The following is a 57,671-nucleotide window of genomic DNA, read 5'->3' on the forward strand; positions in this document are numbered from 1 at the left end:
TTATGTACAACCCCAAGTCGAATTTATCAGTTCAGTTTATGAAAATATTAAAGCGGAAATAACGGGTTCATCTGTGCCGCAAAAGGGGATTATTGCTCATAATTACCAGCGATTAATCAATAAGATTAAATCGGACAAAAAGGAAACTAACTCACCTGAGGAATACCGCCGTGCTTTTCATAACCCGATGTTTTCCCATATCGTGAATAAAACCATTGTTAAACACCCGAGTGATTGGTACTACAAAAAAAGTGACAGTGTTTGGCAAAATTTTCTAAACATATTGAGTGAAGAAGCACCCTTATGGCGTTCTTACAGTGAAGAGTTTCTTGATAGCATGGTTTGGATGCAAGATGTGACTAATGAAAAAATCGGCCCTAAAGTGTGGCATATGCATCCGTTGGTATTCTTAGCATCTTTTTTAATGCAAAATTATCCAGTAACTCCAATTGAAAATACATTGAAATCTTTAGAGTTTTTAAATTTCTATAATGGCGATATTATTGATGACAATGATTATTTGGCTGCGGCTGAAATTTTAGGTTGTGAAGTTGCTGCAATTAAAGCTGTTGCAATGACAGAAACAGGTAATTATGGCAGTTATTTTAAATTTCAAGATAACGATGACTACGTCCCAGCTATCTTATTCGAAAAACACCACTTTAGGAAATATACATCAGGAAGATTTGATCAGTACGCAGATATATCTAATAGTAAAGCTGGTGGCTATGGTAGTACATCAACTCAATATGCTAAATTGTTAAAAGCATATAATTTGGATAAAACTGCTGCTTTGAAATCAGCATCATGGGGGAAATTTCAAATACTGGGGTCAAATTATTTGGCGGCAGGTTATTCCACGCCGGAAAATTTTGTTTTAGCCATGTCTGAATCAGAAAAAAATCAATTAGATGCATTTGTTAACTTTATAAAATCTAATCGCAGATTACTTAAATCAATAAGAGATAAGGATTGGCTTACCTTTGCACGAACTTATAACGGACCATCTCAAAAAGGGTATGATAAAAAAATGGAGAAGAACTATGAAAATTTTAAATAAATTTATGAAAATAATTTTTGTAACATTTATATCTTCAAGCGCTTTTGCAAGTAATGAAGTTTTCTTTCAATGTGCCACTAAAGACGGAACAATTAACTTAGAGTTAATTGGTAAAGATTTAAAATTAACAATGAAAAAAAATAACTCCATTTTTATTGAACGCTCTTCTAAATTATTAGATGGGGGGGGGTACTCATATAATCATTATTCTCGATTTAATACAGAGTATTATAGGATTACTTACTCAAGTAATAATGTGGATTATGCAATATATAAAAATTACGAAGATGGTCAATATAATAGCGGGTTGCAAGTGACAGATTTAAATGTTAATAAAGAATATAATTATGATTGCAATAAAATACATATCGATAAATTAGATGAATTATTAAATATTCTAGATTGTGATAAGGGGAGTGCGTTAGGGTGCATGCATTAACTAAGGGTGTAATAAATTGAATTGCTAATACCAAAATTTACGTTAATAAAAGTTAATATGACAATAACTTGATAAGATATGAAATGTCATAAAGGATTTATGATAATAAATTAAATGATAGTGGTTATTTTCCATTTTGTTTTAAAATTTATTAGCCTAATTATCCATAAAGGCTCGTTTTACTGTAAATAAATGTTATGAATAAATTTAAGATAAATATAATAATTTTATTGTCACTATTTTTATTCATATTTAATTCTCATGCCACAATAAGTTGCACACCAAGCAGCACAGATTATTCCTACAATACAAACCAAGATCCAACCCCCGAAAAGGTGCAGTCAAATGGCCGAGTTTATTTTTTTTCTTTGCCAAAAGATGAGTGTAAGACAAATATCTTTTTAATAAAAAATGATAAATTACTTAAATATAGAGTGGTAAATGGTTTTTCGTTTGTCAATTATATCAATAAGAATGGCGCTGTTGTTGATGGATGGGTTCGGAGTGACGAGATTGTTTCCGATAATGTTGAGCAAAATGGGCTAACGTACTCGGATTTTTCATGGAAGATAAATGGAAAAAATGTCTATTTACTCGGAAAGGCAACTCCTGAGCTAAATACATGGGTTGAACAATCAGGATTAAAACTCCCAGAGCCTGAAAACCACGGTTTTAATAATGCGTTTGAATCCTGGACATTAACCATCCTAAATGAAATGATAACAATATCTCAAGCAAATGAGATTATTGAGAAAAGAATAGGATTTAATGACACATATGTCTCTGGAATTACATTTGTTGATGACAAATATGCAACTGCACGTGGTATAAAAGTCGGAGATGACTGGAGTACAGTCACTGCAAAATATGGGACGAAAAGTAAATTGAATTCTGAGAATAAGTGCCGATTCTACCCATATTTTGATATGAAACTCAGTTTCTGCCTTGACTCATCGGATAAAGTTCGAGCCATTTTATTTGAAAACTACCCAGTGAAACCGTAGTTCTTTATACAAATAGGGTTGTTTAACTTAAGTAAAGTTACTATTTCATTAATCGAGTTGAATGGGACAAGGGCATATAAAATGCAAGCTAGGCTAGATATCTTAATTATGAAAATAATCCTATTATCGATATTAATTTTAACTTCTTTTAATAATTTTGCAGATGAAAATATATGTGAAAAATATGATTTAATTTCTGATAAAGAAAGAGCCATTATTAATTCATCTAAGTCAGGTTATAAAGTGATCGGCAATGGAAGAGCCTATTTTTATTATTCGCCTAACGTTAATTGTAAAGAAAAAAATCTTTTTTTAATCAAAGATGATCTCGTTAATGCATCTACTGTTTATGATAATTTTACTTCTATAATGTATTTAGATAAAAAAGGGTAAGTTATCGAAGGTTGGATGGAGTCAAATCGGTTGACCCCTACAGGAACAGGGATAGGACCTTCTGATGAAAATAAATAATATATTTTATGCAATATACCTATAATTTAATCAATTACTTCAAGGTACAAAAGCTTGTTTTTGGCATTGTATTACTGTCGCCTACTATAGGCTATGCCCATAAACATTGTGATTATGTAAGCGCTCCAGAAATTTCTAATTATAGAGAGCTGGCCAATATCATTTCGCTGAGTAGAGCTTATTTTTACAGTGCTCCATATAGTGAATGTCGACGAGATGATTTTGTTATATTTAATGATAATCTAGTCGTTTTGGAAAAAGGTAAGGATTTTAGTTATGCGGTGTATTTAGGTACAAATTCAAAAATGACAAGTGGATTTGTCAAGAATGAAAATTTGTCAAAAGTAGAGTTAGCATTATGCATCAATGAAAATGACTTCACGGTCAATGTTCATAATTTAAGTTTTAAATTGAATGAGCCAACCAGTACAGTAAAGAGGGATGTATTAGCGTCAACAGGTCAGGATCCATCACTATTCTATATTGGGCAGAATGATAACGGAATAACGTCATTTGCTTTAGATTATAAGTATAATGACCAGGTTTTCATCTACTTATCTGCATTAAATAGTGAAGTGTATAATCTTGATGAAGAAACTATCACTCAAATGAATTTTAATATACCCAATCAGTTTACCTCTAGAGGCGTTGGTATTGGTAGCTATTTTAATGATGTATTAGAAAAGTATGGTCATTGCGGTATCATCGAGCGGCATTCAGGTAGCACAACAATAACCTATAATTATTTTGAAAAGTCTCTCATTTTTACAATAGAAAAGGATAAGGTTATAGGTGTTACTTATTTAACCTTACCGTGGAGTCAGATTAAATTCTGATTGATATAAATTAACATGAAAAACAATAATAACCTCTTGATTTTTGTTTTTTACTTTATTCTTTTTATGCTTATAGCGATGAAAATAAAACAATATCTGTAGTCTCTCAGTACATGAAAAATGAACTACCAGCACAGGAAGCCTGTGTTTCCTACCAAGTGCATCAAGAAGATGAAGGTTTTTATTACATAAAAGTCAGAACTGAAAACAGAAATAAATTGTGTACTGGAGATCCGAATATATCGGTGACTTTATTTAATTTTAAAGTATCAAAAATAGATAACCAATTATATAAAGAAGATGAGTTAGGTATTAATGGTTATCAACCAATTAACGATAAGAGTCAATATATCCACGGTGCATATTCGTATGAACACAGAGGTGAAAAATAAAATAATGGTAACACATCTTTTATCAATTGGACGTTCAATTCCATTCGCAATAGAACAGTGAATTTAACCATATCATCTTGGCATGAGATTTTTAGGTGTGATGAAAATTATAACATTCAGTACAATAAAAATAATGAGTGTGAGTGTGACGAAAATCCACCACAATTTACCATTAAAAGGGATAATAGACAATATTTTGTAAAAAGCTCGTTATTCTATAACGATGTTTGACATCCGCTGAAAAAGCTACCAAGGAGTTAATCGGATGAAAAGGGTTATTCTATCTGTAATTGAATTGATGTTGGTTTTATTCAGTTACGGCGTCAATGCTGAGCGCCATGAGCAATGCTATGACTATATTACAGAACTTGTCAGAAATAGTAGCTTTGATTTATCGCAATGGAAAATAAAGCCTGAGGATATTAATTTAATTATTGATGAAGATAATGATGATTTTATCAGAGCAAAGATTTTTATAGAGACGAGCGGAACGGGAACAATAGGTTGGGTCTATTTTAATAAAATGAATAATACCCTGCATGATATTACATTTGATCCTGATAACACGGTGAATTTAAATTTTAATCATCATTATTTAAAAGCCTATAAAAAATGTTTAAACGGTAACGAGGCTTATAAAGCAACGAACTCGGTTAATAATTAAAGGACTAAAACTATGCAACAAATTATTCGTAAAGGGGATAAAACCACCCATGGGGGAACCGTGCTAACAGGCTCTGACACCATGAAATTTGGGGGTATCGGTGTGGCACGTAAAGGTGATCAGGTTTCTTGCCCGAAAAAAGGGCACGGACCGACCACCATCATTGAAGGGAATCCTAACTACCTTGATAACGGTATCCCTGTCGCTTTTCAGGGGCATAAATGCGGTTGCGGCTGCACCTTAATCAGTTCCTTTTCTCCCGCCAAGGTAGGTTGATATGCCGGTTTGGCTCAATACCATTCCGCCTGCTGCCGCGAAAGTGCCTCGTCCTAATACACGCCGCTGGTTAGTGGCATTATTGATTATCATATTTATGGGGTTTGCGCTGACCTTGTGGTTTTGGACAAAAGACAGAACGGGGTTTATTTTTTGGTTTACCGCCGTGGGGTTACCTATTTGTGGTTGGGGTTTAGCCTTCGGTGCGCGGCGGATGGCGTATAAGATGCAGCAGGTTTCTGCAAGCACGTGGAATAAAGAACGCGAAGCACTGATTAAATCTGAAATCAAACGCGGTCAACGATTTGCCTATTTATTGGATGCGTATATTGAGACCCCGGCGGGGCAAGGTGCAAATCGCAGCCTTGATGCGATCAACAAATCGGTTCCTTTTGTGGCGTTACAACCTTCTCGTTCAGGGTCTCAGCCTATACGTTATGCGCCTTTAACTGCATTTGACCAACCCGATACGACGTTGATGCTCACCGATTGCATCAATAACATCGCGGTAAAAATTAAACTGATATTGCAAAAATTCCCTGATGATATCCCTTGTTACTGCGTGTTGGAAATCGACCGTGACCTCCAACCACAGGCAGAGAAAATCCTGCTGGATACCTTAAAAAAACAAAGCCCACACGTTTTCCGTCTTATATCGGGGCAAGGACTAGAGGCCATTGACGCATGGTTAGATACCCGTTGGGATATTCCTTCCCTATTGTTGATTGTATCTATTGGCTATAACTCGACGCCTGTGGATGATGACGGTGAGGCCATCGGCAGTATTCTTCTGAGCAATCGACCCACCCGCGATATCCCTTGTGCAACTCGCTTTCATCGCCCAGAAAAAAGTCACCCTGACAATCTGTCGCACGGCTTATCACAAGCCATACTCTGGGGGAACATCTCTCCTGAAACGATAACAGCAGCTTGGGTTGCCGGGCAAGATGTTGACGAAGGCGGGGGATGGAGCCAAGCCTGCGAACAGAATCAGTTGCAATTTAGCATGACTAAGGCCAATAAAATGATTGATCCGGTTTTAGGGAATACAGGAAAAACCGCCCCTTGGATAGTCACGGCCTTGGCCGAGGCCAATATGGGTCAAGAGAATTCTCCCGACGCGCAGCTTATTGCAGTTCAACCCCAACGAGAAAATGACGATATTTGGATAACGGTGATTTCACGCCACACAGAAAGTAAGGAAAGCGTAACGCATGTCTAAGGTGAAAGTAAAAACAGTGATGGGCTCCACCGCCATCGTGTTGATTTTTTTAGTGATTATTGTGGCTTTCTTGTTTTACGCCTTCCCCGAATCAATGGCATCATCACTCGGATTAGGCCCGTATGAGAGCGACCGCATTTTAACCGTGAGCTGTTTGGTGGCTATCTTTATTTTGCTGTTGAGCTGGGTCACCGAGAAATTATTTGATGTTTCCGGAAAATCCGGGCTGTACGTTCAATGGGGCAAAAATAAGCAACAGCAATTATCAAAAAATGCCTCAGTGATTGGATTCGATGACGAGCAAGGTGAGACGGTCATTGATGCCAAAGTGGTACAAGAACATCTTCGATTACGCTATGGGCGCTTTTGGCGACGCAAGATCAAATTATTGCTGGTACAGGGACAAGATGCGGAAATTGAACGGGCGACACCGGGATTAAAACAAGAAGGCTGGCAAGAAAATGAGGGTATTTTGTTATTTTACGGCGGTGCACCGGAGCAAAATTTACCCGAGGAATACCTTGCCTCCATTCAGGCCGTGAGCCCCGCGCGCCCATTAGATGGCTGCATTCTTGTGTTTGACTTACCATCACTGCCCACTCAGATTGAGCGCGATAACGTTCTGCGTTGCCATCAGCGACTGTATGCGTCTCTGGGCTGGCGTGTCCCTGTTTGGTTATGGTTAATTGAAAAGCAGTTGTGGAAGGAAGAAAGCCATTCTATACCGCCAATTGGGGCTATTTTTCAGTCAGGTGCTACACCTGAACACGCCATTGAGGACTTAACTCGTTTAGCCACACCTTTGCGTGAAGTGGGAATGTCTGCATTATTGCAATCCCCTAAGCAAGGCTGGCTATTACGTGTCAGTGAGCTGTTACAAAAGCAACTGCAATCTCAACTGGGCGCGTTACTCCAACACATCATGAAAGGGCATGCGGCATTACAGGTTCAAGGGGTGATCCTCAGTGCAGAGCAACGCTTTTCTCACCGTCAATCCAATGCCTTAGGGAGTTCCCCCGCTTGGCAATCTTTTTTTAATACAACATCGGCTTTGAAAGCTAAAAAAATAGGCTGGAATGCAAGGCAAGCCGCTCAGGTTACCGTTCTTGCGGTATTGTTGTTTTGGAGTGTGGGCGCAATCACGTCATTGATAGTGAATCAAACTAGTATTCGTCATGCAGAGGAAACGGCTCGAATTGCCGCGGATCAACAGGTTCCACTTGGGGAACGCCTGAAAAATCAGTATGCACTGCAAGAAGACATTGCTCGTCTTCAATACCGTGAAACGCATGGGGCACCGTGGTATACCCGTTTTGGATTAAATCAAGACAGCCAAACGTTAGCAAGGCTATGGCCGTTATACATACAAAATCATCAATTGTTAATCAAAACCGCGACGCTGGATGAGTTAAAAACACAATTAGCAGCGTATGTTGCACTACCACCGGCAAGTAGTGCGCGAGAGCAAAGTACACAGCAAGCCTACAACGTCTTAAAGCTCTATCTCATGCTTGCATCAACCGATCACGTTGATACCGCTTGGCTTGCACAAAATTTTTTGACGATTTGGCCAGAGCGTAGTGGTGTTTCAAAAGCGGAATGGCAGCATTTTGCACCACAACTGTTTCAGTTCTGGGCAGGCAACCTTCACAAACATCCCAAATTGGCCCTCAAACCCGATATGACCTTGGTGAATACCACTCGCAAAATTTTGTTAAAACAAATCGGTCAGCAAAATGCCGAATCGGGGATGTACCAGGATGTCTTAAAGCAAGTCGCCAGCAATTGGCCGGATTTAACCTTGATGGACATGGTCGGCGATACCGATGCACAACTGCTATTTAGCACCGACGAAGTGGTGCCGGGAGTATTTACCCGCCAAGCGTGGGAAGAGCAAGTCAAAGCGGCTATCGATGATGTGGTGAACAAGCGCCGTAATGAGATTGATTGGGTATTAACGGATAAAACCCAAACGGTAGACAGCGACGTTTCGCCTGAAGCCTTAAAAGCGCGACTCACGGAACGCTATTTTGTGGATTTTGGCAATAGTTGGCTCAATATGATCAACAGCATTCAGTGGCATCAGGCGGATTCCTTATCGGAAGTCATTGCGCAGTTAAATATATTAGCGGACGTGCGTCAATCGCCCTTGGTGGCGCTAATGAATACTTTAGCATGGCAAGGTAAAACCGGGCAAAAAACCGATGCACTTGCTGATAATATCGTCGATTCCGCCGTTAAATTATTAGACAAGAAAAAGCAAGTTAAGCAATTTATTGAACAAAACCAAGCGCCCAAAGGTCCGTTGGATGACGTGTTTGGTCCCATTCTAGAAATGATGGAAGGTAAGGACGGAACAGGAAAAAATGGCAATCTCAGTTTCCAATCGTGGCTGGCACGCGTCACCCAAGTCCGTCTGAAATTGCAGCAAGTGAGTAATGCGTCTGATCCGCAAGCGATGGCAAAAATGTTAGCACAAACTGTTTTCCAAGGTAAAACCATCGATTTAACGGATACTCTAGATTACAGCAACCTTGTGGCGGCGAGCTTGGGGCAAGAATGGAATAGTTTTGGACAGTCTTTATTTGTTCAACCCTTAGAGCAAGCATGGCGACAAATCTTGTCACCCGCAGCGGATAACCTCAACACCCGTTGGCAATCGACGATAGTGGTGCAGTGGAATAAAGCGTTTGCTGCGCGCTATCCGTTCAAAGCGACAGGAAGTGATGCGTCATTGCCGTTACTTGCCCAATTCTTACGCAGCGATTCGGGACGTATTGACCAGTTTATCAAAACCAACTTAGGAGGTATTGTCCATAAAGAAGGCAACCGCTGGGTGGTTGACCCGTCCATGAGCCAAGGCTTAACCATTAACCCAGAATTTCTCAAAGCCATTAATCAGTTGGCAGACATCTCCGACATTGTGTTTGCGCAAGGGGATGCCAATATCCGCTTTGAGCTGATGGCACGGCCATCCAAAGGTGTTGCTCAGATCCAGCTGATTGTCGATGGTCAAAAATTAGATTACTTCAACCAAATGGAAAGTTGGAAAAGCTTTATCTGGCCGGGGGAAAGTTATTATCCGGGCGTGACGCTTAACTGGCAAAGTGTGCGTTCGAGTATGCAAATTTACGCGAACTACCAAGGCAATTGGGGATTAATGCGCTTATTAGAGCAAGCCGAAGTCACGCAACTCGACAGTAGCCGTTATCAGTTGGTGTGGCGCACGAAAGAGGGCGAAACATTACGGTTTATTTTACGCAGTGAACTCGACAGTGGTCCACTGGCCTTGTTAAAACTCCAGCAGTTCCGCTTGCCTAATAATATCTTTCTCAATACCCCTGATGTTGTGGATGAGCTTGTTGACCCACTTTGACTTAATTCATGAGAGGCTCGGTCAAGAGCCTTCGCTATTTTTATTTTTTAATTGGTTTTAGGAAGTCCTAAAATGGATGATTTGACGCTACGCTATTACGAAGCTGAATTACGTTACTTGAAAGAAGCCGGTAAAGAATTTGCCAATGCGCACCCTGATAGAGCGGCCATGCTCAATCTAGATAAACCTGGCGCGAACGACCCGTATGTTGAGCGTTTATTCGAAGGTTTTGCCTTTTTGATGGGGCGGTTACGGGAAAAATTGGACGATGACCTGCCCGAACTGACAGAAGGGCTGGTGAGCTTGCTGTGGCCTCATTATTTGCGCACCATCCCGTCACTGTCTATTGTTGAATTTGTGCCCCAATGGCAACATTTACGCCAAGCGGAATGCCTACCCGCAGGGTTTGGGGTGGTATCAAGACCCATCAGCGCCCAGCGCACGCGTTGCCAATACCGCACTACGCAAGACGTCTTATTACGCCCGCTTTCTATTTCCAACGCCCAATTACAAACAGAACCGAACGGGCGCTCCACCATTCGCTTGCGTTTTGCCTGCCCTGAAAAAGTCGATTGGTCAAAAACTTATCTAGACAGCCTGCCGATTTTCCTCAGTGCAGATGCGCCTATCAGTTCTGCATTACACCTTGCAATGACGCGCCAAGTACACGGGATGTATATTCGCCATGCTGAGACAGGGGAAGAGCGTATTCCCTTTGATGGTTGGTTTAAACCGATGGGTTTTACCGATGACGATAATTTATGGCCGAAAGGGGATACTGCATTTAGTGGTTATCAGTTGCTGTTGGAATACTTTAGCTTTCGTCATAAATTTATGTTTTTGGCATTACAAGGATTAGAGAAAGCCAAATTTACGGAAACGACGATCTGGTTTGAGATTGATATTGTGCTCAGTGAAACCTGGTCGCCAGACTTACCCTTTGAAACTGAAAATTTCCGGTTGCATTGTGCACCTGTCATCAATCTTTTTTCATTAGAAGGTGACCCGTTAACCATTAATCCGCTGGAGAACGAATACCAGCTACGCCCCCTGCGCTTACAAGACGGTCACACCGAAATCTACAGTGTGGACAGTATTCACGGCTCGATTAAAAATGGTAAACCGAAATACGTGCCGTTTAGCAGCTTTCGTCATCGTGGGGGCATGATGCGCCACGATGCACCCGAACGCTATTTTCATACACGGATTAAGCGAGGGCCTTCCGGTCTCTACGATACGTGGCTTATTTTAGGGGGGAAAGAGTTTGAACTGGCTCAGCTCTCTGAAAAACCTGAACTGTTATCTATTCGCTTAACGGGCACCAATGGTCAGCTACCGCGTAAAGCGCTTGAGAGCACGGTACTAGATGGCGTGTTAAAGGCGGGTAAAGTGCCCGTCACTGTCCGTAATCTTACCGCGCCCACCATTCCGTTATATCCGCCTGCGAACGACCGTTTTCACTGGCGGGTGATGAGCCATCTGGGATCTAACTTTTTAAGCATGATGGATAACCCAGAAGTGCTTCGCGGCACCTTAGCCCTATATGATTGGACAGATGATGAAATGAATCGTCGCCGACTGGAAGCGATCGTGGGGGTGAAACACACACTCATACGCCGATTCGAACAAGGCTACATGATGCGCGGGGTCGATATTGAAATCACGCTAAACGGCAATAATTTTGCAGGCGAAGGGGATATCAATTTATTTGGTGAGATGCTTCAGCGCTTCTTTTCTCTGTATGCGGATATCCACCTCTTTAACCAATTAACCCTTGTTATTCAACCCACAGGAAAACGTCTGAGATGGAAAGAGAATCACAGTCAACACGTACCCGGCTAATAGAGCATATTGAGCCGACGATTTGGCGTGCAAATTTCTATCGTTTTTGTCAATTATTGGAAAAAGCAGCACCTCAAGCACCACTGCTGGGAACCACCAACGACATTAAAGATGATCCGCTGCGATTTCGCCCTTGGCCGGGCATGGGCTTTCCGGCGGGTGAGCTACGAACGGTAGAGCAAAGTCCGACTAACCCAGCGCTCCCCTTAACGGTTCGTACCAACTTTTTGGGGTTGTACGGCGTCGATTCACCGTTACCGACAAGCTATCTCGATGATATCGCGCAAGGCGTAGATGGGACGGAAGCTCTAACAGAATTTCTGGATATCTTTAATCACCGTATCACCACGCAGTATTATCGTATCTGGCGCAAATATGCGTATCCCGCCACCTTTGAAGCAGGAGGCACTGATGCGACATCTCAATGCTTATTAGGATTAATTGGTTTAGGTATTCCCGGCAGTGCGGAGAGGATCGCCACGCCAATCTCGCGCTTTTTGGCATTGCTAAGCACAATGCGTTTGCCCACGCGAAATAGTGAAGGGGTCAAAGCGCTGGTTTCTTTACTGGCACCGAATACGCAAGCGGCGATTAATGAATACGATATTGTCAACGTCCCGGTGGATGAACGTACTGGTTTAGCCCGCCATCAGCGCGTTTCATTAGCAACGCGGGCAACGCTGGGCAAAACCGCCCGCGACACCACGAGTCGAATTCTTATCTCCCTTACAACACACCATCCACAAGAAGCACAAGGTTGGTTGCCGGGTGAACATCTGCATACCGACCTTCTGGTGCTATTACGCGTGTATTTAGGCTACCGCAGTGATGCGCGCTTAAAACTGACAGTTCCCGTGAGAGTGCTACCCGAGCCGCGTTTACAAAAAACGTCGCGTATTCAATTAGGCAGAACGGGGTTATTAGGGTTAAAAGACGGAAAACTTAGCGACAATCGTCAATTCTTGACAGTCAATCTAGGGCGTTACCACGGTATTGAACATGCAGGACGACATGAAGCCGAGGAAGGGGATTATCGTTTTGAATAAGTATGAACAAATGAGGAATAAACCCCATGAAAGGAAAATCGCATCCGTGAAAAACATTAGCCAAAAACTCATGGTGACCTGCTTGTGCGGGATACTCGTAGGCTGTGGACTCGCGCAAGCCGTAAAAGAGGGGACTGTCAGCATGAAAGACGCAATCCTTTATAAAAAAATTACCACACTGCGCTTAGATTTCACCCCGCGTTCAGGGCTGAATGCCGATGAAGACCAAACACCGCTCGCTACGATGGTATGGGTGTATCAACTGAAAGACAAAAAAGCGGTAGAAGGGGCGATGTATCAAACACTGTTAACACAGTCGGATGAAATATTAAAAAAAGACACACTCAATGCCACATCTATAATGGTGATGCCCCAAGGACAAGTTTCACTTGATGAGCCACTTGAAAAAGAGACAAAATTCGTCGCGGTGCTCGGCATGTTTCGCAATCCTGATTTATCAGAAAACACCTGGCGACTGGTGATTAACCGTGAAGACTTAGATGCTGATAAGCCACGCGTGATTGAATTGGGTGATGGTTGGCTGAGATTGTTACCGTTAAAGGATTAATATCATGATAGACACCTTAACCGCTTTTTTTTCCCATCAAGCTTATCAGCTTGACATTCAAGATGCTGGATTTGATATCGATATCCTAAAATTTGAAGGCGTTGAAAAACTTAATGCTCCCTCATCATGGCAGATTGAATTTACCTCAGCGTCGGATTCAATCTCACCGGAACAGGTGCTGTTAAAACCGGCGACATTCAATATGGGCACCAATAAGCACGTATCGGGTGTCATTACCCGCTTGCAGTGGCTATCCACCAGTGCCGATGAGTCCCATTATGCCGTGTTGCTCGAACCCCGTTTAGCATTACTCAGCCATACTAAACGCAGTACCATTTACCAAAATACCTCTGTGATCGAAGTGATTGAAAAGGTGTTGCAGTTCCACGGTTTTGAAGGGGCGGATTACGAATTTAAGTTAGAGTATCAATACCCCGAACGAGCGCTGATCACTCAGTGGCGTGAAACCGATTTGGCGTTTATTCAACGTTTACTTGCTGAAGTGGGGATTGGTTACCGCCTTGAATACTCGACAAAGACCGACAATGACAAAGTGCTATTTTTCGATAGCCAACTCAATTACCAATTTGGTGAAAAATTACCGTATCAACTGCCATCAGGCCAAAATGATAGCGGGCAACTTTCGGTATGGGATGCGCAACTGGCTCACCAAGTGGTGACAGGTAATGTGACCGTCAAAGACTACAACTACCGCACCGCACTCTCGCCAATGGAAACGAGCACACTGCATCCGCTAAGCAACGCAACATTGGGTGATGAATACCATTATGCATCACCCTATTTGCAGATGGGTGATGAAAATGCACAAACATTAGAAGCCGAAAGTGGCGCATTTTATAGCCGTTTACGGCAAGAGCGTTTTCTCAATCCCTCCGCTGAATTTGAGCTACAAACGAACGCCTTTTATCTGATGACGGGCAGTGTGTTGGATATCGTGAATGTGCCGATTAACGAACTGAAAGACGGTGTTTTTATCACCCAAATCACGTATCGTGCAGCCCGTGATGCCTCTTTACAGATGACCCTTAAGGGCATGCCGTACAGTGAACAGTATGCGTATCGTCCTGCTGAAATTCCGCGCCCGAAAATCGCCGGAACCCTGCCAGCGCGTATCGAAAGCCGTAATGACAACGATATTTATGCATGGCTGGATGAACAGGGGCGTTATCGCGTTAAGTTGGATTTTGACCGTGATCACAGTGAGTCAGGATATGCTTATCTTTGGCTACGGCTAGCCAAACCGTATGCGGGGGAGACCTATGGGTTACATGCCCCGTTGATTGCCAACACTGAAATCGCCATTGCCTTTGATGATGGCGATCTGGATAGACCCTATATTGCGTTCGCGTTTCATGACTCAGAACACCCTGATCACGTTAACCGTGATAACCATACCCGCAATGTGCTGCGTACCCCTGCCAACAATAAATTGCGGCTGGAAGACAAGCGGGAAAAAACGCATATCAAGTTAGCGACAGAGTACGGTAAGACTCAACTCAATCAAGGTCACCTTGTCGATGCACAAGGGAAAATGCGTGGGGCAGGTACTGAACTGCGTACCGATGAATGGGGGGCTATTCGTGCGGGTAAAGGGCTGTTTATCAGCGCCGATGAGCAGTCAAAAGCCCAAGGCGATGTACTGGACATGGAGGCAGCACTGAAAGAAATCGCCCATTTGCTACAACAGCGTGAGCAACTTAATCTTGCCGCCAAACAAGCCAAAGCCTTGCAAGCGGATATTGAGAGCCAAAGGCAACTGTTACAACAACGTTTAGAGCCATTAAACCAAAGCCTGTTATTTTCTGCGCCACAAGGGATGGCGTTCACCAGTGGCGAACATTTACAACTGGCGGCCAGTGAAAATGTTGCCATCAATGCCGATGGCGATATCAGCGTGGGTGTTATCGGCAATATGACGATGTCTACAGGGGATAAATTAGGGTTGTTTGTCCGCACCGGAAAACTGGGCGTGATTGCGGGGGAAGGTCCACTGACGGTTCAAGCGCAGAATAACCGTTTAGATATTTTCAGCGAACAAAAGCAGACCATCACCTCTGCCGCAGACATCAATTTCACGGGCAAAAAGCGCATAATCCTGAACGGTGGCGGCAGTTACCTCAAACTGGAGAACGGTAAAATTGAGTATGGCACCTCGGGGGATTATTTGCGCAAAGTGCCGAAGATGGCCACCGCAGGGCCGAATACCTTACCGATGAAGATGGCTCAATTTCCGGCAGTGCCTTTACCCATTTGTATTCCGTGCCTGCTCAATGCCATAACAGGCAATGGTAATAGCGTAGACCTTAGGAAATTTTAACCATGGAAAATTTAGTTCAAGCGGCAAATCAATCACAGAAAAATATTTACCTGTTAATCGAGGGCGGGGCCTTTGCCGAACAGACCATTGAACCTTTTCAACAAAAAAATCCCCGTTCGCTGTATTCCCTTTATCAGCACCCTCAGTTAATCGAAGCCAAATGGGTGGGCCCCTGGTTATATCAGGTAAAAAATAACGCAGATTTAGCCGCTGAAATGGCGCAGTTTCCGCAAATTGTCACCGTAATTTTTTCCTCGTTAGCTCTCAAACCCTTGGCGATGCAATTGGCGTGGGGATGCACCTTAGTAAAACCCGATCTCGAAACGATAGTGAGCCGGTTTTATATTCATGCGGTGATGCCTGTGTTAGCCCGTTGCCAGAAAGAAGATTGGCACTACTACCTGTTTTCGGGCACAACCACGTGGTGGCACCAGACATTGTCGGGCTGGCAACCGACCGATATCGCCACCAAAGCACAGCCAAAAACCCACGATAGAACTGTGTATTTGGACGAATCGACTTGGCAGCAAATTGATGATGACCCAGAAGTCAAAAGCGTTTTAGCTCAATGGCAACAGATGCCAATGAGCCAGCATTTTCCGCCGTGCATTCAGCGGCAGAAAGTCATCCAAACTCTCAAAAAAGCAGAGAAAGCAGGTTTAACCGAAAGTGATGATAGAACAACCTATGCTTTACTGTATTTGGAAGGTTATCAATCTCTGCTAATGCAGTTGCTAGATGCTCCCTATATCGAGAATATTCAGCAAGGGAAATACTCCCTAGCCCATGCAATAAAAGAATTTCAACGCAAAAATAAGGCGGTTATTTAATGCAGTGGATTAAACGACGTAATGAAAAATCATTATGGTTTTTATTGTTACCCTTTGTGATAGCGATAGGGATATGGATCGTCTTTCACTCAACGGCTATTGCAGAGACGTCTATTGAAGATGAAGAAGTTCGATTAATTATTCATAATTGGCAAGACAGGCCGATTTCCCGATTCACCTTGAACGGTATGATGGGAGGCAATGCCTCAGCATATAAGTATAACCCTTACGCCCCGAGGATGGGGGCGACAACTTGTTGTGGCATCATTACAGGAAAGGTGGCAATAGTTAAATGGACACTAGGCGTTAAAGGGTCACAATATGATGCGGGCATGCGCCCTGAAAATTATCAAATGAAAGTATTATTACCTGAACGCAAGGCGGGAGAGAAAAATCTTCATGTCCATTTTTTACCCATGAAAAAAATTAAATTAGAATGGAGCTCAAAATTAAGCTCTTCCTATAATCCTTTCGATGAAGCGCAAAGTTTGTCAGGAGAAAGCCATGAGTAATGAAAAAAGGGCAAGCACTGACGCTATTATAGCAGTGAGTAATAAGAATGAGATAATAAAGTAAAAAAAACTAGTATTTATTATTTAGCTCGATAGAAATTTGTCGGTTTAACTAATAAATATATTGTGTAATTAAATTAAATATAGGAGGGTAATATGACATGGATTCAAAAAAACAACAAAAAGCCATTGTGGTTTACATTATACTTATTGGCAACTTTAATTAGCCTATCTATTTTTTTTGTGTCGAAATCGAATGCAAATGACGAATTGGATAATAGAGAGGTGGCATTAATTATTCATAATTGGCAAGATAGACCGATTTTTAATTCTAGCGTAAATGGTATTTGGGGGGGGGGGGTATCGGCTTATACTTTCAATCCATATAGCAATGGTATGGGCCCAACAGCATGTTGCGGCATCATTAAAGGAAAAGTAGCTATTGTTAAATGGACACTAAGTGTTAAAGGTTCGCAGTATGATGAGGGTATGCGCCCTGAAAATTATCAAATGAAGGTATTATTACCTGAACGTAAAGCGGGAGAGAATAATCTTCATGTTCATTTTTTACCCATGAAAAAAATCAAATTAGAGTGGAGTTCAAAAATAAGCTCTACTTACAATCCGTTCGATGAAGCGCAAAGTTTAACGGAGGAAAACCATGAGTAATGAAAAACGGGCAAGTACTGACGCTATTATAGGCGCAAGTAATCGCGCAAAACAAGCGCGCGAGGGTAAGTTAGGAAACTGTTCGAAAACATTGCATATTGGTTTATTTTTTAATGGAGTTGAATGAGAAAAATATGAAGTGATAAGGTAAAAACCCAATATTTATTATTTAGCTCGATAGAAATTTATCGGTTTAACTAATAAGCATATTATAACCAAATTAAATCTAGGAGAAAAACATGACATGGATTCAAAAAGGCAATAAAAAGCAATTGTGGTTTACATTATACTTATTAGTAGCTTTAATTGGGTTATCTATTTTGTTTGTATCGAAATCAAATGCAAATAACGCATTGGATAATAAAGAGGTGGCATTAGTGATTCATAATTGGCAAGACAGGCCAATTTCTAGTTATAGTGTTAATGGTATGTGGGGAGGCAATGCTTCAGCATATAGATACAATGAATATTCAATTGGTGCTGGAGGTGGATTAGCATGTTGTGGAATTATTAAAGGAGATATGGTGATAGTCAAATGGAGACTAGGTGTTAAAGGTTCACAATACGATAGTGGGATACGCCCTAAAAATTACCAAACTAAGATAACATTACCTGAACGTAAAGAAGGGGATGATACGTTACACGTCCATTTTTTACCAAAAAATAAAATTAAACTAGAATGGAATAACAAAAACTCATCTTCATATAATCCTTTTGGTTCAAGTAAAGAAATTGAGGGTACACGGAATGAATAATGAAAGGAGAACCAGTACAGATTCGATCATTGCAGCAACAAATAAAGCGAAAAAAGCACAAGAATGTAAATTAGGGGATTTTTCAAAAACATTACATATTGGTTTATTTTTTGATGGTGTTGAATGAGAAAAAGATGAAGTGATAAGGTAAAAACCCAATATTTATTATTTAGCTCGATAGAAATTTGTCGGTTTAACTAATAAATATATTGTGTAATTAAATTAAATTAAATTAAATCTAGGAGGGAAATATGACATGGATTCAAAAATGTAACAAAAAACCATTGTGGTTTACATTATACTTATTGGCAGCTTTAATTGGGCTATCTATTTTTTTTGTATCGAAGTCTAATGCAAATGACGCATTGGATGATACAGAGGTGGCATTAGTTATTCATAATTGGCAAGATAGGCCAATTTCATGGTTTAACTTAAACGGTATGATGGGAGGAAATGCTTCAGCATATGAATATAACAAATATTCTTATGGAGCAGGGAAAATGACATGCTGCGGAATAATAAAAGGAAAAACAGCAGTAATAAAATGGAGATTAGGTGTTAAGGGTTCACAATATGATGCGGGGGTGCGTTCTGAAAATTATCAAATTAAGATACAGCTACCGGAACGTCAAGAGGGAGATGATACGTTGCATGTCCACTTCTTACCAGAAAATAAAGTAAAACTAGAATGGAATAATAAAAATTCATCTTCATATAACCCTTTTAGCTCAAGTAAGGAAATTGAGGGTACACATAATGAATAATGATAAACGAGCCAGTACTGATTCGATCATTGCTGCAACAAACAAAGCAAAGCAAGCACAAGAATGTAAATTAGGTAATTGTTCTCGCACTTTACATATAGCTTTATTTTTTGATGGGGTTGGTAAAAATAAAGATTTAGATGAACCCAAAGGTAAGTTATCAAATATTGGCAAGTTGTTTTATAGTTTTCCAGGACCAGAAAAAAATACTAATAAAGACACATATAATGCATATTACATATCAGGGCTTGGAACACCTTATCAAATTGCATCTAATCAAGAAGCTAATGAGACGACAGCGGAAATATATAAAGAAACCAAAAGCAACATTCAAGACTCGATAAGAGATACGGGCTTAGAGGCGGGTTTTGATTATGCTATAGGAAAAGATGGTTTTAAAAAAATTGAAGAATTAGTGTCTCCGAAAGGTCAGGTTAAAATGTTTGCCGAGGCCGGATTTGATGCTGCTGCGAAAATAGGTATTGAAGCAACACCATTTTTAAGAGATAACGAATTTATTGCCTATAATTTTGTAACAGGGGTAGAAACGCGAATTAATGACTTAAAAGAGCGATTTTCCCGAGCGTATAATGAAGCTCAAAAAGGAGAAATTCCCCTTAATTTGATTTCTGTTTCTGTGTTTGGCTTTGATATGGGCGCGACATTAGCCCGATATTTTATCGGCGTATTAATTAATCAAATTTGCCAAAAAGATTATGATACGGGCCTCTATTTTTACGGGGGTGTTCACGGTGGAGCTTGGGTGGACATTCCTTTTGTGGGTCTATTCGATTGCTCTCGTGATACGCCTGAAAGTGATGACAATGGGCTGGATTATGGGCTAAATGCACTGACGGTAATGGCGAAAAGCAATAAAGTAACGGAAGTGGCGGTTGGTTCATTAATAACTATGGTTGCAGGGCGTAAATACATTGACCATATGACCCCGTTACCCCCATTGGTTAAAAAGTCTTTACATTTGATTGCGGCCCATGAAAAACGCAAATGGCGTTGTCTCTATTTAACGGGTAGAAGTGGAGAACATCATCAAGAAGAACTATTACCTGGTTGCAGTGAGGATATCGGCGGGGGATTAAGAAACAATGAACAGAAACCCAATGAAGAACTCGCTAAAGTCGCCTTAAACAAAATGCATTTAGCGGCATTTCATGCAGGTGTTCCGTTTCCAGAACTCGATGAATTACGCGAGACTGATTTCGAAACATGGCTCTATTTTCAAGATGAACAAGAAGTGAAAGGTAAAAAGGCGACTGAGTGGGTTGAGTTTTATCAATCAGGCCTTCCCCTTAAAAAATTAAGTTATACGGCTTTAAATGCTCATTTAGATAGCTATTTTGCGTGGTTAGGGCAGAAGCATTATGAATATAAAAATGAACTACGAAAATTAGAGGTACAAGAAAAAGAGGCGCTCCTGTCACCTAAATCATTTCAAGGGGGTTATGGTATAACACGAACCTCTCAAAAGTCAGCCATGACAGCCTCTGAAAAAAAGAGATTGCTTAAGCAGAACTGGGGGTGGTTATCTACCGTCGCACAACAAGCATGGTTAGCTGTGACTGAAAGAACAGCAGGAATGCCGCCTTCGGTGATGAATAATATTTATATCCCAGGAAAGCGCCGAGCGAAATATTATATCGATTGTGGTACAGCAGGGTATGATAATATGCCTTTTCCGATATCATACACGCCTGTTTCTAATGAGCTTTATAGTTGGTTTGTCCATGATATACAGCGAGCTGAAGGGATTAATTATCGTTATTTTTATATTCGTTTAATGGAACCACTCTCTGGGCAGTTTGCACCGGATGAGCCTGAGGTATATGTTCCACCTCAAGCCCCTCAAGGTGTTGGAAATGATTTTATATTTACTGGGTTTCCAAAGTTATAAAAATTCAATTTCATTACCTGAACTTCAGCTAATAATTTCATCAATAAGGAAATCTATGTCAGAAGGAAAAATAAGCACTGCCTTTTTATATACCAAAAGAAAGTCACTTTCATTTTTTTGTTATTATATTTTAACTGCGATTTTATTGACATTATCAATTAAGGTGATTAATTCTTTATTTGTAAGCACTAATTATCGATACACTCACGAAGCACTATCAAAAAGCATTGACTTAGATTTAGGGTTTTCAATTTCATTTGCCTATGGATTGGTTATTCTTATCATCCATATCCTCGCTTATTGTACTTTTTCATTACTGGAAATTCAGCGATTGCGTAGTATCGGTTACCGACATCCGATTGCTATCTGTTTAATCATGTTCTTACTGAATAGAGTATCTAATTATTTTTATACACTAGCTGGTTTAAATTGGATTTCGATTGCTATCGGTGTTATTTCATTCGTTTATTTTATTGCATTGATTTTTCTTTCAGAAAAAGAAAAGTATATTAATCATGAAAAATAGCTGCTAAATAATGTTAACTATTCGAATTTAAGCTAGAGCATCAATACCCCGAACGAGAGCTGATCACCCAGTGGCGTGAAACCGATTTAGATTTTATCCAACGGTTACTTGCTGAAGTGGGAATTGGCTACCGCCTTGAATACTCGGCAAAAACCGATAACGACAAAGTACTATTGTCCACTTCCCCTAAAATAAGACAGCAATATTTTGATAACGGGATATTAACTTATTAAACAAAGTTAAAATTATTACTTATATAATGACGTTATCCAGAAAAATAATCCTTTTTTAAAATAGGTCTTGTACAGATATTCCTAATCGCTGCATACGTGATAATAATGTTGTGCGCTTTAATCCTAAACGGGTTGCAGCTCCTCTAGCGCCTGCAACAACACCATTTGTCGCTTTCAACGCTGCAATGATCCTTTCTCGCTCCTCATCATCATTTTCGGGTGCGCTAGTTTGCATTCGCTTCTCCAGTGCACTTTGTGTTTCAAGAGCATTTTTAATCCGTGATGGCTTTGGGATATTAAGTTCATGCAACTGTAAGTTTAATGTGTTTCCACGCGTCAAGATTACTGCTCGTTCAATGACATTTTCCAGTTCTCTAACATTACCAGGCCACGGATACAAGGTAAGTTGTTGCAGCGCCTCCCGAGGAATGCAATCAATTTTTCGATTCATCCTTTGAGCTATTTTTTGAGTAAAATAGGTCGCTAATAGTGGGATATCTTCGGTTCTCTCGCGTAATGGTGGGATTAAAATTGGGAATACATTCAATCGATAGTACAGATCTTCACGAAACTCTCGGTCATCAGCCATAGATTTTAAGTCACGATTGGTCGCAGCGATAAGTCGAACATCAACAGGAATGATTTTATTTCCCCCAATCCGTTCAATCTCTCTTTCTTGAAGAACACGTAGTAATTTTGGTTGAAGTTCTAAGGGCATATCGCCGATTTCATCGAGAAATAACGTGCTTTTATCAGCCATTTCAAAACGGCCAATATGCGTCGTTGCCGCCCCAGTAAATGCGCCTTTATCATGCCCAAATAAATCACTTTCTAGAAGCCCAGAAGGAATAGCGGCGCAATTCATTTTAATCATAGTGCATTTATTGCGCTCACTAAGGCGGTGGATAGCTCGTGCTATAAGCTCTTTCCCCGTTCCTGTCTCCCCAAGGATTAAAACGGTGCTATCACTGCGGGCAACTAAATCGACCTGTTCTAAAATATTGCGCATAGCGTCGCTTTGAAAAATAATCTCACTGAAGCTATCCATGCTATGTATTTGTTCATTCAACCATAAATTTTCATTTTTCAGGTTGTCTTTTAAATGGGTTATTTCGCCATATGCCGCCGCATTGTCGACTGCAATTGCAAATCTCGCGGCTATCTGTTTGAGTAAATTACAGTTATCGTCGGTGAAAATACGGTTATCTTCATGAGAAAGTACCAAAACACCCAGCGGCTTATGATTAAAGGCGAGTGGCAACAGCAGGGTTTCTGTCATCCCTTGCGCACTCAAATTCTGATAGAGAGGATCGTTTGTCGCTTGATCTAACGTAAGACGAAGTGGCTTATTACTCTCAAGGACTTTCGTTAAGTCAGGGTGGAGTTCATTTAAATGATACTGTGCTTTTTCAACAGGCTTTGAACGTTGATAATGGCTGGAATAACAAATATATACGGCAGAGCTGTAGTTATCGCACAAAGCAACGCTGATTTGGCTAATCCCAAAAAAACGGTAAATTTCGCGTGAGACTTCAGCAACTAATCCGTCCATCTCTAAATGGGATAACACTGAATTAGTGATATCGACCAATATTCTATATTGGTCACGTTCATGCCGGATGTAGTCGTTGTTTTCAGCAGTAGTCACGTTGTTCCCCTATATCCATTATATCCATTATATCCGTCATACTCCGAGCCACAGCGTTGTTGACACCCAAGTCACATACTTATGTATGCTCCTTGGGATATCTTCGTTTGTCGCCTAGCTGTGATTCGAATTATTTAGGATATATCGCAAGGATTACTCAAAATGTAGTTCACCCGCCATACTTCGAGCCACAGCGTTGTTAACTGCTCTCATCAAAATTTGTATTTTAAATATCATCAATTCAAGCACTGCTATGTTGTTTTGGTGTAGATAAATAATTCAAAATAGCTTTTGTTATAAATTTGATATAAATAAATGTAAGACAACAAGTGATACTTAAATCTATGCCAATATTGTAATGGCTCTATAAAAAAAGCATATCGCTGTCTGGATTAACTTTGATCCAATCCCCTATTTTCATGAAAACAAAAATGGCAGTATATTTATTTATATAACGATTTTTGTAATTATCGTCATAATTGTCGATACGAGTGACGAATATTTATTTTAAGTAACTCAGAGAGATTAATCTTTATATTAATAGACTGATTTAACTGAATTAAAATAATTTACTATTCTGGCACGATCCATGCTTATACCTGATAAATAGAAGACAGTTCCCCCGGAAATGCCGGATGTGGTGTCATCACGTATTATTCAGGAGAGTACGATGAACAGATTCATCATTGCTGACCCCAAAAAATGCATTGGCTGTCACACGTGTGAAGTCGCTTGTGTTGTTTCTCACCAACAACAAGAAACTGGTATTGAAACGGTAGTAAAAGATGATTTCTTCCCGCGTATTCATGTTTTGAAAGGCTACACAGTGAGTACCGCTGTTGTTTGTCGTCAATGTGAGGATGCGCCTTGTGCCAATGTTTGTCCAAATGGGGCTATCGCTCGAAAAGACGATTTTGTGTATGTTGACCAATCCAAATGTATTGGCTGTAAAACCTGCGTTATTGCTTGCCCTTATGGCACGATGGAAGTTGTTAGCCACCTTGTGACACAAAAAGTGACAGCGCTGAATGCTATCCCTCAATATCGTGCGGAAGCGCATAAATGTGACCTTTGCCATACCCGTGAAGGTGGGCCTGCTTGTGTTGAGGTTTGTCCAACCGAAGCCCTGATCGTTGTTGATAGAAATCGAATGGATGAAATCATCAAAGAACGTCGCCGCCGTGCTGCATTTGAAATGCCTAATGACGTTATATTTTAAGGATATCCCATGCATGAAGTTGCCTTATGCCAAAGTGCTTTCGATATTATCGAACAGCATGCAAAACAAAATCATGCACAGCGGGTCACGGCAGTGTGGCTAGAATTAAGTTCAGTCTCGTGTATTGAAGAGTCCGCACTGCATTTCTGTTTCGATATCATTTGTCGCGATACATTAGCTGAAGGCTCAAAGCTACATATCATGACGGTTCCTGCAAAGGCATGGTGTCGAGATTGTCAATGTGCAGCTAAAGTGACGCAATTTGGCACAGGATGCCCTCATTGTGGCAGCCAAAACCTACAAATAGACAGCAGTGATACTATGCAGGTGAAACAAATTGAAGTTGAATAATTCCTCAATGGCGTTGTATCAAGTCAGGAGCCAGTTATGTGTTTAGGTATTCCGGGTAAAATTGTTACCGTCGGCGATTCGCCTATGGATAATGCTCAAATCGAAGTTTGTGGTGTTCGACGGGATGTGAATATTGCGCTAGTTTGTGAGGGTGCAACACAAGATATGCTCGGAAAATGGGTGTTAGTTCATGTCGGTTTTGCCATGAGTATTATTGATGAGCAAGAAGCACAAGATACACTTGATGCATTAATGGCAATGGAAAGTGTCGAGGAAGATGTATCGTATTTTTTACGAGGCAATGCCTAATATCTTAAAAAATAAAACCGCTGTCGTCGCGATAAAAGCAGAACTGCGGTTTTATTTTTCATGCTGTTGTCCGCAATAACGTTGGTTATTCCCCATCAAACAACGTAAAGCCACCAAATCCATCCCAATTCGCTAGCGCTGCATAGACTTGCTGTACTGCGGCAACCACTTTTTCATTCATGGGCATATAAAATCCGACTAAATCGGGCTGAATACCGAGAAAAATAATCTCATCGATGTCTTCTTTTAATTGATCTATCAAGAAATTTAGCGGCAAATTATGTGTACTCATGATAAACATCTCTGCAATATCATCAGGGTCGATAATTCGAATCTCTCCAGGGTTTAAACCAATTTCTGAAGCATCGACAATCAACAGGCGTTGAGGATTGAGCGCTCTAACTTGATGGACAACGTTTTCTGGACTACTGCCGCCATTAATCGCCAGCCAGCCCTCAACTGGGTTTTCCTGCATTAAGTCGAACAGCATCGGGCCCGCACCATCATCTCCCATCATACTGTTACCGATTGCTAGCATTAGATTATTGGCTGATATCTCGCTCATAGACACCTCTTCACAATCAGATAAATAGCCGGTTCTCGTTGGATTTCGCCTAATAAACGGATCAAGGTACTACTCCACTCGCAATAAGGTGAATTTGAGTCTTTCGCAAATACATCAAGGGCCAGTGCGAGCATGTTGGTATGCGTGGAATCGATATTAATTTCACCGAAAGTGATCAGCCCTTGTAGCTTACGCTGTGCTTCTCCTTCAGGGATGGCATTGACCCACGATTGATAACCGCTTAATGGACATACTAATTCAGTATTGAGGCAATCGATCATGCCAACATGGTGACCAATCGCGAGGGAATAATACATGACCTGCTGCGCGTCTTCGGGAATGTCATCATCGCTATCGACAAATTTTTGTCGTAACGACCAGAAAATAACTTTACCTTCTGTTTGCTCAGTCATGAATGCCCCCTTGTTGTAAAACAGTCACTAAACGATTCACAATCTCGCGTAAGCGTGGGTCTTGTGCTTCATTCATCCATTGTTGCATTGTTCCTTGAACCTGCGCGGGTGTCGCTCCTTCTAACAAGGTCAAAAACTTATCGCTAATTTCTCGTCCTTGATAATAGCCTGCTTGGCGACGCGCTTCTCGCTCAATCATCACACGTGTTGCTAGCGGAATTGATGGTAATAATAGTTCGACACGTTCCCCATCAATCTCTTGGTGTTCTTGAGCCTTCAATTTTTGGTTTAATAAACCAAGAGCTACCGCGAAACCATAGATAGTTGCAGCTGGAGTTGGTGGGCAGCCAGGGATCCACACATCAATTGGAACAATATGTTCACTGCCACCCCAAACACAGTATAGGTCGTGGAAAATACCACCACCGCAACCACATGCCCCGTAAGAGATGCAAATTTTAGGATCGGGCGCAGATTCATAAGCACGTAAGGCTGGCACTCGCATCGCACGAGTCACAGCTCCGGTAAACAATAAAATATCGGCATGTCGAGGGGATGCGACAACTTTGATCCCAAAACGCTCGGCATCAAATACAGGCGTAATTGCTGAGAAAATTTCTATCTCACAGCCGTTACACCCGCCACAGTCAACGCGATAAACATACGCGGAGCGTTTAATATCTTTGAGCAATGTACTTTTTAATTTTGCCACCTGCTCATCAACAGTAATCGGTTGGCTAACATGATGATTAACTGGGATATCAGGAAAACTCATGACTTATCTCCCTCAATATGTAAACGGAAGTTTTTACGCTCATTGTTCAATAGATTATTTTTTTGTTTACAGGACGGACAGGTTTCATACATTGGTCGCAATGCTTCGATGCTACTCTCTTCGATTCCGGATGCCACCATCAATGCCATTGCGTATTCAACTGATTTTTTCGGTGCGAATGCTTCACTACACTCGCGACAGTACTGTAAACGAAATGTCCCTTTTATATAAAGATCGGCTTTATTCATAACCGCCGTTTCAAAATCTTCACTTAAATGAATAGCACGAGTAGGACAAACTTCCTCGCAGCGGGCACAGTAAATGCAGCGCCCAATAAAGAGCTGCCACCGACGCTCACCACTTTGCAAATCGGTTTCTATCGTCAGGGCATTGGCTGGGCAAGCTGAGATACAGGCTCCACAAGCAATACATTGCTGCGGGTCATACTCAGGTTTACCACGAAATCCATGTGCCACTTCGAGTGGTTTAAACGGATATTTGACCGTTGCAGTCCCCGCATCGCGGAGGGTTTTAAATAATTTAAACATGGTGCTCCCTCCCACTATTTCATTAAGGATTTGCGACGTTCGATGCCGTATTGCTCGAATTCTTTATAGGCCACAGTTTTTGCTTTGCGTTTTTTCACATCGACCAGCGTCACACGGTCAGTACAGGAATAACAAGGATCGAGGCTACCGATAATCAATGGCGCATCGGAAACAGTATTCCCTTGCAACATATAACGCAGTACTGGCCAGTTAGCATAAGTCGCTGCGCGGCAGCGCCAGCGGTAGAGTTTTTGGTTATCGCCTAACATGCTCCAGTGAACATCTTCGCCTCGAGGTGCTTCGGTATATCCCAAGGCAAATTTATGCGGCTGATAAGTGAATCCTTCAGTTAAAATTGGGCCTTCTGGCATATTATCGAGCGCGTATTCAATCATTGCGAGTGAATCAAAAACCTCTTTCACACGCACCATGACGCGTGAATAGACATCACAGCCATCCATTGTGAACAATGTTTTTGGTAAATTACCGTAGTCGGCAAATGGATGGTCAAAACGGACATCGCGTTTAAATCCACTAGCGCGGATCATCGGACCTACCGGGCTGTAATCACGGGCTATTTTGGGGTCTAAAATTCCGACACCTACGGTACGTTGTTCCATATTGGGCGTGTTAAGCAGCATGTCCACCAGTTGAGTCACGTCACGACGCATTTCTTGGACTAGCTGGATGGTTTTAATTCGTTGTTCTTTGAGAAAATCTCTACGTACGCCTCCAATCAAGTTAGTGCCGTAAGTTTTACGCGCCCCAGTCAGAAGTTCAGCCATCGTCATCGATTTTTCACGGACACGGAAAAACTGCATAAAGCCAGTGTCAAAGCCGGTAAAGTGGCTCGCAAGCCCAAGGTTTAATAAATGACTATGTAGACGCTCGACTTCTAGTAACACACTTCGGATGGTGTGCGCGCGTGGTGGAACATAAATACCCAATGCGTTTTCCACTGATGTGGTATACGCAACGCTATGGGTGAAACCACAGATACCGCAGACTCGGTCAGATAAAAAAGTGACTTCGTTATATCCCATACGGGTTTCGGCTAATTTTTCCATGCCACGGTGAACATAAAACATGCGGTAATCCGCATCTACAATGCGTTCGCCATCAACAAATAAGCGAAAATGTCCGGGTTCATCTGAGGTGATATGCAGTGGGCCAATTGGCACAATACGACTTTGCGTTTTACTGTCATTAATAAATTCGTAAGTTTCAGTATCGGTGGTTGGCTCTGGACGCTGGCGATAATCCATGGTGTCTTTACGCAGTGGATACAGATCTTCAGGCCAATCATCCGGTAACACTAAACGACGCTCATCAGGTAAACCAACAGGGCGTAATCCGTACATATCACGCACTTCACGTTCTCCCCAAACTGCGGCAGGAACACGAGGTGTAACGGAAGGAAATTCTTGAGTAATTGGGCTAACAAATGCTTTTACTGTTACCCAACATTTTTCTCCTTCTTCCATTGAAAGTGCGTAATAGACGGCAAACTGTCCGTTTAATGGGCGCTCATCATTTCCCCACAACACGGGTAACCAACCACCACAACCATAGTAGAGGAACTCAACTACCTCTGGCAGCATGGCTGTTTTAATTGTGATAGTGACTTGGTTCGCTGTTTGCCATTCCTCTTCCAATATCGTATGAGGAAATTTTTCGCGGACTTGCGCCAGATAGCCTGCACCTTTGCGAACTCCCTGAAGGGTATCTGTATAATTTTGATAGCTCACGTTATTTCTCCTGCGACGAGGTAGAGGATGAATCAACACCCCACGGCCAATGATAATTTAAAGAGGTTAATTCTGAGGTTGCTGATGTACCGTTTTTCAACGTACTGTCTTTCAACACGATGGTGGCGGCATTTTCCAATAAACGGCTAACGGGTTGAGGGATATGGGTTCCCATCACCAGCATTAATACAATTAAAATAGCCATTGGTAATGTGGTCAAAATGCCTAATTCACCACGGGAAACGCAGTCAGGCTGTGCACCAAATAGCGTTTTAGAGATCATTCTTACCAATCCACCCAATACGATGGTAATTAGCACTAAAACCAGTAGCGTCAACCAGAAGTGATTAGCTGCAATGCCCGCAACCACGATCATAAATTCGCTCAAGAAGATATTAAAAGGCGGCATTCCACCGAGTGCTAATGCGCCACCGGCAAATACGACTGCGGTAAATGGCATCGTACGTAGCATGCCTTTAACCACGGTGATATCGCGAGTGCCATACTTGAGCAATACATTACCTGAGCCACAAAACAGCAGTGTTTTAGCCAAACTGTGGTTGAGTGTATGTAACAGAGCAGCAAGTACACCTAAGGGGCCACCAATGCCTAGAGCAACTGCAATCAGCCCCATGTTCTCGACACTTGAATACGCCAGCAAACGCTTCATATCTCGTTGAATTAAGATAAAGAAAGCAGCGACGGCAACAGACAGTAAGCCAAACACCAGTAACAATGTTTGTGTGAATTCACCGCCAATGGCTGATGTCACAATGATGTAATAGCGTACGATAATCAGTAGGGCGCAATTTAACAGTACCGCTGAAAGCAGTGCTGAAGTTGGGCTTGGTGCTTCACTGTGCGCATCTGGTAACCATGCATGCATTGGGAACAAACCCGTTTTGGTACCGAAACCAATTAATACAAACACAAAGGCGAGGTGCATCAAGGTTGGATCAAGCAAAGAGGTGTACTTCAATACTTCAGTCCAGAAAATTGCGAGGTCAGGATCTGGCATCACATTGACGGCATTTGCATAAACCAAAATAGTCCCGAATAAACCAAATGCGACACCAACACTACAAATAATGATGTATTTCCACGCGGCTTCTAAAGACGAACGTTGACCATAAATACCGACTAAAAAAGCTGAGCTGAGAGTGGTGGCCTCGATTGCTGCCCACATCAAAATGAGGTTGTTACTGGTGATAACAAGTAACATGGTGAATAAAAATAGATGAAAGAACCCATAGTAATTACACAGAGTGCCAACACTGATTTCACCTTCAGCAACCTCATGGTTCATGTATCCGATGGAGTAAAGCCCAGTCAGAAAACCGACGATACCGAGGATAGCTAAGAACAACCCAGCTAAGCTGTCGAGGTGTATCCAGCGCTCAGCCATCAGTAAATCACCAACTTCTGCAATGGTGTCGACCATCCACAGAGACAGCACCAGCAGTAAAACAATCCCAATCGTGTGTACGACTGTGACGGCAATTTTGGCGGCACTACCGAGTAGGCGGCAAGCAAAAGCCAACAAAGAAACCACTAACGGCACGGCCATTAATAACGTCAATAACATAGTTTGATTCATCTCATCACCCCTTCAGCGCGGTCAATTGATCCACGTTCAGTGTGTTGAGCGTGCGATAGATTTTACGTGCCAGTACCGCCATGATAATCACAGCAAAGATGGCGTCCGTCGCGATACCAACTTCGACTAACTCAGGTGCTTTATAAGCCAACAATGCCAAGGTCAGGTGTGACCCATTTTCCATCAGGCAGTAACCAAACACCTGTTTGAGGATATTTTTCTGCGTCACAATACACAGTAGCCCCAACATAAAATGTCCCAGAGATACGGCTAAGGCAGGTTTTAAATCAGTAGCTAACGGCAGTTTTATTGGTTCGACAACAAACCAGCACAACACCACAATGACCGCTGCCGCTAACATCAGCCATGCTGGGCTGATGACTCCACCATCCGCAGAGGGATCCGATAATTTACGAAATGCGTAACCCATAATAAGGGGCACTAGAATGACTTTTGTGACAAAGGCTGAGCCTGCCCATATCGCCAATTCAGGAGCACCCAACGTCTGAGAAAGTGTGATGAAAATAGCCACCAACACAAACGATTGAAGTGCATAGAACCAACAAGACGCTATAGGTCGTTTTGCGCCGATAACCAATAGCGAGGTGATCATCATCAACCCCGCGAGATTATTAACAATCATTGAACCAGTCATACCTTCTCTCCTTAATTGAGCCAGATGACGGCAATAACGCTAGAACAGAAGGACATGATGATCAGCAAGCCAATAACCCACTGCATCGCCCATGGAACAGCACTACCGTTTGCGACTTCTTCACTTGGTTCTCCCGGTACTACTTTGCCGAACCAATAGAGCAGCCAAGCAAAGCTCGCCACGGATTCGATCAAAACCAGCACCATGATTGGTGTTAAGATCCAGAATTGTTTTGATAAGGCAAAACCAGCGGCAAAGATCGGGAATTTACTGAAGAAACCATTAAGTGGTGGGACACCTGCAATTGCTAGCGCAGCCACACAGAAACCCACACCGAGTAGTGGATAGCGTTTTGCTAGACCACGTAAACGTGGCAGCATGCGCGTACCACAGCTATAACTCAGTGCACCCGCGACTAAGAAAAACAAGCTTTTCGCGAAGGCATGGTTAAAGATGTAGGCAATACCGCCATCAAATGCTTCTTTTGAACCGAAAATAGACAGTGAAAGTGCGAGGAAGATATAGGCTAGTTGGGTGATGGTTGACCATGCTAACAGGCGTTTCATATCCTTTTGAGGTAGATACATCAGGAAGCCATACACTAGAGTGATAACCGCCATGACCACGCCAACCCAACCGATAATTTCTGGCACATGTGTCGAAGACATAATGCTACGCGCAAAGATATATACACCAACTTTGACCATTGATGCCGCATGTAAATAGGCACTAACGGGCGTAGGGGCTTCCATAGCATCAGGTAACCAAGCTTGTAATGGCAGCTGTGCTGATTTACCCCATGCTGCGAATAAGATCCCACCGAACACAATAATACTTTGTGTTTCATTCAGTTGGTTAATAGCGGTTAGTGCGAAGGTTCCGGTACTAATGAATAAGGTTGCTGCTGCCATATACAATCCCAAAGAACCGATATGAGTGATAAGCAACGCTTTCATTGCAGAACGCTGTGATTTTTCGGTTTGATAGTAACCAATTAATGCCCACGAGCAGCCACCAGTGATTTCAAAGAAAACCAACTGTCCTAAGATAGTGGATGATAGGACAACACCCGCCATTGCGCCGATAAAAATCAGCAAGAATGCATAGTAACGACGCGTTGGTCCATGTGCGTGTTCGCGGTTACCTTCGGTCAAATACCCTGTGGAATAAAGGCAAATCAAAAATCCGAGGAAAACAACCGCAAAGGCAATCAGCGTACTGACGCCATCAATGGTAAAACCAAACAACGCTACATCACCCGACTGTACCAGTTTTATGGTGGTAGCAATTTTTCCACCATCAAGATATAGCCAGCCTAGAGCTGCTGTACCGAGTGAGGTGAGTAATGCCACAAAGGTACTCAACCACGGTGCTATACGTGTTGGTAACACACTGACTAGCAATGCCCCAATAAATGGAATGAGTAGCGTCGCCAGTGCAATATTTTCTAACATGCTCGTCGCTCCTTATAGACCGGTGAGATAAAACACGAATCCGAGTGCGGCAACACCGAATCCTAACCAAGTCACATGGTGCGTTAGTAAGAAACGACCACGAGCCAGACTGTTTTCGACTAGAGAAGCCAGAACGAAAACCACCAGTAATTTCATCAGTAGCAGCACGATTGCCAGTAACAGGCTGCCTGCTGTCAATATGTCAGCATTACCGAATGGAAAGAAAATAGACAAAAACAGTACTGCTACAACCACTTGTTTCAGTCCAATTCCCCATTTCACCAGCGCTAATCCAGAACCTGAATATTCGGTTAGCGGACCTTCTTGCAGCTCTTGCTCAGCTTCTGCAACATCGAATGGAATTTTGCCCATTTCAATAAAGGTGGCAAAACCGCAAGCTAGCATTGCAAGGAAAGTGGCGGTGGGGGAGATCCAACCTTCGTTCATTACGGCACTGATCGTGCCGATATTGGTTGAGCCTGCAATTAATGCCACGACTAACAGACCGAGGAATAAAATAGGTTCGACTAACACGCCCAGAGTCAGTTCTCTGCTTGCACCAATTCCTGCAAAGGGACTTCCGGTGTCTAAGCCCGATAACGAAAAGAAAAAACGAAATAAGGCAAAGATATACAGCACAATAATCAAGTCACTTGCGCCACTAAATAGCGATGTGATCGTGAATACGGGCAAGGCCATCGCCAGTAACAACATGCTTCCGAGCAACACATAAGGCATGATGCGAAAAATCATTCCTGAATCGCGTGGTGCTACGGATTGGCGTTTTAATAATTTCGCGATATCACGATAATCCTGTAAAACACCGGGTCCTTGACGTGAATGCATTTTGGCTCGGATCTGACGTGAGATACCGGTAAACAACGGGGTAAGTAGTAGTAAACATATGGCCTGAATGACTGCAAAGAACCCCGTCATCAATGTAGGTGTTTCTTGAATCGACATGGTTTCTCTCCTTACGCCGCTATCACGACAAGCAAAACCACTAAGGCGGCAACGACATAAAGGCAATAAAGTCTAAAGTCACCGCCTTGTAGGCATTGCATTCGTTTAGCAAATCGATTGATACCGCGAACCAGAGGATAAATAATGCTTTCATCCCAGAATGGCTCCACTTTCCCTGCGCCTGCTTTGGTTACTTCTAAGGCTTGCGCTAATCGAGCGGATGGATCGAGTTGTTTGCGTAGGCGATAAAGTGGTGCAAACATGGAGCGAAGTGGTTGTGTAAAGCCACTCGCAGAGGCTGACATGTCCTGCTCCCATGCGTAACCACAAGCCCATGCATCGCCTTTGCGACGGAAGCCCATTTGTTTGCCTTTGAACACGAGATAGATAATGAAAGGGATCAAAGGTAATGCAAGCAATAGAACAAAGGTCATTGCTGGCGATATCATTGCTTGAGTTGCTGTATCAGGTATTAACAGGGTTCCTTGTGCAACGGTCACATCCACGGTATTGACCAGTGACATCGCGACTTTGGCTAAAACAGGTGCAACCACACTGGCACCAACGCCTAAAATCACACAAATTGCGGCCAAAATGAGCATGGCTACTGTCATTGTCCACGGTACTTCACGTGCATGGGTGGCTTGTTCACTGCGAGGGCCGCCGCAAAAGCTAACGCCGTAGACTTTTACAAAACACATCGCAGCTAATGCACCCGTGATTGCTAACATGACAATGGCAATCGGACCACTAATACGCATAATAAATGTGCCATCGTGGCTCATCGTAAAGAGTGATTGATAGGTGTACCACTCACTGACAAAACCATTGAGTGGCGGTAATGCAGAAATCGCCATACAACCGATTAAAAAGGCGGCTGCGGTGAGAGGCATCAATTTGGCTAAGCCACCCATTTTTTCCATATCACGAGTATGAATGCGGTAAATCACAGCCCCCGCACCAAGGAACAGTAAGCCTTTAAAGACGGCATGATTTAATAAGTGATAAAGTGCACCAAGTAGACCGATAGTTGCCAGTACTGGCATATCATTAGCGATACCTACCATACCAACACCAACGCCCATCAAAATGATCCCGATATTTTCGACGGTATGCCATGCCAGTAAGCGTTTAATGTCATGTTCTGCCAACGCATACATAACACCAAGAACTGAAGAAACCGCACCAAACGCGAGAACAACAATTCCCCACCAAGTTTGAGTTGCGCCGAGTAGGTCGATACCAACTTTGATGATCCCGAAAATACCGATTTTCACCATCACACCGGACATGAGTGCAGATGCATGAGAAGGCGCGGCAGGGTGAGCCTGAGGAAGCCAACTATGGAGTGGTAACATCCCCGCTTTTGCGCCAAAACCGAAGAAAGCCAATAAAAAGATAATTGAAGCCATTGCCGGCGAAAGGGAAAGCTGGCGGAAAGAATCGAAATCTAAGCTGCCGCTTTGACGCCACATCAAGAAAAAGGCAATCATAATGAGGATCGATCCGGCATGTGCAATAAAGAAGTAAAGCAAGCCAGCTCGAATGGATTTTTCATCTTGATCCGCAATAACGAGGAACCAAGAGGCTAACGACATCATTTCAAACAGAATGATAAAGTAGAAAGCATTATCCACCACAACCAGTGCAACCATGGATGCGATAAATAGATTCAGGAAGAACCCCATGCTCCAAGCACCGCGACCGTAATATTCCTGCACATAATTCAGTGAGTACAATGCAGAAACTGTGACCAGCAATGAAATCACCATGACCATAAAGGCCGCAAGGCTATCGAAGCGAACCACGAAGTGGGCAAATGGGAAGGGACCTTGAGCAAAGTAACTCAACACTTCGCTATTCATTAATACGGGAATAGCGCTAAACAATCCGCAAAGTCCACCGAGAATGGCACTAATACCCGCCACATAAATAGCTATTTTTTCTTGTCGTTTAAATAGCAATGAAGCGAAGCCACCGACAAAATATAAAGCAACTGAAAACAAGAGTAACTGAAGTGAAGTCATATTATGAGTTCTCCTGTTGTGAAATGAGAATGTCGAATTCAGCAGGCATTGTGTCGATAGACACGCTGCGACGTTTCGCACTCTCGTTTTCTAATTGATTTTCTTCCACAAGATGGAGAGCATCAGTTGGACAAACTTTCACACAAGCGGGCCCTTCATCGCTGAAACTGCACAAGTCACATTTCACTGCAACATTGCGGATCCCAGCATTCCAAGCTAAGAATGGGTTCATGGTAGGGAGGCTGTCTGGCACATCTAATAACATCTCTTTGGGGACATATTCGTCGAAGAAATCAGGCATATCGACAGGTTTGCTTCCTGACGGAGTGATTGCGCCGAATGGACACACCAGACCACATAATTTACAGCCAATACAAAGGCTTTCGTTTAATACAATCATATTGTCTTCGTGTGTGATGGCATTGACTGGGCACACACGAGCGCAAGGAGCATCATCGCACTGATGACACAGCATCGGTGCAGTTAGATCTCCAATTTTCACCACTTTTAGTCGCGGATGTATTTGTAATCCCTGTACTTTATGCACATCAGAACATGCAGCCATACAAGTGTTACATCCGATACATAATTGTGGGTCGGCAATAACAAAGCGATTCATTCGCCTTACCCTCCAATAAAAATCTGTCGAGTCATTAAGGTAGATGCGGTTACCTAAGCATTTTCCATGCCATTATTTATTGTGTTATAAATCAATTGGTTGTGTTTTTTTGGGGATGGTTTGACAGTAGAGTCGACACTAATGACGATAAAGAAGGTTATACCCGTCATACTCCAAGCCGCATTGTTGTTGACTGCACTCAGCGACTCGAGTCACATACTTATGTATGCTCCCCGAGATATATTCGCTTGTCGCCTAGATGCAACTCGAATTATTTAGGGTATAGATAAGCAAATTGAATGAGGATTTTATTGGGTTTAGTCGGTAGCTCATTAAGATGAATGTAATCAATTGAATGTAAATGGAATGATTGTTATTTTTGATGGTTTTTTGGTGGTGTATAATGGTTTCGTAAAAAACAAAATATACAAGAAACCACCATACCAAGGATAATGTTACAAGAAAAACTGTGGGTGCACGTAATCCTAGCTTATGCAACATACTGGTTATGTTTGCAATAAATTCGAACATAGAATGTTCTTTGATGAAAATTTATATCAAATAAATTACCATTGAATTATGTCTTGAATAATTTATTTTCCTTATACCAAGCATTAAACATATAAATCAATATATATAATTGATTTATATATCTAATGACTTAATTTATAATATTGTACCTCTGAATTTCCATCATCATTAATAATATTGGCTTCGATCTGACTATTTCCATTGAATTTCGTAGATTTATCTATGTGATACTCTTTAGTTGAAAATGGAGGGATCATCATGTCAATTTGCTTCTCTACCTGAACACTGATTCCATTAGTTAAGACAGATAAATTTGAAAATGAAATATAGAAAGGAGATGTATTATTACAAATTATTGAGTTTCTATTTTTAGATAGATAAAAACTTAATTCAGAGTTTTTTTTCATCAATTGATCTTTGAGTTGAGTAGGTCTATAAAATATTTTCATTTGTGTATTCATTGACATTAATAATTTTGTTTTGTCAATGGTCTTATCAAGTTTAACTGATGGGATTTCGTACATATTTAACCAAAATACAGATTCTCTGTCTTTAGGAAGTTCTTCATTATTATAGATAATATTCAAATTACTCATTTCAGCAGGATCTAATTTCAATACAGCAGGAACAGCAACAAAAGGATACATTTGTTGACCTGGTGATGAATCGTTTTCACCGTCATCGACCCAAAATTGCGAGAGTATTGGATAGTCATTTGTATTTGCTATTACAAGAGTATTTTTAATGTCTCCATCATAGAAAATAATACGGGTAGATGAGGCTATAATTCCAGCTTTAATAGAAAATGATGATAATAATAAGATTATTAATAATAAAAATGAATATTGTCTATAATAATAGTTCATATTATTGTACCTTAATTAAAACATAGGCTTTTGCATCAACTATCCCAGGAACAATTGGTTCAGATTGATTTGGTAATTTTTTTAATGTTGCAGTTAAATTAATCATGTAGTTTTTATAACCAGCGACCGAACCGCCTAAAGATGACGAGCTAGTTAAAACGGGAAACCATCCTTCATCAGATGAAGCTCCACAAACTGAAGACGTGACACAATTACTCCACCCAACAAAATTTAATTTTTGGCCATTATTTGCTGCTGACAATTCAATACCAACCCCAGTCGCAATACTACTATCAATACCATAACCATCTGATAATAAATATCTAACAGCATTTTTTGAAGTGACTAAATTTAATTTTTTGGCAGTTTGATATGCAGATGGGGTAACTTGTAAGCCCATTGATGTCTGATTATTTGCTATACCTGATACACTCGCATTATCACACTCTACTTCAACACGAAATTGGCTACTTACCTCTTCACCTGCATTCAATTGACTCACTGAAATAGCAGGAAAAATAACAACTGGAGTGACATTGCGTAATACACAAGTAGCTGAATGTGAATAGGTTGAAGCAGGTGACCCATTTAAACCAATAGAAAGCCAATATTGCCAGCTAAAGCCAGTATAGTTGCGGTTTGAGTCTGCGCCCACAGGTGGGTAAGATCTAAATCCGGGTAATTTTACAACAGTATAAGCATTTGGTTGATTACATGAATAAGTACCTCTACCCGTAGTTGGTGCTAATTTAGTACACCAATTACTGGTAGAACCACCTCGAGTTGAAAGAGTGCTAACTTTTATTATTTCAGCTTTGATTGGACTTAAATCCTTTAGCCTTATTTGGATTTTTCCATTGCTTTCCCCATACGTAGTAATCGGATACTGTTGCCAAAATCGTGTATAGGGTTGACCTGAATTAAGATGTGTTAATTTTAATCCAGTGTAAGGTATCCAAGTTCCAAAGTAATTAGGGTAACCATCAATAGCACCAAGGTCATTATAGCCGCTAGTCCATTCATCACCATTAGTCGCAAACATTTCGTAAATATCATTTTTATCACTAGCATCACATTCATAAAGAACGGTGTTAGGGTCTGAAAAAAGAGTCGATTGAGAAAAACTTATAACTGATGAAGATAGAAGAGTTCCTACGGGTTGTAGGTAATCACTGGTAATATTTATATTACCTAATTGAGTTCCTAAGGCTGATTGGTCACGGCCAGTCCATGTACTATTCTTTGAGACACATCTAGCACTTGAGTAAGTGCTAAATAATAAGCTAAGAATAATCAAGAATACCTTTATAGAAAAAATTTTCATAAATTAGCTCACTCACAAATCGATACTGATGAGATAAGAGGAGTATCTGAATGAGCTGGAAGTTTATAATTAACTTCACATTGTTCATTATCTGATTCCCCCCATTTTACGATAATATCGCCTGACGCAGAATTAGCTCTAAAATAAAGTTGATTGGCCTGACCAACCATACCAATTAATTTTCCTTTTTTATCAAAGGCTTGGCTTCCCATGGGGATCCCGTCTTTTAATTTATTGAGTAGTGTTAATAATACTGGGGTACCTGTTTCTATATCATATTTGAGTTTAATTCCGATACCCGAATAGGGTGCTACTTTTTTCTCAGGTTGTTTTATTTCAGCTTTACTATCAATACCATCGCTACTAAGCATAACTGAATTATATTGATAAGGTATTAGTGAAGGTACAATTGCATATCCAAAACTATCGATTTTTGTATTATAATTATTGACAGTTGCACCTGTGGCGCCTTTCGCTTCAATTATTGCAAACGTATCACTAAGATATGGCCCAAATGTCACCCCTCCTTTATGAACAACAACACTACCCTGAGCATTTCCTGATGCTTGAAAATAATCATTATTTCGCGAAATAGTTCCTTGCACATTAGCATAAGGAAATTGAGTTTGTAATGTTCCAGATAATGTTCCATCGCTAATTTGATTATCTGCATTATAACTAATCCCATAATTTATATACTGACTTTCAGTAGGGATAATACCATTGACCGTAGTTTGATAATTACTTTGTCCTTTCGTGTGTGTTGTTGAGAAAGTCATATCTGGTGAATATTTACTACTGCCTAGAGGTATAGTTAAGCCGAGAGATGTAAAGGTTTGCTTTTTATCACTTCCTTTTTCACCTCCAGAGTAAATAAGATCATTAGCTAATGCATTCGTCATTCGGGCAATCGATAAATTTAAAGATATTCCGTTTGAAAATACTTTACTCCATGTCAATTGGAGTTGCTTATTAGTTGCATTACTGTTGTGATAATCTTCTCTTGAGGCTGATAATCCTAAATTCCCGTATTCATTTAAATCCTGATTTATGGTGATATCAAAACGTGATCGTTGACGCATTATTTTGTTTTTCCAATCATTATCACCATTATCTGCATAACGATTAGCTTCAAGAGTATCAGATAAAGAACGGAATCCATTTGTGGAGTAATGGTAACTAGATAAAGCGACCGATGTATTCGTTGGTTGAAATGTCTTACTATAAGATATATGGAATTTCCAACCGGTTTCTTTATTATTATTAGGTAATTTAGCATTTGAGAAAGTTGTGTTGACGCTAAAAGCACCTAACTGATTGGTATATACACTCCCAACAGTAACACCTTGGTAACCGCTAGCTAGCTGATTAGCTAAATTAATAGTAATAGAATTACTCAATCCGTGCTGAATGATAAACTCACTAAATTTATCATTATTACCAACATATCGAGATTCACCTACAGTAACGGCATATTTCGTATCTCCAGGCCGTACTGATTCAGGAACAGCTGAAAATGGAACAGTAAAGGAATTAATAGAACCGTTAGCTTCAACAACTTCTACCCTAAGATCTCCGGCATAGTTTGTTGAATTTAAATCATCAATAACAAATGGCCCTGGAGCAACCGTAGTTTCATAGATTTTATTTTCGCCTTGCCAAACAATAACTTTTGCATTGCTATTTGCAATACCTTGAATACGAGGTGCATAACCTCTAGCACTGTTTGGTAACATACGGTCATCTGAGCGTAGTTGAATACCTTTAAAACCAATCCCTGGAAGAATACTCCCAGAAGTAAAACCTTCTCCAATAAGAAGTTCACTCTTTATTGAATAAATACCTCTTTGAATATAACGTCTGGTTGTATCCCATTTCCCACCAATTTTCGAGGTATGACTATAATTACTATTTTGTCTATATGACCATAACCCTAAGTTAAAACCACTAGTTAAATTGAGATAAGTTGAATCAATATTAGAAGCCCCATTATTATAATCAACATGATATTGGTTAATGTTATAATTTGTAAACAACATGGATTCACCGCTATCAAGACTATCCTCTTGAATAAAACTTGATTTTAAATTAATCAGCTGGGATTGAGGTATTACAAAGTTCAACCTAAGTTGTTGAAAGTCAAATTTATAATTTATATTATCTTCAATTTCATCACTAAATAAACAATTACCATTAATTTGTGTTATTTCTTTTTTAAGCCCTAACATGGCTATTTGCTCTAAACTCAAACAGGCTCGTATTTCTTTATTCTTATTCTCTAAAAATGAAACAGTAGATATTCCTCTAAAAACATTATTAACATATATCTCAACATTATAATTTCCTGCTTGAATTTCATTTTTGCTATAATTAAATTTATCCAGAGCAGAATTGGATAAAGCATTACCTTTGATTAAGGATGATTCAAAATAATAATCATTATTGTTAACTGGATGAGCATAACTACTCCAGATAATAAAAGGCAATGATATCATAAAGAAGATATTTGTTTTAGATGAAATATATTTATTCACTTTATCTACACCCATAGAGAGATTACATAATAGTTATTTCTCTTTTAGTTTCAGTTCCATAATCGTTTATTAAGCCAAAGTTTAATTTTATCAACCCTTGATTATAATTACTTGGTATAGGCCAATATATCTCGCCAAATGGAGATATCATATCTAACTGAGAGGAATCAATATTAATATTATGTTTTTTATTTGAGTTGCTTATTTTAGCTGTAGTTACAGTAGCATAGTAAGGGGTAGGATTAGATACTTTTAAAGTATTCCCTACACGTTCAAACTTAATATTATTTATAACATCACTTTGTTGAATAGATAAATTTTTAGGTCTATAAAATATTTTTACTCTATTGGTAACTATTATCATTAATTTGTTTTTAGTTGCATCCTGCTTGCTAACGGATGGAATACTTAGATAATTAAGATAAAAAACACTTTCTCTATCATCTGGATTAGCTTCACTATTATAAGCTATTTTTACTAATTGCTTACTTTTTGCATCAATTGTAAAGATAGACGGAATAGCAATGAATGGCCCTTTATTTTCAGGTGATGATTTTGGATCATTGACATCAGTCCAAATTTGAACCAACGCCGGAGTGTTATCATTATTTGTAAACTCTAAGGTTTTATCTTGTGCATGAGCAGGATAAATAACTCTATTACCAAGTAATGTGACACTTGAAAAGGCATTGTTAATCCATCCAATCCAAATAAAAAAAATGAAGAAATAAATTTTTTTATTCATATTATTGTAATCCTGTAAAATTAGAAGAGAGTATATATATACTCTCTTCTATCTCTTTTATTTGTAGGTAATAGCATATTGGGCACTAGCAACTACAGTACCTGGTATAACTTTAGCATCTTCCGCATAATAACGAGCCGTATAAACTGATTCAGTAACAGAACCATCAGCATTGATTGTGATAGGTGTTTCTGATTTAATTAAGTCACCTGCTGTAAATTTAAAGTTTTTATCAGCCGAGTCGGCTAATTGGATTGAAACATTTTTAGCATCACCCGTATTACCTAAGTTATTTGAGCTAGTAACAACATTACCCAAGAATCCAATACTTAATTGGTCTTCCATACCATTTTCATCGGTTACAGGTGAACAGCCAGATACATTAACAGTAAATGTAGTATCTCCAGCAGTTGTTCCTACCCCTGTAAATGCACTAGTTGATACTGTAGGGAGCAAAACTACCGGGCTTTTATCATTACCATTAATATCTAGAGAACATGTTTGATTTGATACCTCACCTTTAAATCTAACTGTATTATCAGATACTGTTCCTGCTGCAAAAACAGTTGATGAAGCTGCCATTAACATAACTGCTAGCATTGTATTTTTCATAATATTTCCTAAAAATAGAATAATACTAATTATAATTAGATAGGCTTAAATGCGCTTAATTTAATAATCGCATTTATAACCATATATCGAATTCATAACTTCATAATATGTATTTCATATTAATGTTTATTACTATAATACGATGTATTTGTTATATCAAATGTAGCTAAAATACTAAGTGATTTATTTGTTCATTAGCTTGTTAATAAGTATTTTTTTATTAAAAAATACAATATTAACAGTACGTTGAGGTTTACATATACTTACATTACTTCTTATATATTGAAACTTATTAGTCGCAAAAAAATAAAATTAAAAGTTATTAATTCTATTGATTTTATTAATCTAGGTTTATATAACTACATTTAACTTAATATTCCAATATTATACTGCGATTTTGGATTAAAAAGCAGTGGTATAATCTTAAAAAACGCATATGAAGTTAGCTTTTAGTTAGTAATACTTATCCTTCAAATTATCGATATTTACTAATGAGAGTTTGTCGAAAGGGATTGCATCCATTAATTAGTAATAAATATAATGAAATAATTTTACATTAATGGTGATGTGTTATTTTTGTTTAACATAAACAGTAAAAATATAACATTTTAATGTTGAAATGATGCGTAGGCATATTTGCCTATTTTAATTCAGTTTTGGTATTTTAATTTTAGTTAGGCTTGAATCCTGTATCGACTGTATTTTTTATGGGAATAATCTAATAAGTAATTTTGAGCCTATTTCATCTGCTAAATTATTCTATCTGAAGTGTGCTGATGAATTCTTATTAAATTTTTCTACAGCAACTCGGCTACAATTAAACTGATATGCCAAGTTGCAATAAGATATCAATATCATGTTAAATTTATTTTGTCGTGATTTGGCATGATTTTAACGCACGGATTAACCGATCCATGCCGATTTCGAGTTTAGCTCGTGGGCAGCCAACATTTAATCGAATAAAGCCATTTCCTTCAATGCCATAAGTAAATCCCGGCATGATCGCGACTTTTTCTTGATGGATTAAGCAGTTTTGTAACTGATTATCATCAATCGAAAGTGGATTGAGGTTAATCCATGCTAAATAAGTTGATTCAGGAATTTGCCAGTTTAATTGTGGAAACTCGGCATCTAAACGTGTTTTGACATAAACAAGGTTAGCAAAAAGATAGTCACGCAACTGTCGGAACCAGTCATCGCACTCTGTATAAGCTGTAATGTGGGCGATAACTGCCAATATTGCGGGAGAAGATAAGCCATCACAGGCTTTTAATTGATGAAAATAAGCGTCACGAGATGCATTGTCATTAATAATTCCATAGGCGCCTGTGAGCGCGGGAATATTAAAAGACTTTGAAGCCGAGGTGAACAGCGCATATGGCACGCGAGAAATTGTCGACCATGGAATATGTTGCGCGTTTTCCCAACACAGATCCATATGAATTTCATCGCTAATCACTCTGACATTATGGCGTTCACATAACTTAGCCATCAATGAGAGCTCGCTTGCTGTCCATACTTTACCTGTTGGGTTATGCGGGCTACATAACAGCATTACTCGCGTAGTTGGCAATGCTAATAATTCTTCTAGCTGCTGCATATCACAAACCCATTGACCTTCTTTGTACGTTAATGGGTTTGTGAGAACCTTTCGCTGAGTTCCTTCGATAGTTTTGTAAAATGCATCATACGCGGGAGTGTGTACCACAACGCCGTCACCGATTTCACTCCATTGGCGAATGAGTTGACTGACCATATAGATAACAGAAGGGCCATAAACAATTTCTTCAGTTTGAATTTCACTGTTAAAACGCGTTTTGAACCAACGTTGTATCGCATTGAGGAAATCGGCATGTTGCCAGCGACTATAACCAAAAACACCATGTCGAGTTCTGTCTAACAGAGCTTCAATAATTTCTGGTGCGGTAGCAAAATCCATATCAGAAATGGTAAATGGCAGCAAATCAGCCTCGCCAAAACGGTCTTGAACAAAATCCCACTGCGTACAATAGGTGCCTAAACGATCCACTGGTTGTGAAAAACTGTCATATTGTTTCATTCGAATTATCCATAACACTGATAACAAGACTGCACTGATATAAGATCAGTGCAGTGGTTATTACGTTAATTGTGTGGTGATTGAATCAGCTGATCTAATTCATCTTTAACCGATTGAACTTGTGGTCCGATAACCACTTGCAAATTATGGTCATTGAGATGGATTACACCGATTGCTCTTAGTGATTTCAACTGGTCATCATCAACTTCACTCATATTTTTGACTGACATACGTAAACGGGTAATACAGTTATCAAGAGAAATAATATTATCTTTGCCGCCGAGTGCTTGCAAAATAGCAACGGTGTCATAACCGGACTTACTGGTAATTGGCGCTGTTGTTGCGGTTTTTTCATTATTCTTGCCATCAGTATCACGACCCGGCGTTTTGATATTGAAGCGGGTAATAGCAAAGCGGAAAATAGCGTAGTAGGAAACAAACCAGATAAAGGCGACAACAGGTACCATATACCATTTTGTTTCAATTCCATGAAGGATCCCGAAGACAACGAAATCGATGAGATTCCCATCCGTATTACCAATTGTCACACCTGTTACTGCCATAACGGTGAAACCTAGACCCGTTAAGATAGCATGAATCAAATAGAGGAAAGGAGCGACGAATAAGAACAAAAATTCGATAGGTTCTGTTGTTCCACCAATAACACAAGCCACAACACCCGATATTAATAATCCTTTAATTTTATGGCGGTTTTGAGGATGAGCACAGTGATAGATTGCTAATGCTGCACCTGGTAGACCGCCCAAGAATGCAGGCATTTTACCTTGTGACAGGAATTGAGTCGCGCTACCGGAAAATCCATGAGTTGTTGGGCAAGATAATTGCGCTTGGAAAATCGTTAATGCACCACTGACCGAGTTACCGCACACTTCCATTGTTCCACCCGCTTCAGTAAAACGGATCAGAGCAACCAGTATGTGATGTAAACCGAAAGGCAATAATAAACGTTCACCCGTACCAAAAATCATTGGGCCAAAAGAGCCAGCACTGCTGATTAGATTACCTAGACCTGTGATGCCCATGGCAAACCACGGCCAAATAAAAGGAACTACTAATCCCACTAATCCAAGTACGAGAGTGGTAATGATTGGAACAAAGCGAGTACCACCAAAAAATGCGAGAGCATCAGGCAAGCGGATGGTGTTAAAACGCTCATGAAGCAGGTAAACAATCACACCTACGATAACTGCACCAAGAATACCTGAGTCAATGGATTGAATTCCAAGAATATTTTGGATGTTATGCGCTTTGAGGATCAGTGGATCGGTGGTGGGTAATATCCCCTGAATGGTCAAATAAAAATTGGTTGCGAGGTTAAACACTGCAAATCCAACAAAACCCGCAAAAGCGGCGACGCCTTTATTTTCCCGCGCTAGACCTAAAGGAATGGCAATAGCAAACATGACGGGTAAGAAGCTAAAGGCAAAAGAACCTATTTTACTCATCCAGATAAAGGTTAACTGAAAAGCTTGGTGATCAAGGAAGGGCAGCAACGTAATCACATCACGGCTACTCAGTGAGCTACCAATCCCGAGCATGATACCGGAAAAGGAAAGTAGGGCGACGGGTAACATAAATGTCTTCCCTAGGCTTTGAAAAAATTCCCAAAGCGTGATTTTTTGTTTTTGTTGTTTATTCATGTAACGTCCTACATACGGATAAGGGAACAAAGTCTACTGGTAAAATATGATAAAACGTTTTACCAAGTGAAAATATTTGCTAGATCACAAAAAATAACCATCAATTAGTGATCAGTCTCTAGAAATAGCTAAAACGTTTAATCTTGAATTGTGTAAAATAAACAGTCGCTTTTATTTGCAGGAAATATTGACCACTTATGAATCTCAGGAAAATTACCATTACTGATGTAGCGAAACATGCGGGAGTTTCAGTTACAACCGTGTCACTCGCGCTAAGTGGAAAAGGACGTATTTCTCAAAAAACAGCAGATAAAGTGAATGAGAGCATTGAAGAACTTGGTTACGTGCGAAATCAGCAGGCGGCATCATTACGCGATAATATTTCCAATGTGATCGGGTTAATTATTCCAGATTTAACAGAGCCTTTTTATTCTGAAGTCGCATCAGGAGTCAGCCAATATGCCAAAACACAGAATAAAATTGTCTTTCTTACACAAAGTGGTAATAGCCGAGAAGAATTTGATCGTTGTTTAGATAGCCTAATAAATTATGGTGTTGATGGCATTATTGTTGGCAGTGGTAAATTTCTTAATGATGAAATCGTCGCGCGGTTAGCGCATTATCAAATTCCAATTGTGTGTGCTGCGCGCGCTTGTGAATTTGCGGGTATTGATGTGATCCGGCCCGATAATACATTAGCCGCTAAAATAGCGACTGAGCATCTGATTAATAATGGTCATCACCAAATCGCTTATTTTGGTGGTGCAAGTCATTCGTTGACGCGAGCCGAGCGTATTGGTGGTTATTGCTCAACTATAATTCAATATGGATTACCATTTCGCAGTGAGTGGATTGTTGAAACGAATAATAAGCAACAACATATTATCCAACAAGTTTCTGATTTTCTTCATCAATATCCAAAAGTGAGTGCGATTATTTGCCACAATACAGCCACGGCACTCGGTGCTTATTTAGGTGCATTAAAAATAGGCAGCACAATAACTTCAGTGGATAACTATAGTTATTTTAATCAGGAAATCGCGCTAGTTGGTTTTGATGATATCGGTAGTGAAGCGTTGTACGATATTCCAGTGACGTTTATTACCCAACCTGCAAGAGAAGTCGGAATTAATGCGATGATGAAAATAATCCAACGAATAAGTGGTGATAATAGTTTACCGCAAAGTGTGACGCTATCTCCCGGATTTTTACGAGATAAAGGCTAAGTTTGTGATTATTTTTACTTTTACTGAGAGTAAATTTGGTCGGTGTTTTTGCATCCGTCAATAAACCCTATCACACTGAATTGGAAGATTTTTTGATAAAATCAATCCAATCAACAATATCCTGAGTTAAAAATTTATCTTTATGATAGACAATATTAAATTTTCTAAAAAAACTATCATCAATATTGAGTTTTGTGAAATGCTCAGAATAAAAAGGATGATTAAAAACTTCGTTTGAAATAAATGTTAATCCTAATTGGTTATAGACATTGAGTAAAATGGCGTCGAAAGAATTAAGTGTAAAAGCAGAAATTGGGTTTTTCAGCTTTATGGCTAATTGATTTTCAAAAAATCGTCTACTGGCTGAGTTAGGTTCTCTTAATATCCAACGAGATTGATTTAATTGTGGGTAGGAAATTGATTTTTGCTGTGTAAAAGGATGATTACTAGAAGAGACGACGACCATCTCATCGGTCATCCAGTATTCGCAGCTTAAGTTTATATCGGTTACAGCACTTTCGAGTAATGCAATATCAAGTTCATAACGGTTTAACATCCCTTCTATAGCATAAGCATTATCTATGATTATTTCAGGCAAATAGCCTAATTCAGCTTCAAATTTAGATAATAAATTAGGAAGGAAAAACACTGCGATGGATTTAGTACATCCCACTTTTATTCGAGGTAAAGCATCGGAAAAAGAAAATGTACTATCAATACACTCGGCTCTATTTATTAATTCATCAGCAAGCGGAATAAGCTTAGCACCTGCTTGGCTTAAATAAAGCTTTGAATTTATTCTATCAAAAAGGCGAACATTAAGCTGACTCTCTAAAGCCGCGAGGTTCTGTGATATCGCACCTTTAGTCATATAAAGTGATTGTGCAGCAAGTGTCATATTTTGATGATGCACAATAGATAAAAACACTTTCAATTGCTTTAGAGTCACATTCATTGATTAGTAATCCTAAACGAGGTGTTAAAAAAAACAAGATATCCTAAACAGGATAACATGAATAAAATATGAATATAAATTGAAAAACAAAAGAGTTTAAAATGTTAAAAAATATTCATAGTAAATTCAGCCGGCTACCTACGCCAATAGCAGGCTTAGCATTAGGCATCGCAAGCTTAGGCTGGTGTATGGAAAATGCATTGCCGCTTAATGGTGTTGGGCAAACAACAGGTGCAATCATTTCATCTTTTCTATTATTAATATTGCTAATCCGTTTTGTACTTCATCCAAATAGTTTATGGCAAGATATTAGCCACCCAGTTGTTGGAAGTATAGTACCAACATTTGCGATGGCACTGATGGTTATTTCTAAAGCAATCGGTAATGTGCTACCAAGCCTTGGTGTGGCAATATGGTTAAGCGCAATAGGATTACATCTTATTGCACTGATTGCGTTTATATATCACCGAGCAAAAGAACTGCATTTACATCATATGGTTCCTAGTTGGTTTGTACCACCTGTAGGATTAATTGTTGCCGATGTCACATGTCCAAGTTCTGAGTATTATACGCTTGCTTATGTTCTGCTCAGTATCGGGATAGCATGTTATACGATTATGCTGCCATTAATGATTTATAGACTGATGTTTAGAAATGAAATTCCAGATGCTGCAAAACCAACGATTGCTATCATGGCTGCACCAGAAAGTCTTTCATTAGCAGGTTACTTAACTATTAGCCAAACACCGTCATTATTAATTTGTACGATCTTATTTGGTATTTCGATATTAATGACGCTAACAATTTATTGCGCATTCTTTAAATTATTAAAACTTCAGTTTACTCCAGGCTATGCAGCTTTTACTTTTCCAATGGCTATAGGTGCAACGGCACTATACAAATTATCTAACGCAATATTAATATACCCAACGTTTGCAGAACTAAGTAAACAAATTCACTTTATTGCAACGGTTGAGCTTATTATAGCAACCCTTGTTATCGCTTATGTCAGTATTCGCTATATACACTTTTATCTCCCAAAACGTAGCGTTATATTTACAATAGACTCAAAAAAATCATTAAGTTAGTTAAAATAAAATTCCCGTTTGTATTTGTTAATATCATATTGGTAATTTTTAATTTACTCGCTATTGGCGTTGATTAAATTATCTATCTATTAAAAATGAGGTTCTATCATGCATAAAGAAAATCAAGCATTTCTAATTCCTTGTATATCAGTTATACTATTTACAGTATTTGCAATTATCGCATTATTCTTATAATTAACTTGATTTAGATAACAATCCTTCATTAATTCATTCAGTTAAATAATTATAAGTTATTAGCAAATTATTATTTTATAAAGTTTACAATGGTAGATTAAAAATGAAAATAAAATTAAAACACATCGCAATTTTTTCGATGTTATTATCGATTTCTGCAGCTCAAGCTGCATCTGAAAAAAGTGCCTATGTAATGCTAAATAGCCCAGTTGCAGAGGCTCCATCTGTTGTAGAGTTCTTTTCATTTTATTGTGGTCCATGCTATTTATTCAATCATAATTACAATGTAGATAAGGCTGTTTCTAAGGCGCTACCTAAAGATATCAAGTTAACAAAATATCATGTTGGTGCTATGGGGAAATTAGGTAATGAATTGACTGAAGCTTGGTCAATTGCGATGGCATTAGATGTTGAAGATAAAATTGAGCCTTTATTATTTGATGCCCAGATGAATAAAAAAATAAATAATAGTGATGATATAAAAGTTATATTTAAATCTATAGGTATCAGTTCAGATGTATATGACGAAATGAAAGGATCTGAAAAAGTAAAGGATTTAACGTTTAAACAAAATGAAGCGGTTAAGTCATTTAATGTTACATCAACACCATCATTTTATGTCTCAGGGAAATATAAAATTGAAAATCAAAATGTTCCACATACAAATATTGAAGACTATGCATCTAACTATGCTGATTTAATCAATAAATTATTGGTGAAAGAATAGTTTCGGATATTTTAATGATATTCTTTATATCTCCCCATTATAATATGGGGGGATATGTAATATGTCCTAAGTATAGGGATCTTTACTACTTGCTTTTAATTCATTAACTGATTTAAATAGCATTAAATTAATCATGTTAAGTATTATGGGAATTAAAAAGTAATCACTATGAAACTTGATAGGAAATAAAATATCCTTCAGATTCAATTAAAAGTAATTTTTCGTTATGTTGAGTAGCTCTTATCTTGTTCACTAAGTGGTGAACGACTGATCTTGTTAAAAATATTTTAAAGTTGAACAAAAAGTGCCCCCTCAGAGAGCTATATCTTTCTAAAGTATTACTAGCCTATATTATTCACGATTGAGTTAAAAATATAATAATATACGGGGTGCTAATAATATTAGTGTCTATGCTATTAAAAATAAAAAACTCTCCAATGTTGGCGGTTTTAAACTAATCATATATAGAGCTATTATTAATAGCTCTATATTATTCGTTTGATCAATTATATCAAAAATAACTTTTATCATCTAATGCTTACTTTTAATTTATCTGATTATTCCCAGTGTTAAGTAAAGCAAATGTAGACTAATGTTTTTTGTTTCTAATAATTTATACTATTGATTAATAAATTCATGTTTTTAATCAAAGGTTGCGATAAGCCAAGCAGAGCCTTTATAGCTGCCTGTAACCGCATTTGTTCCTTGAATATGGCTGCTTATCTTAATCGTTCTCAAATCTTTAATATCAATTTTAAAATCTTTACCCGTTTGACCTGTTGTTTCATCCGTCATGGTCAATTCGCTGTATATTTTATTATTACTATTCAGACTATTCACCATTGGCAATCGCTTTTGTGGATCGCTGTCCGTTGCATAATCAAGGCGTAATCGGACTTTTGTTGAAACTGAGAATTTACAGGTATAGGTCACATTCTCTGTGACTACACTATCATAATTTAACGTATTTAACTGTCCATGACGTAAGTTTACTGTACCCGCTTGCCCTGTACTGGTCATTGTTGTACAAGAAGAGCCTACATTTAATTGTGATGCAGCTAATCGCATTGGTACAGATGAATGGTTCAATGTCCAAGAAGTTTGAGGTGGTGTGGTTTTTGATGCCGTAAATGCACGTACATAGCCCCCAAGATCCATTGCAGCAATAGGTAACTGCCCATCAATAATACGATCATTAATATAAAACGTCACAGTGATGGGAAATTGCACGGTAAATTCACCTGCGTTTACCGTTGTTGTGGACTCCGTCATTGCGCAAATAGCACCATTAATATTAACCCAATTAAGAATTCGAGTATTAACCGTCATCACTAAGTTACTGTTAATACGGTATGCCACTTTACCATCTATCGTCGTGCCCGCCGTTGGTGCAAATATAAATAAACGGTGAAATGCATTATGAGAAGGAATAGTCGTATTATTGCCACCTCCCCAAGTTCTACCGATACATGTAACCGTCCCTGAAACACTCACAGCAGAAGTGCTACCATTAATCACGATAGAGTTACCAACACGATAGTAATCTTTACCATCTGTGCCTTTAACTGGCGTTGTTGCAATGGAACTATTGCTTGACAACTTGATTAAATACCCGCTATTCACGTTTTGAATCCGCGGAGCATAGTCTGCTTTGGCAGTAAAACTTGATAAAAGTCCCCCTGCAAGGCAACCACATAATAATGTTACATGGCGAAGTAAAGAAAGCGATGAATAAAGCATCATACTGATCGACCCTTTCTCATTTTTCCACTGGCAAAAATTGTGTATTAATCTAAACATAACAGAGCGCCCTACTAGTTATAAGTCACGGAAAGGGTGACTGTTGAAGTAAACTTCCCGAGATCCAGTTGATTGATAGGCACTGCACTAACCAACTGTGCTTGTAAATCCATGCGATACAGTGTTGCATCAACCCGCTCTGGGTAAATACGTTGCTTTTTACTCACTTCCAATGCACGAACTGTTCCGCCAGTGACTTCTTTAAAATCAATGCCAAGCCCATCAGTGCTGGTGGCCAAGATATTTTTCCCGTTATATAACAACGTACTTCCCCCTTTTGGATTCAACACTATCGCTAAGCTATTGCTGAAATTACAGCCTGAGATATAGAGCGAAAAGTCCTTCACCGCAGCGGATTTATTCAGTGCTTCAGGATTGAGGGTACCAAAACCAATTTTCATCGGTGAACTACTATTTTCACTGCGAATATTGCAAGCTGGATCAACCATGGTGGCAGTCACATCAACCAAAACGTCAGCGTGGCTCTCTACTGCAGCAAACAGCAAAAATAACCCGAGAGGTTTCTTCATCTTATTGAGTATTGTCACTATTCATACTCCACATTGAAGGTCACTATGCCTGAAAAATCACCAATCTTGGCCTCACCCGTTGCGGGTTTGCGAACAAAAACGCCAAAATCAAACTGTTGTAAGCCCTCAACTACACTCACATCACCAATGGTCATCGGCTTATTCCAGACAATAGGCTTTTCATCATGATCGATCAGCCCCAACACGACGCCACTGTTACCTTTAGTCGTTAAAAAACTATCGCCACCAATATTGACTAACTCATTGCTTTGCCACGTTAATTTAATACTTTTTTGTAAATCTGTTTCACTGCACTTATCAATGGCAATGGTAAAAGGGGTCACTGCGCTCGCTTCATTTTCATTAATAAATTGCCAACGTAAGTTATATAACGTGATCTTTTTATTGATTGACTCTGCGGCAACTTGGCAGGCTGTACTGACGAGTTCACCAGTAAATTCAACATCTAAGCTATTAGCGGCCAATACTGGAGATTGCCAACTTAAAAAAACGACAGGGAAAAGCCAAAAACGTATCGCAACCTTATTCATAGCTCACCTCTAAACGTAATGTGTGCCTATCTTTCATCAACGTGGGTATATGAATTGGGTTACTGCCATTCAACAATGAAAGAGGATAACGAACAGAAGATAACCCACGTTGTACATCATAAAATTGCACGCTGACGGGGGTATTTGCGGTTGCATCAAACAAATTCATTTCTTGGTAGTCCTTCCCTGCACCACATCCGGTCAAACTCAGTGTTTTCTCGAAAGACAAATTACAAGGTGCATTAAATAGCGTGGCTTTCACCGCTATTCTGCCTTGGTGCAGCAATTCATACTCTGATTGGTTAACCGGTGTATTCGCAACAGGGCTTTCAGCCATAACACGTTGACTCAATACACAGCCAACAAGGAGTAATGCCGCTTTGAACCATTTTGCTGTTATGAAGACTGTTTGTTTATTCATCATCCTTTCCCCGTTGACCCATACGCTTGAAAATTACTGTTCACCGGTGACCGTGCAGGTGTCACCTTGGCAACCAAATGCCAGCGTTGGCTTACCGCCATAATCATTGATATAGGTCAGATATGGTGTGGATAATGCCGGAGATACCACATCCTGAGTCGATTTTGGCGGCACCATCACAACATTAAAGGAATTTTGCTCAGCGGCGGCTTTGCTATTTCCTAACCCAATCACCGTTAAATTAAAGGGGGTGGTATTATTGATGCGATAACCTTTCCCCATCTTGGTTAACGTCACTTTATGCGCCCACTTAGTCTCCGACTCAGGCAAAATGCTGGCAGGTCGATAAAACAGTTTGACTCGCGATTGCAGGGCAATTTGCAAGGTATTACCGTCGCTTGATTTCGGGGGCACTTCACGCAAATTGAAATAAAACACCGATTCTCGGTCTTGGGGTAACTTGCTCAATTCAGGAGTGGTACTTAAACGCACTAAACTGCTGCTACTCGGCTCAATCCGTTGTAACGGCGGCGTTGCAAGGATCGCCCCTTTGGTTAACTTATTACCCTGTAAGTCTTCGATCCAACTTTGTGCTAAGTAGGCTTCTTCTGGGTTATCGTTCGAAATGGTGACGTTAATTGATTTTTCCGTTCCAGGAAAAATAATACGTGTTCTGTCTAATGTCACCGCACTATAGGTACTCATGGAGACGAATACCGTGATACCAACAAGCGTACGACATAACCTTTGACCTAAATTCAACATAATTGACCTCATAAAACGGATTAAATACTTATTTTGCTGACTGTGCGTTTGCAACTGTTGCAGACGAGCACGGCAGCAATAACATGCTAGATAATGACGCTAATTTTTCTGGCAGCAGCAATTCACATTGCTTCTCACCGCCCCAATAGACAAAGAGCGTTTCTTTTGGTGCAATCCCAACTAACCATGTCACACCGTCTTCGCCCACAATACCCAATTCGCGATTATCGGCATTACGCACACTGGCGCCAAAAGGCGGATTTTTGCCATTGCTCAATGTTAAAATGGCAAACAGTTTCTCCCCTTTCATGACCGATAAACTGCGGTAGCCAATGGCACCTTTTGTTAAGGTAATATCCGTCGTTGATTCCAACGTTTCTAAATTTTCAGGGAGTTGACTGGTATTGATTGATGCCGTCGACTTGCGATAACTATTGACGTTAGGAATGACCGCAAGCCCAAATCGGTTGGTTTTGATCACACCGCTATCCAGTGGAACATCACTCACCCCGGGTGTTTCAATCATTAAGCGGGTATCGCCATTTGCCGAGCGATGTAACGCAACACCATGCGCTGTCGCCGTGACACCACTGTTAATAGAGGCACCAAAACTACGATATTGCTGCGGGACATAGCTGGCGTTAGCCGATAAATTGGCTTGGGAGAGATCGCGGGAATAGTAACCACTGATGCTTGATTGGCTCTCCATATTTTGCCCATGGTTATACCCCACATTCAGGCTGTAGTTGTCGCGATCGCTATAGCCGCTATACCCGACACTGTGGTTGTATTGGTTATTCCCCCCCGCTCGTGAATACAATTCTGAGAACGTAATATTGTGCCCGCTATACAGTGGCACGGTTAAATACAGGTTAATCGCATCATCTTTATAGCCGTTATCACGCTCTGTTCGAGTCGCGGATAATGAAATATTGGCATCTTGCTGGGATAGCCCCGGAATGCTGATATTGGTGCTGGCATATAAACCGTACTGTGTCTGGGGTTTATCTTGCCAATAAGTACTGTATTGATAATTCAGCGATAAATTGAAATTATCAAAGTACTTATTCAAATAGATTTGGTAGTTTTCTTTTGGCGCACGCACCACGTAACCGGTACGATCTTGATCCATAAATTGGGTTAATGTGCGGTAATCTCTATCCGCGAATCGATACCCTGCAAAGGTGATATCCGTACGCAAAGCATCAAATGATTTTGCATAATTCAAGCGATATGAACGCCCTTGCAATGTTTCATGAGTAAAGCGGGCAAACGACTGCGTAATATCGAGTGACAATGCACCAAATGCAAACAAATCTCGACCAATACCGATAGCCGCGGTTTGGTAATCGCCATTCAGCTGCGACCCGCCATACAGTGACCATGCGTTAGATAAACCATAAGAAAGCTCACCACTCATCACCGGTTTACCGGTTAAATTGTGGCCGTCATAACGCGTTTTACCGGCAACCAGCTTATAAACAATGCGTCCCGGTCGTGTTAAATAAGGGAGAGATGCTGTACTGAGACTGAATTTTTTCTCTTCACCGTTTTCTTCACGAACCGTGACATCCAGTACCCCACGAACGCCGCTATCTAAAGTCTGAATACGAAAGGGACCCGGTGGAACGGTGGTTTCTAAAATAACGCGATCTTGGCTACGAACAATCACCGTGGCATTCGTATTCGCCACACCTATAATTTCAGGTGCATAACCGACCAATTTTGGCGGTAACATACGATCGTCACTTTCTAATGAAATACCGCTGTATTGCCATGATTCAAAGACATCGGAATAGAAATAGTTTTCCCCAAGGGTTAAAATAGAGGCGAGTTTTTTCAATGAAGTAAAAGCATAAAGGCGACTAAAATCGAAGTTATGTGTTTCTTGTGGGTTACTACCACCGTGTTGTTTTTGATAAGTCGCGTTATAATCCCCACGAAAACGCCAAGCACCGAGGTTAATACCTGCTGTCCCATTTGTTGATAAATACGTCCGTTTATTACCGCTATTTTCTTCGGTGACAGACGTATTGGCACTGTAATCGACGAATGCCCCATTAACCCCTTCTTCCCATAAGGCAGGCGGTGTCCAGTTAGGATCACGGTATTCCATCCACAGCTGTGGAATGGTGATTTTGAGTGATAACGTAGACAGTTCGACCGTCGTTTGCACACCGGTCAACGCCGAAAGATCAAGGCACTGACCATCATGAGACGTCGTCACTTTTTGTTTTGCTGAGTCTTTCAACCCAATAAGATCAAGTAAGTTCGCAGGAATGCAGGTAGCTTGAGCGTCGGCTTGTTGCTGAGCATTTTGATCGAAGATGGTGATATCGCGAGGCGCGCCTAAGCGTTGCCCGTTGACAAAAACAGTTAAGACATAGTGTCCGGGTGGCACATAACCAGCAACGGAAAATTGGCTCATATCCACGTTTTGCATGTCTTCCGCATCCAA

Annotated in this window: 55 protein-coding genes and 1 pseudogene (1 of these 56 running past the window's edge); 30 read left to right on the forward strand and 26 right to left on the reverse strand. The window is 40.2% G+C overall.

Annotation, left to right across the window (positions count from 1 at the left end; translation table 11 throughout):
• The 24 genes and pseudogenes from OOA_RS12215 to OOA_RS20110 form a co-directional block, all read left to right on the forward strand.
• A partial coding sequence (locus tag OOA_RS12215; protein ID WP_008912458.1) for an N-acetylmuramidase family protein occupies nucleotides 1-1,060 on the forward strand: 1,060 nt, incomplete at its 5' end.
• Nucleotides 1,044-1,499 (forward strand): hypothetical protein, encoded by a 456-nt coding sequence (locus OOA_RS12220; RefSeq protein ID WP_008912459.1) that lies wholly within the window; start codon nucleotides 1,044-1,046, stop codon nucleotides 1,497-1,499. The genes OOA_RS12215 and OOA_RS12220, both read left to right, overlap by 17 nt.
• A 197-nt stretch (nucleotides 1,500-1,696) precedes the next feature.
• Nucleotides 1,697-2,503, forward strand: coding sequence for a hypothetical protein (locus OOA_RS12225; protein ID WP_008912460.1), 807 nt, complete (start codon nucleotides 1,697-1,699; stop codon nucleotides 2,501-2,503).
• Between the two features lie 81 nt (nucleotides 2,504-2,584).
• Nucleotides 2,585-2,896, forward strand: coding sequence for a hypothetical protein (locus OOA_RS12230; protein WP_008912461.1), 312 nt, complete (start codon nucleotides 2,585-2,587; stop codon nucleotides 2,894-2,896).
• A gap of 86 nt (nucleotides 2,897-2,982) precedes the next feature.
• Nucleotides 2,983-3,810: a hypothetical protein gene (locus tag OOA_RS12235; RefSeq protein ID WP_008912462.1), complete on the forward strand. Its 828-nt coding sequence runs from the start codon at nucleotides 2,983-2,985 to the stop codon at nucleotides 3,808-3,810.
• Between the two features lie 113 nt (nucleotides 3,811-3,923).
• Nucleotides 3,924-4,202 (forward strand): hypothetical protein, encoded by a 279-nt coding sequence (locus tag OOA_RS12240; protein ID WP_008912463.1) that lies wholly within the window; start codon nucleotides 3,924-3,926, stop codon nucleotides 4,200-4,202.
• A 265-nt stretch (nucleotides 4,203-4,467) separates the two neighbouring features.
• A complete protein-coding gene (locus OOA_RS12245) occupies nucleotides 4,468-4,866 on the forward strand; it encodes a hypothetical protein (RefSeq protein WP_008912464.1) in 399 nt (132 codons plus the stop codon).
• A 12-nt stretch (nucleotides 4,867-4,878) separates the two neighbouring features.
• Complete coding sequence (locus OOA_RS12250; protein ID WP_006662537.1) at nucleotides 4,879-5,142, forward strand: PAAR domain-containing protein; 264 nt, start codon at nucleotides 4,879-4,881, stop codon at nucleotides 5,140-5,142.
• Between the two features lies 1 nt (nucleotide 5,143).
• A complete protein-coding gene (locus tag OOA_RS12255) occupies nucleotides 5,144-6,364 on the forward strand; it encodes a membrane protein (protein WP_008912465.1) in 1,221 nt (406 codons plus the stop codon).
• Nucleotides 6,357-9,740, forward strand: coding sequence for an ImcF-related family protein (locus OOA_RS12260; protein WP_008912466.1), 3,384 nt, complete (start codon nucleotides 6,357-6,359; stop codon nucleotides 9,738-9,740). The genes OOA_RS12255 and OOA_RS12260 overlap by 8 nt, the downstream gene beginning before the upstream one ends.
• A gap of 72 nt (nucleotides 9,741-9,812) precedes the next feature.
• Entirely contained in the window at nucleotides 9,813-11,582 is a 1,770-nt protein-coding gene (tssF, locus tag OOA_RS12265) for a type VI secretion system baseplate subunit TssF (protein ID WP_008912467.1), read from the forward strand.
• Nucleotides 11,546-12,628 (forward strand): type VI secretion system baseplate subunit TssG, encoded by a 1,083-nt coding sequence (gene tssG, locus OOA_RS12270; protein WP_008912468.1) that lies wholly within the window; start codon nucleotides 11,546-11,548, stop codon nucleotides 12,626-12,628. Before tssF ends, tssG begins: the two co-directional genes overlap by 37 nt.
• A gap of 46 nt (nucleotides 12,629-12,674) precedes the next feature.
• Nucleotides 12,675-13,196 carry a type VI secretion system lipoprotein TssJ gene (gene tssJ / locus OOA_RS12275; protein WP_148284548.1) on the forward strand — a complete coding sequence of 174 codons (522 nt, stop codon included), beginning with the start codon at nucleotides 12,675-12,677 and terminating at the stop codon, nucleotides 13,194-13,196.
• 4 nt (nucleotides 13,197-13,200) lie between these two features.
• Nucleotides 13,201-15,534 (forward strand): type VI secretion system Vgr family protein, encoded by a 2,334-nt coding sequence (locus OOA_RS12280; protein WP_008912470.1) that lies wholly within the window; start codon nucleotides 13,201-13,203, stop codon nucleotides 15,532-15,534.
• Between the two features lie 2 nt (nucleotides 15,535-15,536).
• Nucleotides 15,537-16,364 (forward strand): DUF4123 domain-containing protein, encoded by an 828-nt coding sequence (locus tag OOA_RS12285; protein WP_008912471.1) that lies wholly within the window; start codon nucleotides 15,537-15,539, stop codon nucleotides 16,362-16,364.
• Nucleotides 16,364-16,876: a DUF3304 domain-containing protein gene (locus OOA_RS12290; RefSeq protein ID WP_008912472.1), complete on the forward strand. Its 513-nt coding sequence runs from the start codon at nucleotides 16,364-16,366 to the stop codon at nucleotides 16,874-16,876. Before OOA_RS12285 ends, OOA_RS12290 begins: the two co-directional genes overlap by 1 nt.
• Nucleotides 16,877-17,032: 156 nt before the next feature.
• Nucleotides 17,033-17,545 carry a DUF3304 domain-containing protein gene (locus OOA_RS12295; protein ID WP_008912473.1) on the forward strand — a complete coding sequence of 171 codons (513 nt, stop codon included), beginning with the start codon at nucleotides 17,033-17,035 and terminating at the stop codon, nucleotides 17,543-17,545.
• Complete coding sequence (locus OOA_RS21010; protein WP_269078042.1) at nucleotides 17,538-17,672, forward strand: hypothetical protein; 135 nt, start codon at nucleotides 17,538-17,540, stop codon at nucleotides 17,670-17,672. The genes OOA_RS12295 and OOA_RS21010 overlap by 8 nt, the downstream gene beginning before the upstream one ends.
• A 112-nt stretch (nucleotides 17,673-17,784) precedes the next feature.
• Nucleotides 17,785-18,300, forward strand: a complete 516-nt coding sequence (locus tag OOA_RS12300) for a DUF3304 domain-containing protein (RefSeq protein ID WP_008912474.1) — start codon at nucleotides 17,785-17,787, stop codon at nucleotides 18,298-18,300.
• Complete coding sequence (locus OOA_RS21015; RefSeq protein WP_269078043.1) at nucleotides 18,293-18,427, forward strand: hypothetical protein; 135 nt, start codon at nucleotides 18,293-18,295, stop codon at nucleotides 18,425-18,427. Before OOA_RS12300 ends, OOA_RS21015 begins: the two co-directional genes overlap by 8 nt.
• A gap of 124 nt (nucleotides 18,428-18,551) precedes the next feature.
• The gene (locus OOA_RS12305; RefSeq protein WP_008912475.1) at nucleotides 18,552-19,064 is read left to right on the forward strand and encodes a DUF3304 domain-containing protein; all 513 of its coding nucleotides are present in this window, start codon (nucleotides 18,552-18,554) and stop codon (nucleotides 19,062-19,064) included.
• Nucleotides 19,057-20,973 carry a DUF2235 domain-containing protein gene (locus OOA_RS19790; protein ID WP_008912476.1) on the forward strand — a complete coding sequence of 639 codons (1,917 nt, stop codon included), beginning with the start codon at nucleotides 19,057-19,059 and terminating at the stop codon, nucleotides 20,971-20,973. The genes OOA_RS12305 and OOA_RS19790 overlap by 8 nt, the downstream gene beginning before the upstream one ends.
• Before the next feature lie 55 nt (nucleotides 20,974-21,028).
• The gene (locus tag OOA_RS12315; RefSeq protein ID WP_040691579.1) at nucleotides 21,029-21,499 is read left to right on the forward strand and encodes a hypothetical protein; all 471 of its coding nucleotides are present in this window, start codon (nucleotides 21,029-21,031) and stop codon (nucleotides 21,497-21,499) included.
• 20 nt (nucleotides 21,500-21,519) lie between these two features.
• A pseudogene (locus OOA_RS20110) lies at nucleotides 21,520-21,684 on the forward strand (contractile injection system protein, VgrG/Pvc8 family); the annotation flags it as partial.
• A 103-nt stretch (nucleotides 21,685-21,787) separates the two neighbouring features.
• Here the strand turns inward: OOA_RS20110 and OOA_RS12320 are convergent.
• Nucleotides 21,788-23,380, reverse strand: coding sequence for a sigma 54-interacting transcriptional regulator (locus tag OOA_RS12320; protein WP_008912478.1), 1,593 nt, complete (start codon nucleotides 23,378-23,380; stop codon nucleotides 21,788-21,790).
• 670 nt (nucleotides 23,381-24,050) lie between these two features.
• Between OOA_RS12320 and hydN the strand changes: the two genes are divergently transcribed.
• The 3 genes from hydN to hybG are packed head-to-tail and all read left to right on the forward strand — an operon-like array spanning nucleotide 24,051 to nucleotide 25,259.
• Complete coding sequence (gene hydN, locus OOA_RS12325) at nucleotides 24,051-24,599, forward strand: electron transport protein HydN (protein WP_008912479.1); 549 nt, start codon at nucleotides 24,051-24,053, stop codon at nucleotides 24,597-24,599.
• Nucleotides 24,600-24,608: 9 nt separating this feature from the next.
• Nucleotides 24,609-24,950, forward strand: a complete 342-nt coding sequence (gene hypA, locus OOA_RS12330; RefSeq protein WP_008912480.1) for a hydrogenase maturation nickel metallochaperone HypA — start codon at nucleotides 24,609-24,611, stop codon at nucleotides 24,948-24,950.
• A gap of 36 nt (nucleotides 24,951-24,986) precedes the next feature.
• Complete coding sequence (gene hybG, locus OOA_RS12335) at nucleotides 24,987-25,259, forward strand: hydrogenase maturation factor HybG (protein WP_008912481.1); 273 nt, start codon at nucleotides 24,987-24,989, stop codon at nucleotides 25,257-25,259.
• A gap of 85 nt (nucleotides 25,260-25,344) precedes the next feature.
• Here hybG and hycI read toward each other — a convergent pair whose 3' ends face one another.
• The 18 genes from hycI to malX all read right to left on the reverse strand — a co-directional run bounded on the left by hycI (nucleotide 25,345) and on the right by malX (nucleotide 46,955).
• Nucleotides 25,345-25,824: a hydrogenase maturation peptidase HycI gene (gene hycI / locus OOA_RS12340; RefSeq protein ID WP_008912482.1), complete on the reverse strand. Its 480-nt coding sequence runs from the start codon at nucleotides 25,822-25,824 to the stop codon at nucleotides 25,345-25,347.
• Nucleotides 25,821-26,237: a formate hydrogenlyase maturation HycH family protein gene (locus OOA_RS12345; protein WP_008912483.1), complete on the reverse strand. Its 417-nt coding sequence runs from the start codon at nucleotides 26,235-26,237 to the stop codon at nucleotides 25,821-25,823. The genes hycI and OOA_RS12345 overlap by 4 nt, the downstream gene beginning before the upstream one ends.
• Entirely contained in the window at nucleotides 26,230-27,012 is a 783-nt protein-coding gene (locus OOA_RS12350) for an NADH-quinone oxidoreductase subunit B family protein (RefSeq protein WP_008912484.1), read from the reverse strand. Before OOA_RS12350 ends, OOA_RS12345 begins: the two co-directional genes overlap by 8 nt.
• The gene (hyfH, locus tag OOA_RS12355; protein WP_008912485.1) at nucleotides 27,009-27,560 is read right to left on the reverse strand and encodes a hydrogenase 4 subunit H; all 552 of its coding nucleotides are present in this window, start codon (nucleotides 27,558-27,560) and stop codon (nucleotides 27,009-27,011) included. The genes OOA_RS12350 and hyfH overlap by 4 nt, the downstream gene beginning before the upstream one ends.
• 14 nt (nucleotides 27,561-27,574) lie before the next feature.
• Complete coding sequence (locus OOA_RS12360; RefSeq protein WP_008912486.1) at nucleotides 27,575-29,308, reverse strand: hydrogenase large subunit; 1,734 nt, start codon at nucleotides 29,306-29,308, stop codon at nucleotides 27,575-27,577.
• Nucleotide 29,309: 1 nt separating this feature from the next.
• On the reverse strand, nucleotides 29,310-30,905 hold the full coding sequence (locus OOA_RS12365) for a hydrogenase 4 subunit F (RefSeq protein ID WP_008912487.1): 1,596 nt from the start codon (nucleotides 30,903-30,905) through the stop codon (nucleotides 29,310-29,312).
• Nucleotides 30,906-30,909: 4 nt separating this feature from the next.
• Nucleotides 30,910-31,560 carry a hydrogenase 4 membrane subunit gene (gene hyfE, locus OOA_RS12370; RefSeq protein ID WP_008912488.1) on the reverse strand — a complete coding sequence of 217 codons (651 nt, stop codon included), beginning with the start codon at nucleotides 31,558-31,560 and terminating at the stop codon, nucleotides 30,910-30,912.
• An 11-nt stretch (nucleotides 31,561-31,571) separates the two neighbouring features.
• On the reverse strand, nucleotides 31,572-33,014 hold the full coding sequence (locus OOA_RS12375; protein WP_008912489.1) for a hydrogenase 4 subunit D: 1,443 nt from the start codon (nucleotides 33,012-33,014) through the stop codon (nucleotides 31,572-31,574).
• Nucleotides 33,015-33,026: 12 nt separating this feature from the next.
• Nucleotides 33,027-33,977, reverse strand: a complete 951-nt coding sequence (locus tag OOA_RS12380) for a respiratory chain complex I subunit 1 family protein (protein ID WP_008912490.1) — start codon at nucleotides 33,975-33,977, stop codon at nucleotides 33,027-33,029.
• Between the two features lie 11 nt (nucleotides 33,978-33,988).
• Complete coding sequence (gene hyfB, locus OOA_RS12385; protein WP_008912491.1) at nucleotides 33,989-36,004, reverse strand: hydrogenase 4 subunit B; 2,016 nt, start codon at nucleotides 36,002-36,004, stop codon at nucleotides 33,989-33,991.
• A gap of 1 nt (nucleotide 36,005) precedes the next feature.
• Nucleotides 36,006-36,623 carry a 4Fe-4S dicluster domain-containing protein gene (locus OOA_RS12390; RefSeq protein WP_008912492.1) on the reverse strand — a complete coding sequence of 206 codons (618 nt, stop codon included), beginning with the start codon at nucleotides 36,621-36,623 and terminating at the stop codon, nucleotides 36,006-36,008.
• Nucleotides 36,624-37,276: 653 nt separating this feature from the next.
• The gene (locus OOA_RS12395; protein WP_008912493.1) at nucleotides 37,277-38,020 is read right to left on the reverse strand and encodes a fimbrial biogenesis chaperone; all 744 of its coding nucleotides are present in this window, start codon (nucleotides 38,018-38,020) and stop codon (nucleotides 37,277-37,279) included.
• Nucleotide 38,021: 1 nt separating this feature from the next.
• Nucleotides 38,022-39,344 carry a fimbrial protein gene (locus tag OOA_RS12400; RefSeq protein ID WP_008912494.1) on the reverse strand — a complete coding sequence of 441 codons (1,323 nt, stop codon included), beginning with the start codon at nucleotides 39,342-39,344 and terminating at the stop codon, nucleotides 38,022-38,024.
• Nucleotides 39,345-39,352: 8 nt separating this feature from the next.
• Nucleotides 39,353-41,878, reverse strand: coding sequence for a fimbria/pilus outer membrane usher protein (locus tag OOA_RS12405; protein ID WP_158467575.1), 2,526 nt, complete (start codon nucleotides 41,876-41,878; stop codon nucleotides 39,353-39,355).
• Nucleotides 41,879-41,900: 22 nt separating this feature from the next.
• Nucleotides 41,901-42,623 (reverse strand): fimbrial biogenesis chaperone, encoded by a 723-nt coding sequence (locus OOA_RS12410; protein WP_008912496.1) that lies wholly within the window; start codon nucleotides 42,621-42,623, stop codon nucleotides 41,901-41,903.
• Between the two features lie 57 nt (nucleotides 42,624-42,680).
• A complete protein-coding gene (locus tag OOA_RS12415) occupies nucleotides 42,681-43,235 on the reverse strand; it encodes a fimbrial protein (protein ID WP_008912497.1) in 555 nt (184 codons plus the stop codon).
• A gap of 865 nt (nucleotides 43,236-44,100) precedes the next feature.
• Nucleotides 44,101-45,294, reverse strand: a complete 1,194-nt coding sequence (locus tag OOA_RS12420; RefSeq protein WP_008912498.1) for a MalY/PatB family protein — start codon at nucleotides 45,292-45,294, stop codon at nucleotides 44,101-44,103.
• A 65-nt stretch (nucleotides 45,295-45,359) separates the two neighbouring features.
• The gene (malX, locus tag OOA_RS12425) at nucleotides 45,360-46,955 is read right to left on the reverse strand and encodes a maltose/glucose-specific PTS transporter subunit IIBC (protein ID WP_008912499.1); all 1,596 of its coding nucleotides are present in this window, start codon (nucleotides 46,953-46,955) and stop codon (nucleotides 45,360-45,362) included.
• A 197-nt stretch (nucleotides 46,956-47,152) separates the two neighbouring features.
• Between malX and malI the strand changes: the two genes are divergently transcribed.
• Nucleotides 47,153-48,181 carry a Mal regulon transcriptional regulator MalI gene (gene malI, locus OOA_RS12430; protein WP_008912500.1) on the forward strand — a complete coding sequence of 343 codons (1,029 nt, stop codon included), beginning with the start codon at nucleotides 47,153-47,155 and terminating at the stop codon, nucleotides 48,179-48,181.
• A gap of 70 nt (nucleotides 48,182-48,251) precedes the next feature.
• Here malI and OOA_RS12435 read toward each other — a convergent pair whose 3' ends face one another.
• The gene (locus tag OOA_RS12435) at nucleotides 48,252-49,136 is read right to left on the reverse strand and encodes a LysR family transcriptional regulator (RefSeq protein WP_008912501.1); all 885 of its coding nucleotides are present in this window, start codon (nucleotides 49,134-49,136) and stop codon (nucleotides 48,252-48,254) included.
• 101 nt (nucleotides 49,137-49,237) lie between these two features.
• Here OOA_RS12435 and OOA_RS12440 point away from each other — a divergent pair, with 101 nt between their 5' ends.
• Nucleotides 49,238-50,224, forward strand: a complete 987-nt coding sequence (locus OOA_RS12440) for a TDT family transporter (protein ID WP_008912502.1) — start codon at nucleotides 49,238-49,240, stop codon at nucleotides 50,222-50,224.
• Nucleotides 50,225-50,522: 298 nt separating this feature from the next.
• A complete protein-coding gene (locus tag OOA_RS12445) occupies nucleotides 50,523-51,146 on the forward strand; it encodes a protein disulfide oxidoreductase DsbA (RefSeq protein ID WP_008912503.1) in 624 nt (207 codons plus the stop codon).
• A gap of 642 nt (nucleotides 51,147-51,788) precedes the next feature.
• On the opposite strand, the gene OOA_RS12450 is transcribed toward OOA_RS12445, so the two are convergent.
• The 6 genes from OOA_RS12450 to OOA_RS12475 all read right to left on the reverse strand — a co-directional run.
• Complete coding sequence (locus OOA_RS12450) at nucleotides 51,789-52,889, reverse strand: hypothetical protein (protein WP_008912504.1); 1,101 nt, start codon at nucleotides 52,887-52,889, stop codon at nucleotides 51,789-51,791.
• A gap of 71 nt (nucleotides 52,890-52,960) precedes the next feature.
• The gene (locus OOA_RS12455) at nucleotides 52,961-53,494 is read right to left on the reverse strand and encodes a fimbrial protein (protein ID WP_008912505.1); all 534 of its coding nucleotides are present in this window, start codon (nucleotides 53,492-53,494) and stop codon (nucleotides 52,961-52,963) included.
• Nucleotides 53,494-54,027, reverse strand: coding sequence for a fimbrial protein (locus OOA_RS12460; protein ID WP_008912506.1), 534 nt, complete (start codon nucleotides 54,025-54,027; stop codon nucleotides 53,494-53,496). The genes OOA_RS12455 and OOA_RS12460 overlap by 1 nt, the downstream gene beginning before the upstream one ends.
• Complete coding sequence (locus tag OOA_RS12465; RefSeq protein ID WP_236611235.1) at nucleotides 54,020-54,451, reverse strand: fimbrial protein; 432 nt, start codon at nucleotides 54,449-54,451, stop codon at nucleotides 54,020-54,022. The genes OOA_RS12460 and OOA_RS12465 overlap by 8 nt, the downstream gene beginning before the upstream one ends.
• 30 nt (nucleotides 54,452-54,481) lie before the next feature.
• Nucleotides 54,482-55,213: a fimbrial biogenesis chaperone gene (locus tag OOA_RS12470; RefSeq protein WP_008912508.1), complete on the reverse strand. Its 732-nt coding sequence runs from the start codon at nucleotides 55,211-55,213 to the stop codon at nucleotides 54,482-54,484.
• Between the two features lie 28 nt (nucleotides 55,214-55,241).
• Nucleotides 55,242-57,671: the 3' portion of a fimbria/pilus outer membrane usher protein gene (locus OOA_RS12475; protein ID WP_008912509.1), read on the reverse strand. Its footprint extends 108 nt past the window's final position; the window shows 2,430 of its 2,538 coding nt (coding positions 109-2,538); its start codon lies beyond the right edge, outside the window; its stop codon occupies nucleotides 55,242-55,244.

It is taken from the genome of Providencia burhodogranariea DSM 19968 (assembly GCF_000314855.2).
Classification (GTDB): Bacteria; Pseudomonadota; Gammaproteobacteria; order Enterobacterales; family Enterobacteriaceae; genus Providencia; species Providencia burhodogranariea.

Excerpts from the sequence above, each read along its gene's own strand:
- OOA_RS12470 (WP_008912508.1), bottom strand. The coding sequence starts at position 55,213 with ATGTTGAATTTAGGTCAAAGGTTATGTCGTACGCTTGTTGGTATCACG.
- OOA_RS12465 (WP_236611235.1), bottom strand. The coding sequence starts at position 54,451 with ATGATGAATAAACAAACAGTCTTCATAACAGCAAAATGGTTCAAAGCG.
- OOA_RS12280 (WP_008912470.1), top strand. The coding sequence starts at position 13,201 with ATGATAGACACCTTAACCGCTTTTTTTTCCCATCAAGCTTATCAGCTT.
- OOA_RS12375 (WP_008912489.1), bottom strand. The coding sequence starts at position 33,014 with ATGTTAGAAAATATTGCACTGGCGACGCTACTCATTCCATTTATTGGG.
- OOA_RS12380 (WP_008912490.1), bottom strand. The coding sequence starts at position 33,977 with ATGTCGATTCAAGAAACACCTACATTGATGACGGGGTTCTTTGCAGTC.
- OOA_RS12230 (WP_008912461.1), top strand. The coding sequence starts at position 2,585 with ATGCAAGCTAGGCTAGATATCTTAATTATGAAAATAATCCTATTATCG.
- OOA_RS12400 (WP_008912494.1), bottom strand. The coding sequence starts at position 39,344 with ATGAAAATTTTTTCTATAAAGGTATTCTTGATTATTCTTAGCTTATTA.
- OOA_RS12390 (WP_008912492.1), bottom strand. The coding sequence starts at position 36,623 with ATGAATCGCTTTGTTATTGCCGACCCACAATTATGTATCGGATGTAAC.
- hycI (WP_008912482.1), bottom strand. The coding sequence starts at position 25,824 with ATGAGCGAGATATCAGCCAATAATCTAATGCTAGCAATCGGTAACAGT.
- OOA_RS12260 (WP_008912466.1), top strand. The coding sequence starts at position 6,357 with ATGTCTAAGGTGAAAGTAAAAACAGTGATGGGCTCCACCGCCATCGTG.
- tssF (WP_008912467.1), top strand. The coding sequence starts at position 9,813 with ATGGATGATTTGACGCTACGCTATTACGAAGCTGAATTACGTTACTTG.
- OOA_RS21010 (WP_269078042.1), top strand. The coding sequence starts at position 17,538 with ATGAGTAATGAAAAACGGGCAAGTACTGACGCTATTATAGGCGCAAGT.
- hydN (WP_008912479.1), top strand. The coding sequence starts at position 24,051 with ATGAACAGATTCATCATTGCTGACCCCAAAAAATGCATTGGCTGTCAC.
- hyfB (WP_008912491.1), bottom strand. The coding sequence starts at position 36,004 with ATGACTTCACTTCAGTTACTCTTGTTTTCAGTTGCTTTATATTTTGTC.
- OOA_RS12420 (WP_008912498.1), bottom strand. The coding sequence starts at position 45,294 with ATGAAACAATATGACAGTTTTTCACAACCAGTGGATCGTTTAGGCACC.
- OOA_RS12450 (WP_008912504.1), bottom strand. The coding sequence starts at position 52,889 with ATGATGCTTTATTCATCGCTTTCTTTACTTCGCCATGTAACATTATTA.
- malI (WP_008912500.1), top strand. The coding sequence starts at position 47,153 with ATGAATCTCAGGAAAATTACCATTACTGATGTAGCGAAACATGCGGGA.
- OOA_RS12285 (WP_008912471.1), top strand. The coding sequence starts at position 15,537 with ATGGAAAATTTAGTTCAAGCGGCAAATCAATCACAGAAAAATATTTAC.
- malX (WP_008912499.1), bottom strand. The coding sequence starts at position 46,955 with ATGAATAAACAACAAAAACAAAAAATCACGCTTTGGGAATTTTTTCAA.
- hybG (WP_008912481.1), top strand. The coding sequence starts at position 24,987 with ATGTGTTTAGGTATTCCGGGTAAAATTGTTACCGTCGGCGATTCGCCT.
- OOA_RS12365 (WP_008912487.1), bottom strand. The coding sequence starts at position 30,905 with ATGAATCAAACTATGTTATTGACGTTATTAATGGCCGTGCCGTTAGTG.
- OOA_RS12290 (WP_008912472.1), top strand. The coding sequence starts at position 16,364 with ATGCAGTGGATTAAACGACGTAATGAAAAATCATTATGGTTTTTATTG.
- OOA_RS12240 (WP_008912463.1), top strand. The coding sequence starts at position 3,924 with ATGAAAAATGAACTACCAGCACAGGAAGCCTGTGTTTCCTACCAAGTG.
- OOA_RS19790 (WP_008912476.1), top strand. The coding sequence starts at position 19,057 with ATGAATAATGATAAACGAGCCAGTACTGATTCGATCATTGCTGCAACA.
- OOA_RS12245 (WP_008912464.1), top strand. The coding sequence starts at position 4,468 with ATGAAAAGGGTTATTCTATCTGTAATTGAATTGATGTTGGTTTTATTC.
- OOA_RS21015 (WP_269078043.1), top strand. The coding sequence starts at position 18,293 with ATGAATAATGAAAGGAGAACCAGTACAGATTCGATCATTGCAGCAACA.
- OOA_RS12395 (WP_008912493.1), bottom strand. The coding sequence starts at position 38,020 with ATGAACTATTATTATAGACAATATTCATTTTTATTATTAATAATCTTA.
- OOA_RS12315 (WP_040691579.1), top strand. The coding sequence starts at position 21,029 with ATGTCAGAAGGAAAAATAAGCACTGCCTTTTTATATACCAAAAGAAAG.
- OOA_RS12345 (WP_008912483.1), bottom strand. The coding sequence starts at position 26,237 with ATGACTGAGCAAACAGAAGGTAAAGTTATTTTCTGGTCGTTACGACAA.
- OOA_RS12220 (WP_008912459.1), top strand. The coding sequence starts at position 1,044 with ATGAAAATTTTAAATAAATTTATGAAAATAATTTTTGTAACATTTATA.
- OOA_RS12415 (WP_008912497.1), bottom strand. The coding sequence starts at position 43,235 with ATGAAAAATACAATGCTAGCAGTTATGTTAATGGCAGCTTCATCAACT.
- OOA_RS12295 (WP_008912473.1), top strand. The coding sequence starts at position 17,033 with ATGACATGGATTCAAAAAAACAACAAAAAGCCATTGTGGTTTACATTA.
- hyfH (WP_008912485.1), bottom strand. The coding sequence starts at position 27,560 with ATGTTTAAATTATTTAAAACCCTCCGCGATGCGGGGACTGCAACGGTC.
- OOA_RS12350 (WP_008912484.1), bottom strand. The coding sequence starts at position 27,012 with ATGAGTTTTCCTGATATCCCAGTTAATCATCATGTTAGCCAACCGATT.
- hyfE (WP_008912488.1), bottom strand. The coding sequence starts at position 31,560 with ATGACTGGTTCAATGATTGTTAATAATCTCGCGGGGTTGATGATGATC.
- OOA_RS12460 (WP_008912506.1), bottom strand. The coding sequence starts at position 54,027 with ATGAATAAGGTTGCGATACGTTTTTGGCTTTTCCCTGTCGTTTTTTTA.
- OOA_RS12300 (WP_008912474.1), top strand. The coding sequence starts at position 17,785 with ATGACATGGATTCAAAAAGGCAATAAAAAGCAATTGTGGTTTACATTA.
- OOA_RS12445 (WP_008912503.1), top strand. The coding sequence starts at position 50,523 with ATGAAAATAAAATTAAAACACATCGCAATTTTTTCGATGTTATTATCG.
- OOA_RS12235 (WP_008912462.1), top strand. The coding sequence starts at position 2,983 with ATGCAATATACCTATAATTTAATCAATTACTTCAAGGTACAAAAGCTT.
- OOA_RS12250 (WP_006662537.1), top strand. The coding sequence starts at position 4,879 with ATGCAACAAATTATTCGTAAAGGGGATAAAACCACCCATGGGGGAACC.
- hypA (WP_008912480.1), top strand. The coding sequence starts at position 24,609 with ATGCATGAAGTTGCCTTATGCCAAAGTGCTTTCGATATTATCGAACAG.
- OOA_RS12255 (WP_008912465.1), top strand. The coding sequence starts at position 5,144 with ATGCCGGTTTGGCTCAATACCATTCCGCCTGCTGCCGCGAAAGTGCCT.
- OOA_RS12435 (WP_008912501.1), bottom strand. The coding sequence starts at position 49,136 with ATGAATGTGACTCTAAAGCAATTGAAAGTGTTTTTATCTATTGTGCAT.
- OOA_RS12440 (WP_008912502.1), top strand. The coding sequence starts at position 49,238 with ATGTTAAAAAATATTCATAGTAAATTCAGCCGGCTACCTACGCCAATA.
- OOA_RS12225 (WP_008912460.1), top strand. The coding sequence starts at position 1,697 with ATGAATAAATTTAAGATAAATATAATAATTTTATTGTCACTATTTTTA.
- OOA_RS12410 (WP_008912496.1), bottom strand. The coding sequence starts at position 42,623 with ATGAATAAAAAAATTTATTTCTTCATTTTTTTTATTTGGATTGGATGG.
- OOA_RS12305 (WP_008912475.1), top strand. The coding sequence starts at position 18,552 with ATGACATGGATTCAAAAATGTAACAAAAAACCATTGTGGTTTACATTA.
- tssG (WP_008912468.1), top strand. The coding sequence starts at position 11,546 with ATGGAAAGAGAATCACAGTCAACACGTACCCGGCTAATAGAGCATATT.